Below are 57,671 nucleotides of genomic sequence, written 5' to 3' on the forward strand. Positions count from 1 at the left end.
CTGTGCGAACGGGTGACATCCTCCTGATTGAAGCGACCACGTTTGATTTCACGCGCGATGGAAGCGTGATGCCGTCCAAGTTCTTTTGCAATGGCACGAGTCGACCATCTCATTTTCAATAGCAGTTCTAGTTTGCTGCGTTCAGTTATGCTAAAATGTGTGTAACCCATGTTGAGATTCTCCTTGTGTAATGGTTGTTGTGGTGACTCCATTTTACACGAATCTTCCATGGGATATTTTCATTTCAAACTGTCGCACTTCATATTACAATCCATCTATTATTTAAAGACTGGGCTTAATTAGGTCCCGTGTGGAAAATTATTAACTACACAAAAGAGGCTATCATTTCAACATAAAAAAAAACGAACAATTATAAATACCATAATAATCCATGAAAAAAGGGTATCTTTAATAACTTATACACCAGTTATGAAAACGATAGTATGAATCTAAAGAGGTGAGTAAATGAATAAAACAGCTGAGAATCCCTTTGATAAAATACTAGGCGAAAGAATTCAATCCAGGAGAAAGGAAGCCTTTATAACCCAAGAGTCTTTAGCAGAAATGGTTGGGACATCCCTTGAAAATTTAAAAAGAATAGAACAAGGAAATGGATATCCCTCATTCCCATTGTTCATTAATATCGCTAACTCTCTTGGAAGAGGTACTGACTATTTTTTATTTGACCCAACAAGTGTTCAAAAAAGAAGTGAGGAATTGGCATCACTGGAATCAATATACCTTAAACTATCAAGGTTTGGTCGCCAAACACTGATAAACATTGGAGAGGAATTAGTGAATTTACAAAAAAAAGAGAATGGAGAATAATCTCATGAACTTATATGAAAGTAAGTCTGTAGAGAAAATAGAAGGGGGTCCTTCTAACTTACGGATTAAACCAATTTATGCACTTGAAGAAGTATTTAACAATACTCTCCCAACTGGTCCAATAAAAATAATTCTGGACAATCTCGAGCAACATATACGAAACGCTGCAAAAGCCAAAGACTTAGATCAACCAAGCCTAGCGGCATTTTCTAACGTCAGAGGACTCTGGTTTGAAATAATAATCTCTGTTTATGCATGGAACTATCGGATTAATAATGGATTATCCGACTGTTTTATAATTAAAATGCCAAATATGAAAACTTATGATTTCAGACGGATATTTGACAATCTGACACTTAAAATGCTCGATCAGTTGGAAGGTTCTTTAAAAAATAATGACTCCAAGATTCGTCTTATTCCTTCTAATCCTGATATGATCTTAGTCCATCAGAAAGGACTCATATCTAATGCAGATGATTTAATAACTAATCTTTCAGAAAAAAATGTGGAAAAATTAACTAGACTATACCATGAAATTAATGGGAGATGTGAGTGGAGTTCAATTTTTGCGGGAATCGGGCTCACCACATCAATGCGCCCTGACCGTCGATTACAACTAGTTTATGAGGGAAACATATTAAAATCAATTTTTGCTCATTTAAGCACAAGGCATTGGAACAACAAAGTAAGTTTTCAGTATTATGGTGCGTCAAGCGTCAAACATTCAAATGCCGATGACGAAGCCTTCCAGACTGCAGCCACTCACACAATTGTAAATGTTAATTCAGTTCCTGAAAGGGCCGTTGATGGTATATTCTCATTACAAAATACAGACGATATCAATAAAATGTTGGACGAAATAACAAGAAATAATCTCTAAGAGATCTTTCCTTCATAAACAGCTATGAAATCTGATGTACTGCTCCATCCATCCGTCGTGTCGCCGTTAATCCTAGTAGAATCTGAGGGTTATAGTAGGATAATAGCTTCTGGTAAGAAGGCGCAGCGGCATGGTGAAATTCATCGACGATGATGAAATCATAGAAATCGCTTGTTGTCTTCTCCGTTAGCCATACATGCAGCGCAAGAGCAGCGCTGCACCACAGAGGATGAAAATGGATGCCTCTGTCTATACTGTTTGTGCGGCTGGCGAAGAAGGTCGATAAGCTATGGTGCCATAGAGCCCAACCGTTAGTCTGACTCCGACCACCACGGTGCATCACAGAATATCGCGCCCTATATGGGTATCACTCATGAGAGATTAATCCTTTTTTGGTTGTTGCACCAGCCCTGCCTTTATGTTTGTTGTCAAAGATGTTTTTGCTTTTTTTTAAAGATCTTACAAGTTCTATATGGATTACTCACGAGGCTCAGCTTTTTTTAAAAGTGTTATTCTGGGTCTACTTTATTTTGCTCTTTTTCAGGTCTTGAGCTAATTTAATTTTCATGGGAGCTTCATAGAATTAAAGCTGCTCTGAATACTAATGAACAAATGATCCACAGACTCCGCTTGATGCTGGCCTACATGCAGATCGCCGAAGTTCAAGTCTTTTAGAATATAACGGAATGTATCTTGGCTCTGCTTCAGAATCTCTTCTCGGTGCGCCACAAATAGGAGTCTAGCTCTTGGGTTCTTGGTTAGAAACCGCTTATAGTCGAAAGCAGAAATAACCGTCTTCCCTACTCCGGTAGCCGCCACCAACAGGTTTCTGGTTCTACCGAATAACGTTCTTTGCGCTTCAAGCTTCTCTAATACTTCATTCTGATAATCATAGGGCGTAATCTCAAAATGAAATTGTAAGGTCTGCTGTTCCTTCTTCTTCCCTAATGCTTCCTTCAGTTGTTGGACTTGCTCCACATCCTCAGCTGAAAAGCTCTTAAACTCCCTATCATTCCAATAGCTCTCGAAGGTCGCTTCGATCTTCTTGAGTACGTCGAACGAGTCCTTCTCGGTCACTTTCAAGTTCCACTCTAACCCACTGGTGAGCGCCGCATTGGACAGGTTAGATGAGCCTACATAGGCCGTCGTGAAACCCGTATTTCTTTTGAAAACATAAGCTTTCGCATGCAACCGCGTCCGATCACTGTCATAGGATATTTTGATCTCGGTATTAGGGAGATTACTGAGCTCGAGTACGGCTTTCATATCTGTTGCTTCCATATACGCAGAATGAACGAAAGCCAATAAGATATGCTTTAGTTCAATCTGCGTATGTTGTTATGACGCGTAGCTGTCCACCATTTGTGGTGAATTGCTCGAACTGCTCCATTAGACAGCGCAGACCGCTCCATTTGATAAAAGACACAAGTAGATCGATCCGATCCGACGTTACAATTTCACGTTTCAGTTCATGTAGCATATTAGGTTCAGCGTGAGACCCGGTAAAAAGAGAGCTTTGAGATAGAGGTGTTACAGGTCTCAGCACCTTCTCATCCTTAATCCCACGAATATGATTTAACTTCGAATACACGTAGGTGAGCACCTCACCTTGTTCATCTAACTGGAGCTCGTTGTACTCTTCCTGCCCTAGCGTGTTCTTTAGTGTGTCGATAATCTCATTGCAGATCCGAATCTGCGCGAATACCGCTTCTTCATCGCTGCTTTGTTCGCGTACGACTTTAAGCGCCCTACGGGTCACCATCGCCAAATGGGTTCACATTTGTTAATTCATAACCCTTTTGAAGCCATTCATTCAACCAATCTTCTTCTTTCTTAAAATCAACAAACAACTTAAGTTTCTTCAACACAATCCCCCTCCTTAAAAACTCCTGTCATGTGATGCATTCCTTTAGTATCTATCAGTAAAACTTCACGTCCTTTTTCCGTTAATACTACTTTCTAACGCAATGCACAAAATCGCAGAATTTTACCCCCTATATATGTGAATTATGCGTCTATTATTTATCTCCAAAATTTTCTACAATGAAAGCGCAACCAAAAATGTTTGGGGGGGGTTACACAATGAAAAAGATAACCATGGCACTTACTATGATTGTGGCAATGAGCTTAGCCGCCACAGTAGGTTGCTCGAACAAAGAAGCAGCGCCTACGGATGGAACGGGTACTCCGAAGGCAGCAGAGTTCAATGTATCGCTCCGTCATATTAACGTAAGAGATACATCCAAACCACATCAAGATATACTGCTTGAAGCAGTAAAAGCTGCAGAATCAGCACTGCCTGGAGTGAAATATGAGTTAGACGGCGTAGAAGACACGGTTAACCGCGATACGAAGTTGAAAGCAGAAATGGCCGCTGGCAATCCTCCGATCATCTTCGACTTATTCGGTGGACCCGATACACAAAACTATCAAAAAGCCGGTCATCTACTCGATTTGACACCGATCCTTGCTGATTTGGGATTGTCGGACAAATTCATCAATTTAGGTGAATTCACCGTAGACGGCAAGGTCTATGGGCTTCCAAGATCAGGTTATACAGAAGGCGTATTCTACAACAAAACAATGTTTGCCGACGCTGGTGTTGCAGTTCCCAAGACTTGGGATGAATTCCTAGCCGTTTGCGAAGCATTGAAAGGAAAGAATATCGTACCGATCGCATCAGGTACAGGTGGTCCGGATGGATGGGTTGTGAACATGATTGCCAATTCACTGTTTGTTCGTGAAGCAGGCAAAGAAGTTCAAGAAGGATTCGTTAACGGTACAAGTAAATGGAATGATCCTAAAGTTATCGAGTCCTTTAAGAAGCTAGAAACCTTGAAAACAAAAGGCTATCTGGATAAGAGTGCACTTGCTTTGAAATATGCTGAAGGACAGGCGAAGTTCTACCAAGGTGGAGCCGCAATGACAATGGATGGTAGCTGGGCTGTATCTGCATTCGAAGATAAAGAAAAATCAAAAATTGCTGGCAATGTTGGTTTCTTTAACTTCCCAGAAGTTGGTGGCCCTGGTGATGGATACATCAACGGTGGTTTCTCAAATGGATACGGATTCTCTAATCATGCCAATGAAAACGAATTAAAGGGAATTAAAGAGTTCATCAAACAATACTATACTGAAGCATTGCAAAAGAAGGCGCTTCTTACCGCAAATGACTTCCCTGCTATGAAACTACAGGATACAAGCGGTACTACGGGTGTTCTCAATGAAGTTCTTTCAGTCACAAATGAGGCTAAAGGAATATTCACAGCATTTGACTCCGTTGTTCAACCGAAAGTAAAAGTAACACTAGAAACAACAATGCAAGAATTGATTGGCGGTAAAGTGACTCCGGAGAAAGCAGCGGAGAAAATGCAAAAGATTCAAGACGAGGCTAACGCGGAAAAATAAAGATCGTAAAATGGGATCGAGCACCTCGCATGTGCGAGGTGCTCGATTGTCACTAGATGGAGGTTATTTATGAATAAAGTACTCAGAAATCCATGGGCTTACGCACTTTTCGTAATACCTGCACTCCTCATGTATATCGCCATTTATATTCTGCCATTATTAAGCTCCCTGCAGCATTCCTTTACCAACTGGAACGGAATCAACGAAGCGACTTTCAATGGGTTGGACAATTTCAAAAAAGCTTTTACAGACGACAAATTTTGGATCGCTTTTAAAAACAATATTATTTTTGTATTATTCTCAGCATTTGTGCAAATACCCCTCATCATATTCATATCGATGGTGATCAGTGGTGTTACAAAGAATCTTAATTTTTATAAAACGACCGTGTTTCTTCCAAGTATCCTTTCGACGGCAGTTGTCGGTACATTATGGCAGTTTATTTACCATCCAGATGTCGGTTTAATTAATCAGCTTCTGCGTGCATGCGGATTAGAAAGCTGGACACATGCCTGGTTGGGAGAGGAAACGACTGCATTTCTATCGATACTAATCACAAACTCTTGGCAATGGTTCGGATTTTATATTGTACTCTTGCTGGCTGCGATTTTCTCAGTTCCAAAAGAGCTGCTCGAAGCTGCTGAAATGGATGGAGCTATAGGCTTTAAAAGATCCTGGTTCATTACCATTCCGATCATTCGTCCCGTTATTTTGGTCATTATGCTACTGGCAATCACCGGTGCAATGAATTCACTAGATATTGTATTAATTATGACCTATGGAGAACCGTTCGGAAGCTCGGAAGTTATGGGGACCTATTTGTATAAGCAGGCGTATAAATTTAACGACTTTGGTTATGCAAGCGCTATTTCCATTATTATTTTCGCGTTCACCGTATTAGTGACGGTCATATTCCAATGGATAGCCAAACGGACTGAGGAGGTAGAACACTAATATGACTACCCTAAGAAAGACCATCCCCCACCTATTTCTGTTGGCTTACGTATTTGTTATTTTATATCCGATGTTCTTTTTGCTAAATACTTCTTTCAAGAAAAATATGCAAATTGACAGTGATCCTTGGGGATTACCGCAGCCATTTACATTAAGCAACTATACGTATTCTTTTTCTAATAGCAAAATTGGAATCTACTTCTTCAACAGTTTTTTCATCAGTACGGTATCAACACTCTTAACGATAATACTTGCGATCTGTATCGCTTATGCCATAACAAGAATGAAGTATCCATCCCTCAGTAAGTATGTGTATGCTATACTGCTGTTATCGCTTTTAATACCTGCACCATCCTTGTTAATTCCATTGTATAGAATGGTTAACTGGTTGCATATTTATAATACACCTTTAGCTTTGATCATTCCCTATACCACCTTTGGAATACCGTTAACCGTATTCGTCATTGCGGCATTCCTGAAATCGCTACCCAAAGAGTTGGAAGAGGCAGGGATTATCGATGGGCTCTCCGTTTATGGACTGCTAGGCAGAATTGTATTGCCATTGACTATGCCAACCTTAGTAACCGTATTTATTCTGAATTACTTGGGAAATTGGAACGAATATGTATTAGCTAATTTGTTCTTATCTAACGATAACTTACGTACTTTGCCGGTTGCCGTTGTTTCTTTCTTCAATAAATACAATACCAACTACGGTGCGCTTTGCGCGTCGGTCATGATCAGTATTGCACCGATTATACTGATTTATAGTATTCTCCAGAAGAGAATCATTGAAGGCGTAATGGCAGGAAGTGTTAAAGGCTAATAATTAAGGAGCATGATGAATGAGCTTATACAAAAAAATACTCATGGCTTTTCTAATATTCATCATCCTCCCGTTATTAATCTTAGGCTGGGGTAGCTATACATTGTCGCAAAATTTAATAGAGTCCAAATTTAATGAACAAACAGAACTTACGATGAAAGCGGTAGGGAGAAATATTCGTTACGTCCTAAAAGAGGCGAATTATTTCTCCGATTACCACTCGATCATTAAGCCTGACATTGGTCTTATTCTCAAAGATTTAAATACATATTCAAGTAACAGAAATAGTGATTTACCCAACTATGAAACAGAAATACGCAAGAGCTTATTGTCCTATTCCCCCATTCTGTCTGTCGCCTTGTACTCGAAGACCGGGGTTACAGAAACCGCAACTAATATTAGTAGCAAATTCATCTCTTATGATCAATTAAAAAGCAGCCCTGTCTTTGAAGAAGTGAAAAAACTTAACGGCATACCGAAATGGATTGGACCTAAAGAACATAAAGAATTACAGCTAAATGATACTTATTTTTATCAAATTCGTTTGATTCGGGACTTATATAGTACAGAGGAACTCGGGATGTCCATTGTTCAATTGCAACTCAAGGAACTTGAAAATACATTTAATTTATATAACTCAGACAATCTCAAAAGTCATCGTTATATGGTTATGAATAAGAACGGTCTTGTTATTTTTGATAATCAAAATCAGGAATTACAGGGTCAAAACTTGTTATCCATGATTTCCGAGAAGTTGGAACCCAATCAGCCGTTTTATAGTAAAAGCGTAACCTTTCAAGATGAAAAAAATATTATATCCTTTTATCCATTGGCACTCGAAGATTTGGGCGCCAGCGACTGGATCGTTGTTTCCGTTACACCTTGGCAGTATGTAACGGGACAAATTCAGACCATTATGACTTGGATTGCCGTCCTCATCGGACTCATCCTCGTCTCTGCCATAATTTTTAATTTTGTCTTCGTCAACCGCATCATTCGCTTCATCCTGCACATTGTCAAAGCCATGAAGAAGGTGGAGCGTGGTGATTTAGACACCCGTGTCATCATAAATGAGAAAGATGAAACGACCATTCTGGCACGTGGATTTAATAGCTTAGTCGCGCGTATTCATGATCTGGTTGAAGAGGTAAAGCTACAACAAAACCGCCAAAACAAAGCGGAGCTTATGCTCCTTCAAGCGCAAATCAAGCCGCATTTCTTATTTAATACATTAGAGTCGATCAATGTCCTCGCCATTCAAAATCAAGGTGTGAAAGTCAGTAAAATGGTACATCGGCTCGGTAAAATGCTACGAATAAGCATTTACGATAAAGAGGAAATTAGCATACGCAATGAATTGGTCCATTTGAGAAGTTATTTAGAAATCCAGGAATTCCGTTTCGAAGATAGCTTTAAATATGAGATTCACATCCCAGAGCATCTGCTCGACTATTCTATTTTGAAGTTAACGCTGCAGCCTTTCGTCGAAAACTGCATTCAGCATGGATTTGAAGACATCGAATATATGGGCAACATTCGTATTTATGCACAGGAAGAACATGATGGAATTGCTATATATATTGAGGATAATGGTATCGGTTTAACGAATGAACAACTGGCCCGCTTCCACTATAGCTTGGAATTAAACAGCTCTTATGAGAGCAAGGATGTAGTCGATGGAGAACGAGGAGGATTAGGCTTAGGTAATGTAGCTGATCGTATCCGAATTAAATACGGTAGCCGTTACGGGATTTTTATTTGTAGTCAACAAAATATAGGCACTACAATTAAATGTGTCATACCGAAATACAGGGGTGAATAGTATGCATTTAACAGCTTTACTTGTGGATGATGAGCCGAATATTTTGCGGAATTTAGAAAGTATTATCCCCTGGGAAGCCATGGGGATTGAAGTTATTGGCCTAGCTAAGAATGGTCAAAAAGCTTTGGATATCGCCAAGCAGTTAAGGCCGGATATGATCTTTAGCGATATTCGCATGCCTTCGATGGATGGGATCACCTTCCTCAAGTTCCTTCGTGAATTTAACGAACATGCTGAAGTTATAATTATTACGGGCTATCAAAATTTCGAATATGCGCGTTCCCTACTTCAATTGGGTGTTTACGATTACATCCTCAAACCCATCGACTATGAAGAGTTGATCGACCTCACCGAGAAAATGGCTATAAAGGTTCGAGCCAAAAAGCTCGAGCAAATGATGCACAAGAAAACATGGAATAAGGTAATCACACTCGCCTATGAGAAAATTCTATATGATATCATCATGGACTACACAACGGTAAACACCAAGGTTCAAATATCCGAAGAATTCAATTTAGAAGACTACTCTTATGTTTGTCTACTTATCGATTGGGATCATTATTCACAAAAGTCGTTAGGCTGGGATGAGAAGGAGCGCAAGCTCTGGAATTTCGCCATCCGTAATGTACTTCAGGATGCGGTGGCCGGAAACAACCTGAAATGCGTCGTTCTGCAAATGCGTGAAGGCGAATGGTGTGCTGTGATCGAGCAAGACAAACAACAATCTCAAGTCAGCTTCATCGAAATACAACAATGGACTGAATATATGCAAATCGAAGTGAGTAAAAACCTCCATTTACAAGTCAGCATTGTTATTTATCCGGATCCGGTTGCAGTAACTGATTTATCGCAAGTTTATAAGAAAATGCAGCATATGCTGCAGCTAAGTCCAAATAAAGAAGAAACGTTGCCTATTTATAATCCGATTACTGCTCATAATGACTCCATATGGCATTTGATTGAAGAGATGGTCTCTAACCTTAAACAGTTCGATAGACCGATGACAGAAAACGCTTTTGAAAAATTAATCGCCCAGTTAGCCACAATCTCCGAGCAATCTTTTATTCGTGCCGAACAAATTCTACATTTTTTGGTGCTTCACCTACTACGAGAGATGCGCGAAATCTATACCATCACGATTCAAGAAGAGGAAGTCATCTGGAAAAAGCTAGATCAAAACCTGGGTGTTCAGGGCTTCATTTCACTTATTCAGGAAATTATTGAAAACAGTATGCATGCTACGTTTAAGAACAAAAAAAGCGATCTGCTTATGCATTCCGCCAATGACTACATCTGTCGTAATTTGGGATCTCATTTCGGTGTAGAGGAGATTTCCGAATATCTAGATATTAGCTGCGGATATTTCAGTCTTTTATTTAAGCAGCATTATGGGAAGACATTCGTCGAATACTTATCGAAGCAGCGCATTGAAATGGCCACATCAATGCTGCTATTAAGCGACAAAAACATCACACAGATCGGAATAGCTGTCGGCTATGCGGATAGACGTTATTTCACAAAAGTATTTCAGAAATATACAGGAGAAACCCCTTCAGAATATCGGGAAAAACGCAAGCAAAGCTGAATCTTCCCTTTTATACTTTAGATAATTCATCTCTGAATACTGGTCTATTGGCATATACACTAAAAAGTTTCTGTTTAATTTCCAATACCCGCTCTTTCCAACCAGATTTTTCCATGTTCCGGATAATAGCACATACTCTCTGATAATCTTTCCTGTTGCCCGCATGTGCAGCAGCCTGCTCAATATATTGCCGAAAAACCATGTAAACCTCTTCCTTTAACATACTCAAGAAGCTTTTGTTTTTCGCCTTCCTCTATCAAAATACAGGTATAGACGTCTTTAAAAATCCCGTTTTGATTTTCCAATAGAGCAATGATTTGGGGGTAGACAGAGAGCCAGTCTTTTGTATCATATGTACTTTTCAATTCATGGTAATAGTCCATGCTTCCACCTAATATAAAATCGATTGCCATGCCACGCTGATCATCAAGCTTCCCTGCCAGCTGAAATGCTTTATACCGATATTTTTTCATTGATTTATAAGACCAGCCCAGCTTGTATCCTTCTTTTCTCCATCAAGTGTAAGCTTAATTACGCTATCATACTCCTTATTTTTCAATGCCATCTCTATCGCCATTTTCCTGAAGTTCGAATATTGAAGGTTTTGTTCTATAAATTCCTGTGCCTTCTTCTGACCGTCATGTTCCTTAATCATGTGGTATCTGATCAGATTTATCTTTTCCCCTAAGTAATTGACACTCCGTGCATCCCCCATATCGTAGGGACAATCACACTGGGTTTCTATTATTTCATATTCATGATCAAGTTCAACTCTAATATTGTACAGATCCGTGCCCTCAACTTGTGCCTCGTAGACATTGCCCTCATTAAGCTTCACTGATGCTATATAATCATTCTCGAAATAGTCATACCCTCTTGCAACTATCATGTTGTCGATATCGTTTTCAAAGTTATAAAGATTCATTTTAGCAGCTCCTTATCGTTATGGTCCTTCGTTCCTATTCCGGGGTAATATTGAAAATAACACATCTAGCGGCTCTCTGCCAATCTCATATACTTCTGGGTCCAATGCAGATAACTGATTCGACAGATAGGGTGGATAACCTTTACGAAAGAGCATAATAATGCCATCACAGAAAAACCTAGGAACCTATATAACTGTAACGGTTCCTAGGTTTATTCAAATAAAGATTTTTGATAAGGATGGCGAATTAGAAGTATTTCAACGTACTGTTTATCATAACGGTAAAACACTTTATATGGATCTGATTTCCCTGGTGAAATAAGTACCATCCTCATATAAATTGGAACCCCTTTAATCGCCACTACTTTCCCAGGAATATATATGGACATCTCTTGTTGAACAAAATAATTCTCAATGACTTCCACCAAATGCTCGCCAATAGCCGACCAACCGTTGTCTTCTCTCCATATATCCAGCTGGATTAATGACTGTAATGCCGTCTGCTTCCAAACGATATTCATCGTTTCCTACGTCGAGCTAACTGCTCCAACACTTCTTCCTTTGACAAGGACAGGTTGTTACCATTAACCGCTTCTAGTACAAGCTTCTCTTCTTCAGGATCAGTGACATCGTAAAAAGCAGACTGGGCAACTTCCTCAATCTCAAACAACATAAACTTGCGTTTACCTACCTGAATATAAGCTTCGCCTTGCGTTAGAGCACTTGATAATTCTTCATTCTCAAGTTTGACGAGTTTCATTTGTTACTACCTCCCGTCGTTATAATAACTTTATTATAATCCTTTAAATAGTATTCGCAAAGATTCTATACAAGAAACCAACTAATAACTTCTGCAATGCTATATTATTAATGATTTGCTCATAGCGATTCTTGTTTATTGAAAAGTCTGAAAAACCATCCCCCTAGCGGAGCGATCTATCTCCTGTTATGTACATACAATTATCTTTTATTCTTAGGCATCCATCATACTCATTTCCTTTTTCAATAACTCTATAGGATGCGCATAGCCAAGTGTTCCGCAGAATAAACGGCCTGTCCATTTATTGAGTTCTACTAAATTGAGATTGTCATTTGGTATGTGTTCTTCAATTTGCCACGATATATGTAAATGGAAGTCACTAATTTGACTTAGTATACTTCTATCATGTGTCTTGGTATAAATAACTTCCCCACAATTACCCATATAGGTATTTACTTGATTCTCTGGGAAACCTTCTGCAAGGAATGTTTCCTGTATCGCATTCAGAACAATAACATCAAACTTTTTGAAATGCTCAGCTTTTAATCCGTATAACACAATGCAGTATCGCGTCTGATTGTTCATTAGAATAACGCCTTTTCTTCGATCGAACATAAATAAATTGGCATGCCATTCATAGAAGGGTTCACGCTTGATCGGCGTAATATCATTTGTCTTTATTTTCATTGCATCGGCTAATTTCTTAGTACATTCAATAAACATGCATACACCTAACCTTTCATACTCCGAAAAAATTTATGAATGGATGTTCACCATTCTTTCACTGCTATGCCCACTTTGGGCAGTAGATCATTTACTCGATACAGTATAGATGGATTGTCTAATATCATTTGTTTGCTTTCTGGAGTCGTAAAACTTCTTAGAGTATCTATGCAAATCTCAAATAGTTCCTCATTCATACAATACACTAGTTTTTTCTGCCATTCCAACGGTTTAGTCAGTACTTCACTTGACAATTACGCCCAATCTTTGTTCTTCATCATTCTATGTATATAGTTACGAGTACATTTGAAATACAGCAAGAAAACGAAGATAAAAGAAAACCTGCTCTATATAACCTGTGTAATCTTGCTATATAATTTAATCGTTGATGCGCTTACTGACTTTAAGAATTAATTGTCCGTATAACCAGTGCTAGCATAGTTCTAACACATCCGTAAATAAAGCATCTCCTAAAGTTAATCTTCTGTTGAACGGTTCAATATTTGGCAAAACGTCCCACTCACAAACGGTATCGTAGTAATCATAAAGATGACTGATCTCAGTGTATCCTTTTGAAGTCATAATCCTATTAATTTGATTAGTAGCTTGTATCATTTCTAAAGATTCGGCAGTCCCATCAATTTCAAAAATACCTTCTATCAAGTTATGTCTTATAGAATAGCTATAATCCAAAATATAAATCGGAAACAATTTAGAAATTTTTACATTTATTTGTTGACCAAGTAAGAAGCCTTCTTCACCTGATATATCGTGCAGATGTATTAAAATATCTGTCGAAGGACTAATCATATTTCTGCTTTCAATTTTCTTTAGATTACCAATCTCATTAAATTCATTTGGTACTCCTATTTTTTCAGCACATTTCATTCTATACCATTCGTCTAATTCTCTTTTAATAAATAAACGTTCAATCAATTCTCCAACCTCAGGAAATTCTTCAACAAAAAGCTTTCCGTGTTCCATCATATCAACCATCCCTTACTGAATCTTACCTCGTTAATAAGAGAATTAGAAAAATCCGTATAACCCAGATCTGTTTTATATAAATCACAGTTATCTAAAATAGCATTTTTTTAAGTTGATGAGCATAAAACCGATGAATGAAAATCAATATTTACCAATTTTAAGATTATCAAATGTACACTCTAATAAATATGCTTGTTTTATATAGCTTCTTACTTATAATTGTATCTACCATCTGCCCCTTATTGATAATAACATATTATTCCATTTAGATCCCCTTCTTCATCAATGGCTTTTTTCTTGTGCCAATGATAACGTCATGTCCATTATTAAACTCTTTGTGTACCTTCTCCATACCTGTGGTCACGGCTACCTACGTAGACAAATTGATCTTCTTTCACCCAACGCAGTTCCAGCTTGTATTGCTCCAAGATTATCTATTGTTATGGAAGGAAATTTGTGTCGTCTGAGATAAACAAATAACACGATAGCTAACAAGAGCTGCGGTATTTACGCTTCGTTCAAGCGATTATCTTCGTTGAATAGGTCATAGCGCAGCATATAAAAAAACCACAACATGAGTGGCTAGCTCGCGTTGTGGCGTTGTTGAACATGCTGTACGTTCTTCTTCTAGATCACAAGGGTTTTTATACAAAATTTCATATAAATTGAAAGACAAGAAACCAATCAAGATACAGAGTATTTATTTTTCTGTCCATACCTTGAAACCATTGTGGATATAATTTATTTCAATGATTCATATGAACTTAAGCATCTTATTTTAATATTGTACATAGATATCCAATCCCTAAAAAGCTTTTCACTCAATAGTTCTGGACATACCTTCTGGCTATAAGTAATAAAACTTCTAAACAACTCTTCAATCATTTCTTTTACAGTTGACTTTTCCATTACTATACATGATGGTGAAGGTGACCACCCATGTATTAAACTTTTGCATTCTAACAGTAGCTTTCCACCTTCTTCATCACGAAAGACTATTTCCCTCATCACACCTTGCTCATAAAATCCTAAGTTGCAGTTGTATTCGTTATTGTTAAACTTTTGAATCATTTCTGGCAATTCCTCAATAACCGATGGAAGGTCAAATTCACAATTTACAGGCCACCCGTCACTTCCAAAACCTAAAACAATAAAATCAATACTTCCAGTTTGATGTAGATATTTACAGATGTCAAATATTACACTAGTTTCATCATCAAACTCATCATCGTATTTTTTTTCATCAATTGTCACTTTTTCAAAGCTATTTTTGTGCTGTAAATACATTTTAAACATTGAATTTCTCCTCCAATATCTGTGTATCAGATGTGAATCTATTACTGCTAATAAAGATTACAAATCAGGTCTATCATCCGTCCCCTCAGTCACCTTATTAAGTGCTTTTGTCAAGTTATTAGGTGTTCGGTTCGGTTTGTTGGTTATACTATCTTGTTGTTAGAGTTGTGTGTCCAGTCTATTGACAGAAGTCCAATCTACCTTGTTGAGATTAATTTTGAAAAAATGCAAGAAAAGCGAAGATCACAAAAAACAGGTCAATCATGGAGGTATCTGCCATAATCGACCTGTTCAATGTAACGCTTTAGCGTTAATTAGGTTATGAAATTAAAGCATTTGATGTGCGTACAAATAAAATGGCGAAACCTTTATACGGGTATTTCATAGGTTAAGTGTGTTACTGGGTGAATAAAGAACTCATTCGGCACTGGGTAGCCCCCACATGAGATATTACGACGAATGGAAATTCTACGTCATCACAAAGAGTTCTATCCAATGATATTATCTTTTTAGCCGTAAACTAGTAATTAACAGCTCAATACTCTCTGAAATCACTTCGAATGAATTTCTTTCGAAGTCCTCGAGTTTCACAGAACCATCTTCGTTGTCAACCACTACGTTAAGCCCGTTTCCTTCTATCCCTAAAGGAATATTCTCAAGTTTGTTGTCGTGGTTATTCTTGTATCCTTTAAGCGTGTTACTATAAGAATCAATATCTTCCTTTTTTAGTACCGATTCTAGTTTAATATAATAGTCATTAATAAATCCATCTAAATCGGCAAAATAATATGAATTAAAGTATTCTATAACAGACGGATGAATCCTGACACCTAAGTCCTCTTCCAGTGAATTGAAATCATAAAAGCCTTTTTCGACAGGTTGCCATGAGATGTACTCATCCTCGTCAACTTCTCCAATGTAAATAAGAGATTCAGCATCTTCATCGAATGGTGTCTTAAATAAAAAGTCCAATCCTTCCTTAGCAATTTCTTTTCTTAATGAAAAATATTGATTCATAGCTTCCTTTATAGACAAACATATCACCCTCTACTTGTTTAAGTATTTTTCTAGTAATTCAGCATATTGGCTATCACTACCCCAAATTCCTGCTTCTTTTTCAGCATTGTGTATTCCACCCGACCCAGGATGTAATTTTGATGGTACTGCAACAGCTTGACCACCACCGCCAATATGATGGTGAATAAGAGTGTCATTATTCAGTTCTTTAATATTAAACTGTGGGAAGTGTTCTCTGAACTGCTTATCATTAATTGGTGAAAAACCTAATTCAATTTTTTGCTTATTGGCTTTACTTATACTTTCAGGATATTTATCCATTACCTCTTTCCAGTAATAATCTTTATCTCGTAACCATCCTTCTGAATTTGTACCATTCTTCCCCTTACCTACATATGGCATTTCCACTGTCAATCTAGGGTCAGCGGTATATTTAGCCTCGAGTTTACTTAGATCTGCATTCCGATATGTTCTAATTGGATGGTCACCATTACCCATCCCCTCAGCCTCACGCTTCTTCCCACCCGGCCCATCCCCGTCCATCGAGAAAAATCTGGAATTCTCATTCCGGATAAAAAAGAAACCACAACACGGCAGTTAACTCGCATTGTGGTGTTGTATTGTATGTTAGGATGCATAAGATTCAATCAATTTCGCTGGGTTGAATTGAATTTAGAAATTCTTCAAATGATGCACTCACAAAAAATAGTGTTTCATCCTGCCATTCTTCAAGTGACTTCTCCTCTAATTCTTCCTCAGTAAGTTCGGTTTCTAAGATAAGATCTTCATGATTTTGAAATACAATCTTTGGGTTGTTCTCATCTTCACGAAAGTCAAACAAAAATCTATCACCAGATCCATTAATCGCAAAAGGGTAAACTTTCTTGGGTAATGCATCACTCACGGTGCCGTATGATCGTTCAATTGGTGAAAGTATTCTGCCTAATACTTCCTTTTCAATTAACGATAATAATTGAAAGCCCCATGTAAACTTTCCAGGTACTTCGACAACTCCAGGAATCCATTCTCCTTGTTGATCTATCACATTAGGTTTTGAACCATCATGATTCAGCACAGTATCAACATACTCCTTAGGAAATCGAACTTCCCACTTACCTTCCAACTCTTTAATTATTCTAATATCTAATTGCACTTGTTTAGACCAATGTATTTTTTTACTCACATTGCTTCCTCCTTATTGGTTTTTCAGAAAAACTTAAGACTGCCATCTTGAATTTCAATCACCGTTTCCCCATATTTTATTTCCACCTGTATGCCTAATATCATGAATATCCTCTTCCACAAGCTGCATTCGACCAGTTTCTTGATGGTGGTGCCAAGTATACCCCTCAATTTTATCCTGTCCTGTTTTAATATCCAGTATTTGTTGCTCGTTAAAATGTAGTTTATCTTTTAAATAAGAGTCAATATCAATATTGCTTCATTTGCTTCAAGTTTTAACTTTTCAAAATACATTTTTGTAGTAGCTCTTAAATGCTGAGGTCGTGACATATTTAATAAATCATTTGCTGAGTGAGAATCTAATAAATTCACCTCTGTTTTAATATATTTTTTGTCAAATATCAGGAATCCTAAAGGATCAAATTTCACACCTTTATAATCAGATCCCGCATAATCTGAATTTAAAATACTCGGACGCCCATATTTAGGATAGTTCAAATAGTTCTTTTGAAGATTATCCAATGCCTCTTCTAGTTTCTGTACAATAGTATATCCCCAATCTTTAACGTCCACCTTGCCATCCCTCGCTTGTTTAAGTAAATCATCCACACTTACGGTCAATCGAAACTTGTACTCCTTCCATGTTCAGCCCCCAACCGAAATTTTTTAACAAATTTCGGACTATATTAGAGGGCAAGGTGGCTAGCCTTACAACGTTGCCTTACCTTTATATGTTGACTGGTCGTCACCAGATTTCTTTCCTGCACCGTAATCATCGTTGCAAGTGTCAGTTACGTTGCGGACAAAGTCCTATTCTTTGCATAACCCCTTTACTATAGTTGTCTTGCTTTCCATCTTGAAAGGTGCGATAGTGTCTTCCTCTCCCTCACTATCGCCACAGGGTAATCTACAGTTGCGAGTAAATTTGAATAAACCGCAAGAAAGCGAACATAACAAAAAACAGGTCAATCATGGTGGTATCTGACCATAATCGACCTGTTTTATCTAAACGCTTTAACGTTAATTAGGTTATACTTTTCAAGCATTACTGTGCGTACAAGCGAAATGACAATATCTTTATACGGGTATTACATGAGTTATATGTGTTATTGGTTGATTGATGGGTTCATTCGTCACTGGGTGGGGTCTTTGATGGAGAGCCGCCACTTGTATGTTTGTATTATTTAGCATATAGTGGCGGATAATTAAAGAACCACAACACGGCGGTTAGGTCGCATTGTGGCGTTGTTTGTTGTATTGTACGATCTTGTATTAGTATTGTAAGTTGTTTAATAATCCGAACAAATCCATAAATTAATCAACATGTCCATTGTCAAGTGCATCCAAGGTTTCATCACTTATATCAAGTGGTTCCCTTTTAACTCGATTTGCAAGCGAAAGAAAATCAGTAGCACCAGCTACATTCAAATAACCTGCCCTTATAAAGAAATGGCCACCTCTTTCATATAGCTTTATTACTGGCTCAAACAAATCTTTATTATCAATAGCAATTTGATTTTTTTCATCAATGAGTGCGTTTAACTCTAAATAACTGGTAGCAATTTCTCTAACATAACTATTGTCAATCTCCTTTAGTATTTGTAATTCATCAACACTGACTTGTGACTTAGTTATCGAATTTGAAATGATAATAAAAGGATACCTACTAGGCCCAGGATAATATTGGAAAAATTTTGATGCTCTTCTTAAGTATTCTTTACTCAAATGAACATGTGATCTTGCTTGCTTGTTTCCAATACAACTCCAATCTATTGCAGAAATACGCTTAATTGCCTGATTAAAATTTTCCATCAATTATTTCGCTCCATCTTCTCTATTTTTATTGCCCAAAAACTTTTTTCGAATAATAGTCATATGCTCCAGGGAGTTCAAATGAAGGTTGATCAGAAGCTACATCATGTGCACCAGGAGGATCTGAACCAAAATCATCACTATCTTTTTGATACGAACCAGGATTTTTATATGGGTAGCCTTGTTTCATTTTTTCACTTTCGGTTAATTCATGTTTAGCTAACTCTTGAAACCACTTTTTTTGTTTTGGATCCAGCTCACCTTTTTGTGCTTCTTTCCATATAAACCCAACTTCTAAATCAGGAGTAAAGTGGCCAACTCTATAACTTTGATTATCTAAAGGGATTTTATGTGTATCAAAAAACATGTGTTGTTTCATAGCCCTAATTTCTTCTATTGTCATACCAGTATTTTTTGCAACCTGTTCAATATCAGTCATACCAACACTTCTAATATCATCATAATCCTTTGATGTAGCTTTATATTCTTTTTCTTGAAATTCATCCATAAATGTGGGTTTATAATCATCTACACGCTTGTATTCATTCCAATCAACCTTTTTAAGGGCAGGTATTGATTCAGGAACATTACCCGTCCCCTAAGTAGTAATCTTAAACTCTACTAAAGGGAAGGTGGCAACTGTTTTACCAATTACCACCATTATATCATCCGGCTTTGAGTTCTGTTAGAGGACTCGCCGCCCTATATTCGGTTTTGTTCTTCATCATGCTGTAGATGATGTTCACAAGCCTTCTCATGACGCATATAAGGGCTTGCTTCTTCGTCTTGCCTTCTGCTAGCTTCCGTTGGTAGAACTCGTAGAATAGGGGATTACGCTGTCTCTTGTTCTTCCCTTTAGCTACTTGGATTTGCTGTACGGCTAGGTTATGGAAGATACTATTCAGTACCCGATTTCCTTGTCCGCTTGCTTGGTCTTTACCCTTGCCGCCCGAACTAAAGTGTATCGGTGCGATTCCGGAGAAACGAGCTAACTTATCCGCATTGGAGAAGCGGTGAATGTCTCCAATCTCAGCGACTAGCTCTGACGCTGTAACAATGTTAATACCGTCCATCGACTCTAACTTGTAATCGGTTTGTGCTAATACCAGACGAATCTGTTCCTCTGTCTGCTTGATTAGTTCTCTGCTTCTCCGCATGTCATGAACCATGTTAACGACTAGGAAGTCTCTGTATTCTTGGAAGTTCCGCTTCGTCTCCCCATCCTGCCTGACCAATTCAAGTATTTCTTCTGCCTTACGGGTAGAACAAGTGTTATTACTGGATTTACGTAGATATTCCGCTAGTTCTGCAACCCCCACCGTTAACGCTAGGTGCGGTGCAGGATACTTCTCCCAAAAGGCAAGAGCGGCTTTACCGTCTATGTCACAGAAGAACTTCTTATAGGACGGGTAGTGGTAGCTCAATTGTTGGTGCATCTGATTCTTTAAGCCACTAGCATGTTTGACGATGGAATTACGTCTTGCTACCAGTTGCCCAATTGTCCAGTAAACGTCCTGCGGATTCGCATCAGGCAGTTCATCTAGTCTGGCAAGTAATACTTTGGCGATGCAGTAAGCATCCCAACTATCACTCTTCTGTGTAGTTGCATTGCTCATACGTTCGTTGTACGAAAGGGCAGAGTTGACTTCTTTTACGACTTGCTTGTTTTCAACAAGATGAACGGCTAAGGCTCTACCATTTCCGCCCGTATCCTCTAACCCATACACAGGGGTCAAGCCTTTTGTACATTGTTTCTTGACGAACTTCATCAACTCATCGAACGCTGTGGGCTTATTATCAATTTGAATTTCGCCTAGTTTTTCGTTCCAACAGTTAACAATAACCGCTGTATGGTGGGCTTTATGTAAATCCAAACCGACATAAATATGATTCTGCTTGTAGTGTGTCAAAAGGATTCACCTCTGTATAAGGATTCTATCGTGACTTGGGTAAAGAATAGGGGCAACCTCAGTTCGAGCGTTAACCTTTCGGTTCGCAATGGGACGCAAGCCTCTCTATTCCATTCCTAGATGTCACAATATAGCTTCATGTAAACCAATAGCTTCTATATCTCCATAGCGGTATGTGCCGCTATAAAAATCTCGTTTGTCTAAGATTCGTTTCACTTGTACTTTCGTAAATAAACTGCCTTGTTGAGTTGTAAAGCCTGTTTCATTCAATGATTCTGCTATTCGAGTCAACGCCCATGTTGGATGCTGCTCTTTTAATTCAAACACTCTACGGACAATTTGTGCTTGCTTCTCATCTACTTGGATGCACTTCTGACCTTTCTTTGCCTTGTAGCCGAAGGTTGCCCTTCCACCTGCATAGCCGCCCTGTTGGGCTTTCTGGTTACGACCTCTGCCTAGTTTCAACGCAATCTCCAATCGTTGGTACTGGTCAAGTAATTCCATCAGACCATTAATCAGAAAGTCATTAGGGTCTTTCTTGTGAATGCTGTAAGTCGGTTGTTCGATACTCTGAACGTCTACCCCATGCTTCTTAAACTCTCTATGTACCAACACTTTCACAATATCAGACCGCCATAAACGGCTTGTATTGAGGACAATAACTGCATCAATGGATTGAGTAGATAGTGCTGATAACATGCTCTGAAATCCAATTCTATCCACTTCAAGAGCATCTTCATTAACCTTCGCCCCACTGATACCTTCATCGCTGTATATGGTAATTAGATTCCATCCTCGCTCTATACAATAGGAGCGGATTTCATCTTGTTGGTACGCTAAACTGTAGCCATCCTTGGCTTGTCCTTGTGTCGAAACTCTGATGTAACCGATGACATTCATGCTGTTTCCTCCCCCTCCGTTACAGAAATCTGAATTACTGTAACGCCTAGTAGATACATTTTTATTATATATCTACTAAGCGTTACAATCAATCACTTTCCATAACGTATATTCAGGAAGTATAATAGGAGAAAGAATGCTTGTACGGAAGTAGGTGGCATGATTGCCTGTCGTTGTTAGATTAAAAGAAATTTTAGCTGAGAAAAATATGTCTCAACGTGAGCTAGCGAGGCTAGCAGGTTTACGTCCTAATACCATCAGTCACTTGTGTTCCAATAATGTAGATAGAGTTCATCTTAGTACCTTCGAGATTATCTGTAAAACCTTAAAGATCAGCCTGAACGAACTTCTTGTATTGGAAGATGACTAACCTTACCGCAAACTATAGCACATGGAACTGTTATTAATTCCGTCCAATGCTGAGCGGCAAGAGCATCAAAATCAACTGCTTGCTGTGAGGACATAATCTCTTTTATCGATGCTCGATGATGCTTACTCAATTCGTCGGGTGTCATTAAGCCATGTTGTAGAGCCAGTATCATGGCTCTTTTCTCCGCCCGGACTGCTTGGAGGTCCGTATTGACGGTACATGTGTAGAAGTTATTGAACTTGGGTGGAAACTGAATGATGCTCTCCAAAGGTATTTTCTCGTCAGGTCTGTAAACAAGTTCCACTCTTGTACGTTCCCCCGATTCTTCAATCCCCTTCCAATTCCGCTCTACCTTTTTGTCATAATTACGGCAAAAGGCATTTGCTTTACTTTCGTCTTTCCGCCCAAAATATCGAGTGCCCTCATAAATGTTCATGTTCCGCCCTGTATTTGACGCTATGAATACATTGCTCATCGGATACGGAAAATCATAGGCTAACTCACATCGGTTGAAATAAACCTCCTGAGAATGATTGTACAGAGCATCAAGCAGTCGTTGAAACTTAATTAAGTGGTCTGGGTGGGTTTCAATTTGTAGTGTGTACTTTCTTGATTTCTTCTGCCACCATGGTTGATACCGCAGATAAAGATAAGCATCCTTAATCCTTAAATTCCAATGGTATACATAACCTTTATGCCGAATAGCAGGTTTAATATCAAACCATTCTCGGAATGAAAGTGCCAGTTGGTTGTAAAAGTTTACAGTTACTCCATGATATTCAACGGCGACTTTATCGACGGAAAGTTGTACGTTGTTCATGCGTCCCCCTCCGGCAAAACTTTTGACAGATTTGCCGCTTTTATTATAGGAATGAGGGAGTCGGTGGCTAGCCTTTAACACATGACCTTCCCGTTATTAGATTTCCGTCCTTACAATAACAGTAGTCGTCTTACCCCATTCATAAGTTGCGACCAAGTCCTTTCACCATATCTATCGTTGTGGTAATGTACATTGTTGCGATTCATTTTGAAAAAACGCAAGAAAGCGAAGATAACAAAAAACAGGTCAATCATGGTGGTATCTGACCATAATCGACCTGTTCAATGTAACGGAATAGCGTTATTTAGGTTATAAAATTCGAGCGTTGAAGTGCGTACAAACGATTTACAGAAATTTTTATACGGGTATTACAAGGGTTATATGTGTTATTGGTTGAATGTTGGGTTCATTCGGCACTGGGTAGCCCCCACACACATGATACACTAGGGGACTGGCAAGTCCATCATATTTACATGTTATCAATACCTTCTTGAAACATATCTATTGTATAATCATCAAAGGTATCATAGCGGACGGAAAGTTCTCCTCCCCCCCTAATCCAACTAAATACTCTTTCGTCATTAACATCAGCGGAGTACATACATCGAACAAATTCTCCTGAATCTTCAATCACAATTAGCCCCATATCTAACCCTATGTTTCTCCATCTTTCAGTCGCCTTTACTACAGACGCCCCAAGATTTCCCTGAACGCCTACGATTTCAACACCACATATTCCTCCTGAGCCATATTCTTTTAGAAATTCTCGGTAACTCTGAGGAAACTTTAAACCAAGCATTTCTTCAGCATTAAGAATATCTTCCTCTGATGCTCCTCCGAAAAAATCCCTTTCTTCACCATGTTCTTCGATCATTTTTATAATTTTCTCATTCATGGTATCCCTCTTTTCTATTCTTCATTTGCACGCATTTTCCAGTAATTGCTTCTAAAATTATTATACTGTTTTTCAAGCAACGGATCATTCCTGAAGCTATTTCCATCCTCTACCAAGCCATGTAGTTGACTGCTGTACTTATCGTGGGTAGATTCAGCAATTTCAACCATACCTCCTGGCTCTTTTTGAATCAAGTGGTGCAGTTCAACTTTACTCTCCACTCCGTCTTTTGCAACATAGGGGGATTTCCCTTTCGACATTAGTTCCTTATTAGTTAGTCCGCCTGCGGCCGGATCTTTCGGCACATAGTTTTTATCAATCTCGATTTGGTACACTCTTCTTGATACATCTACATCTTTTCCTGCCACTTTAACAGATCCTTTTACTTCTACAGCAGTATATTTATCTGGTAACCAATCCAGTTGGGTTCTTTCAGAAGATAGCTTTGTGGGTTTTAGTCTACCTTCACCCGTCCCCTCAGCCCCACTCTTCTTCCCACCCGATCCATCCCCGTCCATCGAGAAAAATCTGGACTTCTCATTCTTGACTATATCAAGTGAGTTAATACCGGCTGTAGTTTCACGGATTAAGACATGGTATGGGGCATCCCTTATCATAGATTTCTTCATCTTGTTGGCTGTGTCTCCAAGACTCTCCATCACTCTCTCAAAAAGAGTTCCTCTGGTTTTGAAGCGTCCATCGTACACGACCTTACCTTTGCCAAAAAGCTTTCCATTAGGGTCAAGCGTATCCCAAATCGCTTTTTTCGGGTCTGTTATTACATCCTTAAGTCCCTTCTTCAGTCTTCCAACTTTACTTGCCAGAGAGGCTCCCTCTGAGGCAATTGTTAGTGCGACCTCCGCAACCACTAATGTCGTTTGGCCTTGAGCGTATCCCAAATCGTAATATTCCTCTTTCGTGCTCGTATAAGATTTAGGGATAATCCGATAAAAAAAAGACAAGTAAATCATGGTTATATTTGACCATAATAGACCTGCTTGATGTAACCTGTGTTATCTTGCTATATAATTTAATCGTTAATGCGCTTACTGACTTCAAGAATAAATATCCGTATAACCATAGCTAACATAGTTCTAACACATCCGTAAATAAAGCATCTCCTAAAGTTAATCTTCTGTTGAACGGTTCAATATTTGGCAAAACGTCCCACTCACAAACGGTATCGTAGTAATCATAAAGATGACTGATCTCAGTGTACCCTTTTGAAGTCATAATCCTGTTAATTTGATTAGTAGCTTGTATCATTTCTAAAGATTCGGCAGTCCCATCAATTTCAAAAATACCCTCTATCAAGTTATGTCTTATAGAATAGCTATAATCCAAAATATAAATCGGAAACAATTTAGAAATTTTCACATTTATTTGTTGACCAAGTAAGAAGCCTTCTTTACCTGATATATCGTGCAGATGTATTAAAATATCTGTCGAATGACTAATCCTATTTCTGCTTTCAATTTGCTTTAGATTACCAATCTCATTAAATTCATTTGGTACTTCTAATATTTCAGCACATTTCATTCTATACCATTCGTCTAATTCTCTTTTAATAAATAAACGTTCAATCAATTCTCCAACCTCAGGAAATTCTTCAACAAAAAGCTTTCCGTGTTCCATCATATCAACCATCCCTTACTGAATCTTACCTCGTTAATAAGAGAATTAGAAAAATCCGTATAACCCAGATCTGTTTTATATAAATCACAGTTATCTAAAATAGCATTTTTTTAAGTTGATGAGCATAAAACCGATGAATGAAAATCAATATTTACCAATTTTAAGATTATCAAATGTACACTCTAATAAATATGCTTGTTTATATAGCTCAATCTTACTTATAATTGTATCTACCATCTGCCCCTTATTGATAATAACATATTATTCCATTTAGATCCCCTTCTTCATCAATGGCTTTTTTCTTGTGCCAATGATAACGTCATGTCCATTATTAAACTCTTTGTGTACCTTCTCCATACCTGTGGTCACGGCTACCTACGTAGACAAATTGATCTTCTTTCACCCAACGCAGTTCCAGTTTGTATTGCTCAACGATCACACCTTCATTGTCGACAAACTGGCGGATAATCTCCTCCTTCTCGTTCTCATACTCATGTGTGTGAAGCAATTTCTCCATGATTGATCCTCTCCAACGATTATCTATTGATATGGAAGGGAATTTGTGTCGTCTGAGATAAACAAATAACACGATAGCTAACAAGAGCTGCCATATTTACGCTTCCTTCAAGCGATTATTTTCCTTATATAGGTAGGTTATAGCGCAGCATATAAAAAAGAAACCACAACACGAGTGGCTAGCTCGCATTGTGGCGTTGTTGTACGATTTTACTCTTACATAGTGATCGGATTTACATTTTTTATAAATTGCATACAACTTTAACTATACGCTAGGTTCATTCTGCACTAGATAACTACCAAGATTTTTTCTTCATGACTAGGTATCAAATGAGTTCCAGCGATCTTTATCTACAAGAGCTTGAATGTTACAAAAATCGTAAACTTCTATCATACGCTTTGTTATGAGAAAGCCATCACCATCGTCAATCTCTTCCTGAGTATACTCCTCTTCTTTTAATGACCAAGTAATTATAGTCTCCACATGAATTTCCATATCAGTTATTAGGATACTTCGAATCTCATTCCAAATAGTTTCTTCTTCCCTATTTTTTTTAAGTGCTTCTTCATATGAAGCCACAATAATAACCATAAGAGCGTACTTTTCATCTACACTCCAATTATTAGATCTATAACCATGAATAAATTCTTGAAGTTTAGAAGGATCTGCAACTATAATTTCCCAATCAATGTAATGTGCATCTGATAAATCAAATTTTTCGATAAGATTAATTCTTGCCCCTGGTGTAACTCCTATCGGATATTTGTTCATTTTATCACCTTTCTGGCTTTGTAGGATGGCTACTATTGTATGGATATGCACTTGTTATACTGTTGTCCTCTCTAACAACAATAATTGCTCTATCTGCTGGAACCTTTTCTCCTGTTTTCAGGAATGATGTCCCTCCAACATTACTCGGCAATTCTATGTCATAAACTCCCGGTCCTTGTTTCGCAACTTCTGATATTAGTTTTGCAGCATCTTTTTGATTATCCCACCTTCCAATCTGAACTTTATCATTAATTGCCCTAGCTTTTAATTTAGCATCAGGAATATGTGAGCCATGCTTAGAGTATGCATGACCGTATGTGGGCAGACTCTTTGGTACATCCCATTTCCAATTTGAATATAAATCAGGGAATTTAACATTACCCGTCCCCTCATCTCCACGCTTCTTCCCACCCGGCCCATCCCCGTCCATCGAGAAAAATCTGGACTTCTCATTCTTGACTATATCAAGTGAGTTAATACCGGCTGTAGTTTCACGGATTAAGACATGGTATGGGGCATCCCTTATCATAGATTTCTTCATCTTGTTGGCTGTGTCTCCAAGACTCTCCATCACTCTCTCAAAAAGAGTTCCTCTGGTTTTGAAGCGTCCATCGTACACGACCTTACCTTTGCCAAAAAGCTTTCCATTAGGGCCAAGCGTATCCCAAATCGCTTTTTTCGGGTCTGTTATTACATCCTTAAGTCCCTTCTTCAGTCTTCCAACTTTACTTGCCAGAGAGGCTCCCTCTGAGGCAACTGTTAGTGCGACCTCCGCAACGACTAATGTCGTTTGGCCTTGAGCGTATCCCAAATCGTAATTTTCTTCTTTCGTGCTCGTATAGTAGCTTAATGATCTTCCCTTAAAACTGGCCACTGCAGGATCTACGATACTTTCCTTCGCTGATGTTAACATCCCCTTAGTGTCTTCCAAAATTTCTTCCTTTGATTTCTTGAAGTTGACAAGATCCCACGTGTAACCAATTCCTGAAAGCATAGCCTTTAGTGTGTCATTCCGTTCCTCCAGCGGTGCCACTTTTTTCCCACTTACAAACTCGTAAGTATCTTGTACTCCTTGTCCCGCCTCATCCCAGCTTTGCATCCGAAGAGGCGAAAGAATTTGTTCAGCAGTCGTGTACCCCATATCTGCGACATCTACCACGAAGCCCCAAAGTCCTTTAAGCGCCTCTATACCTGCATCAGTACTCCCTTGAGATCTGGATTTATAATTTTCCACAAACTTCTGTAAACGAACCTCCTCGATCCCCCGCTTCTGTACATCCTTCTCAAACTCACTGAGGATAGGCTCGTATTCTTCTCTCTCCCCGGTGGAAGCAAATGCGATTAGCTCGCTCTTGGAGCTGATGTCTTCCCCTAGAGCTAGCGTTCCTGTTACCCCAGATACCGGCGCAGATCCCTCTTCTGCTTCCAGCGTATCAGCAATTCTTTCCAACGACAAGCTTTCACTTGCTTTCACTTCCACTTGATCTCCACTTATTTGAAGACTACCCGTGGCTAGAATTCTCACCTGTTGGCTCCCTGCAAGATTCACCCCGGTATAGCTATTCATCCCAATGTACAATTGACCGTCCATTCCTGTGATATTCAGTTCCTTGTCTCCTAGCGTGAACTCCTTGCCCTGCGGATTTCCGAAGGTCTTCACTCCAGGATCAGCCATCTTCTGCTGATGCTTCTCTGCATAGGTCACTCCCGGCTCCTGCCTCACCGATTGAATGACCAAAGCTTCATCCTCTTCCCTGCTAGGAAAGTACAATTTCACTTTACTGCCTTTCTCTGGCATCATATACCACACTTGATTCCCCTCTGCTGCGTAGGGAAACCACTGGGCCGCATCAGGGTTCTGATCAGCATCCATATCCAGATGGACTTTTACTTGTTGACGGCTTACCCCGATAATTGTACCGTTGATGGCAGCTCCAATGATGGAGGTATTATGTATTCTACTGTTATTATAGCCTGCCCGTGGACCACATTCATACGTCCATATTAGCTGCCCCTGCCTCATTTCAGCCCGTCTTTTTGCAATGATGTAGGTATCCCCGTCTTTAATCACTTCATCCCCGATATCTAGGGCGCTCATCCACTCAAAGGTATAAGTTGTCGTATTATTCTGAGTATTCTGTATATGATTACTTGACGTGGTATACAAATAAGCCTGGATTCGGCGCGTCACTTCAAAGGGGTGACTGTCTTTCAGAATGATCTGATTCCTCCCTTCGGGAATACCAATCCAAAAGCGAGGTTTATGCGCTGTGATATCCGCAATTAATGACACTCCTGCATGGGAGGCGAGCCTTTTCAGAAAGGACCAGTCCGTCTCCTCATACTGCATGATTAACTTACCTGTATGTCGGTCGTTAAACGTATGATCGATGTAGTCACTATTCGTATAACTCGCAACGACTTCGTCGAAAATCTCTGTATACTGCTGCTCGACATGTTGAAAGCTTCTTTTTTTCTTCAATGTATCCATGTTATAGGTATGTGAGATTGCTTCTACAACGATCTGATATTGCTCATGCATGACCTGAATCGATATGTGATGAATCTGTCCCAGAAACAGAGGCTTCGGGGCTCCCCCACCTGATGAATCGTACACTTCAATACAATCATGAAGTCCAGACTTCATCAGAATCTCTTCTTCCATTTCCTCGGCTACTCTACCCATAAGCCGTAATCGGACATGTTCCCCCACCTGATGCGTGATTTTCAGTTGCTCAATACGTATCGCACCGTAGGGCCAGACCACCTGTAGCGTCTCATTCGTAGTATAATTCTCCGCCGCCTGATAGACCACTGCGTCCCCCCCTTTCATAACCATTCACCATTATTCCTGACCGCCGTTCTTAGCAATGCTGATTATCCCTCCTAACACACATGTCAGATTGGCACTATCCACCAAAGCAGGGTGCTCGTCAATCAGTAAGTCCTTTTTCCCTTTCGACCATATTCCGCACAGCTCTGGCTGACATACTGTACCTGTTTTTTTGCAGAAACCGAACAATCCAATGTTTTTCTCGACCACACAATCGGTTGTGTTCATCACGGACTTCTCTTTGATATACACCCCATGGGATCGCGGTAAGTTCAAGCTGGTTGGATAAGTCCCTTCACTGCAAGTTAATTCTGCACCTCGTACAACATAGGTCTCTGCTTCTGCAAACAAACCTGCCGATATTAAGCTAATAATCGCACCTATTGATGACATAAAGCTCCCTCCTTACCACGGGTTCAATTTAATTGTTCATGTAAACTGCACAGATTGAATAATGGCCGCAGACAACGGTCTCCACAGAGTGGCATGTTCAGCTTTGAATTGGAAGGTACCCATCAACACTCTTTCTCTAAATAGGGTTAGAAAAATCAGTTGATAGATTTGGCCCTGCTCCGTCGGAACGAGACAATCATAGGTTTCTATGTTCATCTCTTTGAGGGCTTCATCCTCTAATTCAAACAGACGGATTTCTGGTTTTTTTCCTTTACTTTCAATCATCATGCACGTTTTTAATATTTCAAGATCGGCAGCCGTCTCTGCTTGTTCCATCCAGTTAAGTCCACACGCAAGTTCCTCTTGATCGCTCACAAATAAATATTGATCCCGATTTCGAGGTTTGCCCTCCCTTTCCAACATCCCTTTAGGCATAGAGGTCAGGTCTTTTGGAAGTCTGATCTGTAATTTATTATCAAATAACGATTTGTTCTCCAGTACAATCGTTTGATCCTTGAACCGGACTTCGCCACTCTCTACCATCTCCATCCAGGTCTGCTCGGTAATTCCATCCATTTCGTCATACAGTTCGCGGTCGCGCTGTTGCTGAGCTAGGAAACCCGCTATTTTTTCATCCCAATGTGTGCTCATACTTACCCCCTCCGGATTGAATGACATTCTCCAGAATAAAGCCGGTCATACCTCTACGCAGTAAGCTTTCAGCCGCGTCAAGGCTAATGATGTGATACGGCTCCATGATTCCCTGTATTGTAAAAAAATGATGCCGTTTAATTTTCCCATGATCCAGCACGAGCTTTTTCAATCTCCCGTCTGGATAGAATTCAGTCTCCATAGATAAACAGTCCACGGAAGGGACGTTAAATGACCAATATGTATATTGGGAATGCTGCTGATCTACAAGGTCCATGTGTTTACACTCCATTTTCGGATTATACATAACCAAGGTGTTTTTCATATCATCTGACATCATGAGCCTCGGTTTGATGAACCAATCTAGGTATTGCTCGGGAGAAGTATGGTTTACTTGAACTACAGAAAGGGGTGGAAGTATATTGAAAGAATCTGTCATTTCTTTACCCTTAGGTGCTATCTTATTCGTAATCCGATGGTCCTCTGTCAGCAAGTAGTATGGTCTCATATTGTCCCCTCCTTCTTGTGAGGTGGCATCATAATGGATCGTAGCTGTTCATCGGTAAATCGATATTTGGCTATATCTTCTTCTATAAAAACAGCCCCTTGAAGATTAGCTCCTTCAAAATTAGCGCCGTATAGTGATGCGCCTCTAAAATCCGTATCTTCTAGATTGGCATGTGCAAAGCTGATCCCTTGCAGTCCTGGTGAACGATACAAGGGATCATTGAAATCTTCCCCGCTTGCATGGCAGAACGAGGCCCCGCGCAAGTCACAGTGGCTGAAATCCGCATCGGATATTAGAGAATAGCTGAAATCGGTACTACACAAAGTGGAACCTCCCCAGCGCGTCCCAATCAGGATACTCCCCCGTATTTGGCATTCTATTAGATGGCTTCGCCTGAGATCGGCGTATCTCATCTCCGTATTGTCCAGGTTGTGCCCTTGCAGAGTTAAGCCTGCTAGCGCTCCATAAGCCAATTGGCATTCTTCTCTCTGAAGTCTCTTGACACTCTCCAGGGTTCCGACCTTTAGATCGCTAATATAAATATCTTCACTAATATCCTTGAATTCTCCGATTCGCACACGAAAGGTGTCTGATTTCGCTATTTGCTGCGCTTCTGGTAGCTCCATCGCTTGACACACGGCCATCCGGGCAATAGCGACTATAAACTGATGATAATATGGGATATACGTTAGCATTAGTCGCTCGCTATCCCCAGGATTAAACAACCCGAAATACATTTTTAGTTTCTGGGCAAGCCGTTCCTGAAGAGGAACGAACGATTTGAATGCCCACGAAGCATCATATATGTTTAGACATTCATCCTCATCACCATACCAATCTTCCGAGTATGCCTCGATCAGATAAGTGTATTTCCCCTGTAATATGGAGGTACGAAGTAATGAATAGTGAATATAGCCAATTGGCGCCTTCTCTCCTGTATCCTGCATATGTTGGATTTGTAGGCACATTTCCCGAAAGGAGTGGATAAAACCTTCGATTAGCTGATGTTTTTGGGTTTGGAACTCGGCCTCCAAGACCGAAATTGCTTCTGCTATGGCAGGTTCCAACATGCTGGATGTGACTTCCTGCAGAATCTCTTCTCTATTCATCTTCCCCACCTACTCAATTCATTTTAATTTCCGTTCCTTCTATGACAATGTTCTCTTCTTGTAGCAAGATCTTGTTGTCTTTACCCGATAGAGATAATGTATTGGCTGAGATACGTATGTTACTGGAAGATAGTACGATATTATTGTTGGCAGTAATCGAAATATCTTTATTGCTAACGATGTCGATTCCCTTCTCATCATCTAGCGTGATAAACATATCTCCTGACTTAATAATGATAGAAGTTGGACCCAAGGAAATGATTTTTCCGTATTTCGTGGAGAAGGTTTTTGTATCGGGATCTTCTTTAGGGTCCTTATCCACATTCTGTACAACCAGACTTGGTGAAGAGCTTGCAGTAGACTGTGTTGAAGGAGCCGTCGGCTTAGGTGGGATCACCCGCGAAACAGAGCTGATTGCGATGCCCTCCTCCTCTTTTTTGCTTGGAAAATAAATACGTATGCTGTCACCCATCTCTGGCATACAATACCACCCCGTATTATCCTCAGATGCATATATGGTCGAATACGGAAACCAATAATCTGAATTAGCATCTAGTTGATCATCCATGTCCAACTTAGCTCTTACCGTATCTCTGCGTATCTGGATTACCTTCCCCTGAATCGATGCACCGATGATCGCTTCGTTATACATTTTCTTCTGTCGCAGACCTTTTCTAGGACACAGCTTATATTCATGTTCGATGATGCCGTTTCTTGTTTCTGAAATGACTGATGCTACAACCAAATGGCGGGACTTAAACATCACCTCATGACCGGGCTCAAGCAGTTGTGCTGATATCACTTCATATATCGTATAATCTGTATCACTGACACCTGGGACGCTGTTATCTACAGCTTGCTTATATGCTGCCATATCCTTATGCACCGTATAACGGATTGTAGTCAGTTCTCCCTTGTCTTGGTCTGTAGGGACACCAAAATAAATCTTTGGTGCATTAAATCCACTCACGGGAACCAATACTGTGTAAAATTTTGAAGCCATTCGTTTCAGAAACTGCCAATCGGTTTCTTCGTACTGCATAATCAACGTATTAGTCTTCTTTTTGGCTGTTGTGACATCAATGATATCCGAATCTGTATATGGCGAAATCACTTCATCAATTAGTGAGCTGTATAGAATATTGGGATTCTGAAAAGAACGCTTTTTCCGTTTAATATCCAGAAGATAAGAATGAGAAATAGCCTCTATATTTAAATAGTAGACGCCTCTTGATGCATTGACCCTTATTTTAGTAACTAACCCAGTAAACAAACCATGCTCTCGCTCTCCATCATGATCTTGAATCAGAACCTTGATAAAGGTTTCTGCATTCGTTTTGGTTACATATCCGTCCCTTTTTTCTTCAGATATAATAGCAGAGAACGTTAATTTCGAATGTTCGTTGATCCCCTTGGTTATTCTTATATTTTGCAAATGTAGAATTTCAAATGGTTCGATGCGTATACTGCCTATGGCGTTATTCATGATTGTCGTCATATTAACCTCCCAATATATATTTAGTGCTTTGTGCCTCATCCAGCATCACCTGCTAACTTCCTGCCGGAGCCGTTATCTTTCAGGCTATCTCTACCGCCCGTGCTGTCCAGTAAACACCACATCTAACATATATCGGAATATAACCTCCTATTTTTTACCTTTCAAGATAAAATATATATTCATGCATGTCACGAGACACAGTGACAACGCCAAATAAACAAGCTGACTCCCGTTACGTATAGGAGTCAGCTTGTTTATTTGATCTTTTTTATAACGTCGACTAAACGGTCTGGATTTCTTAATCCACTAATCTAATTAGGCTATATTTCTTCTTGCCCTTACGAATAATGATAAACCGACCATCGAATGATTTGTCTGCAGACACCTCTGTGTTTACATCCACTACTTTTTCACCATTCATGGAAATAGCTCCATTCGTAATATCTTCTCTTGCCTGACGCTTAGATGGTTCGATACCTAGGTCTACCAACCAGTCCACAATATTCTTGGTTTCTTTGGTAGCTTCGAACGTAGGCATTTCTTTAAATCCTTGCTCTATTTCATCTGCTGTTAATGATGTAATGTCTCCACTGAATAAGGCTGCTGAGATTTTAATGGCTTGTGCTAAGGCATCTTCACTATGAACGAATTTCGTCATCTCTTCAGCAAGTACGCGTTGTGCTTCACGTTTACCTGGTTCTGTTGTAACCTTATTCTCCAATTCAGCAATTTCTTCTTTAGATAAGAATGTGAAGTATTTCAGGTATTTAACCACATCACGATCATCTTGATTCAACCAGAATTGGTAGAATTCATAAGGTGATGTCTTCTCAGGATCTAGCCAGATCGCACCGCCTGCAGATTTACCAAACTTCGTACCATCTGATTTCAACATTAATGGAATCGTTAATCCGAATGCTGTCGCTTCTGGACCTTCTTTTTTACGAATCAAGTCTAAGCCACTTGTGATGTTACCCCATTGATCAGATCCACCAATCTGTAATTGAACACCTTCTTCTGCGTACAGATGATGGAAGTCCATGGACTGAAGAATTTGGTAAGTGAATTCAGTGAATGATATCCCACTATCTAGACGACTTGATACAACATCTTTGGCAAGCATCGAATTGATACTGAAGTTCTTCCCATAGTCACGTAAAAAGTCGATAATGTTTAATGAATGAGTCCAATCATAGTTGTTAACCATCTTCAGTTGAGCATCGTTATCTGTAACAAATAACTTCTTCATTTGCGCTGTTAGTGCGTTCACATTGTCTTGTACTTGCTCTAACGTCTGTAATTGACGTTCTGATTGACGTCCACTTGGGTCCCCAATGGTCCCTGTCGCTCCACCAATTAAGATAACAGGTAGATGTCCGAATGCTTGGAATCGCTTCATCATCATGAACGGAATTAAGTGTCCAATATGCATGCTATCCCCGGTTGGATCGACACCACAGTACAGCGCAATCTTCTTTTCACTAACTAATTTACGTAATCCTTCTGCATCTGTCTGTTGGTTAATCGCATCGCGCCATTCTAGCTCATCAATAATATTCATGTTACTCATGATCATCTATCCCCTTTAAGTATTATTTTCTTGATTCATCCCTATACGTACAATAACGCCATTACGCAAAAATCGCCCCTATGTCTACAATAGACATAGGGACGATTGAATAACCGTGTTACCACCCAAATTGCATAAATAGCGTTACAAAACTACTATTCATACCACTCATAGCCATCATATCGTTGGCTAGTCCGCTTAGTGTTACCTAAGATACTCCAGAGTGTAATTCGCAAGACTGTTTGTGCTAGGTCGCATCAACCCCTAGCTTTCTGAATAACAGTGACAGCATGCTACTTATTCCTTCAACGTATACCGTATATTAGATTAAAATCAGTATAGAGAATGACAAGACCGTTGTCAATTCTCTTGTCTAGACATTCACTCATAAGTCTGTTGTCTAGGAAATCAATTTTGCCTTAAGAGAATTATATTCATCTTGTGTAATCATCCCTTGTTGTAATAAATTAGAAATTTTGACTAACTCATCTGCAACGGAGTTCTGGGGTTGTAACTGTGTTACTTGTGCTTTTGCTGACTCCATTATGTTATGTATGTTAGCGGATACCTCATCGATTCCATTCCCTCTACTCATCATGACATTGAGAATTCCAATCCAATGGTTCATCTTCGTCTCAGCTTTTTCTAAATAAGGATGCCCTTCATTCACTGCAAACGGACCATGATAAAAGAAAATACTGTGATGTGGCGTAACCATATCTTTAACAGTAATCTTCAATTCAAGCCGACTTACCTTCCTACTCGTTCTAGTCGTCGAGGATAAGTTACCAAACACGTTCTCCCTCGTTGTCGTATCTTGTGATGTCGATCCATGACTAATAGGTTGAATACCCAGAATATCTGTCATGTCGTAAGTCTTATTACTCTCTTCTGTGGTAAAGTTAATCTTTCCAGCGGTCTCATCAAGTGAAAGAAGGCATTTATTATCAGCTGACATAAATTCTTGCGTTGGGGTATTCGTCAATTGATTCTTCATAGCTTGTAACTGATTAGAAGATTTATTAAGAGCTGCTTGCCTCTTTTTCTTCATTCTAATGTTAAATAGAATACCTACTGTAAGTCCAATAATAATTGCTATCACATATGACATACTTCATCCCCCATTCCAATATAACCTAAATTCTACCACGATTCTACAAAATAGGTCTATTGTATTATGATCTATCCTCCAGCCCCCTGATATTTATTCGCTCCACGCATCCATAACTTATAGGAAAGATAGAAAGCTAAAGGCCCAATGACGAGTGCCACGATACCCAGGAGCTTATTTGTTAATATACTTTCATCAAACAGATACAAGCTTGGATAATAATTAATCATGGCAAGAGGAATAATCCAGGTCAGAATCAGTTGTAGCAGGGTTCCATATATAGAAATCGGATAAGCAATGAACTCTTTGATTTTAAATAGAATCGAGAACAGATATTGTACACGTAAAAAAGTAAAGGAAAGCGAACCAATGACAACTAAAGCCGCTGCCTGCAGGAAAGAACCACTAATAACTGCGAGAAACAGATAGATGATCTTTACAGCAGTCCACCCCATATCAACTTGCGATATCGACCATAGAAGGACAAAGACTGATATAACAATGTGAGCAATATAGCCTATGTTGAATAAGCTCGCCAAGTAGTAGGTAAATGGTGATAATGGTTTCGTTAAATACTTATCGAAATCACCATTAATGATCGTCTGATCTAGTCCTACCATCGGTGAGTATGTAAAAGAAGCTCCTATGGCATAGGTAAGTATATTTAAGCTGTACAAGAAAGCAATTTCCGTCCAATTCCAGCCGTTTATGGTATCGAAATTTTGCAAAAGCAACCAAATTACTAGATAATTGGCTGCATAACCTAGGATCTGACCTACTGCCCCAATCATAAATGCTCCCCGATATTCCATGCGAGACTTAATGATTAATTTAATAAAGTATGAAAACAATCGAATATTCATGAATTCCCACCCTCAGCTTTACTCCTTTAACCACCTTGTATTTCTAGCCGTTTGATAGCCCTCCACCAAAGTAACTTGGTAGCACACCATAGCAGCAACACCCACATACTTCCCTTACCCATCATCCAGATGATTTCACTTCCATCCATCTTCTCCATATATATGGCTGCAGGCACAAATCCTAAGAATTGAAACGGGAGCATATCAGCAATGAATTTCCACTCCGCTGAAAAGAACCATAATGGCAGAAATGATCCTGAGAACACGGTTATCAATGCCGTAATCATCCAATCCAAGGCGAATGTGGTTAGAAACCAGAACGACACCAGTGCTATAAGATAGCCCAGAAAAAAAGAAATAAGTAACGCCAGCAATAGACTTGCAACAAATGCAGCAATCGCATAAGGTTCTCTCGGGAAGCTAAGCCCGAATAACAGCCATGAAATGATTATCGTCGGAACCACGGTGAAGATGATTTGGAAGACAACATTTCCTAATTGATCAAAAAATAAGAGCAACGGATAACTGATCGGTTTCAATAAATCTGACGTAATATTTCCTGTCTTCAGCTTATCATCCACCACATAAATAACTTTGCTCATTAATATCATAGATACCGACATATTGATAAGCGAATACGTAATCATGGCTCCTATATCGATACCCTTTAAAGTACCTGTGCCGAGTAATGCCTTCCAAATCGAAATCTGAATGAACACGATTGAAATGTTGCCAAAGATTCGTAGCCAGACTTCTGAACGATATGCCGTATTGCGGGAAAATGCTTTACACATAATTGCGTAATGGGCTCTCATCATCATTAAATCACGCTCAATCTCTCTTGTTTGGTTAATTCGTTATTATTATCGTCTTCCAAACTTCGATAGTACCTTCGAATGATATCCTCAATATCTGAATCCTGTAGAATGAAGTCTTTAATGGGGTAACGCTTTGAGACGCTTTGGACAAAATCAATGGCCGAATCCAATCCTTTATCGATTTTAAACGTTTTTCTTATGCCTTGATCAGCAATGAGTTCTGCATTCTCTAATGCAACATACTCTCCAGGGTTAGATGCAAATTCAATCGTAATTATTTTGCCAGACGAAAGACTAGACTTTAAGTGATCCACGGTGCCATCAAAGATAAGCTCTCCTTTATTCACGATCAGCATTCTTGGGCATATTTCTTCGATATCCTTCAGATCATGAGAGGTTAATAGAATAGATACTTTACGTTCACGGTTCATTTGTTTGATGAAAGATCTAATGTTGTCCTTCGCGATTACATCCAAGCCTATCGTTGGCTCATCTAAAAATACGATATCTGGATTATGAAGAAGGGCAAGTCCTATCTCTGCTCTCATTCGCTGACCAAGGCTTAATTGTCTTACTGGCTGTGTAATGAATTCTTTTAAATTCAATAATTCCAAAAATATGTTCATATTCTTTCGATAGTCTATATCCTGAATATTATAAATACGTCTATGTAGCTCGAACGAATCTTCTACCGGAAGGTCCCACCACAGTTGACTCCGCTGACCGAATACAATACCGACCTTCTTGGCGATTTCCTTACGATGTTTGTGTGGAACAAGGTTATTGACTGTGATCGTTCCCGATGTCGGAACTAGAATGCCTGTGAGCATTTTAATCATCGTTGATTTCCCGGCTCCATTCGGTCCTAAATATCCGACGGCCTCACCTTTTTCTATTGAAAAGGAAATTTCATTAACTGCCTTAAGCAGTGTATGTTCTCTTGACAATAAATTCTTCATCGAGCCGATGATCCCAGGTGATCGTGTGAATTGCTTGTATTCTTTCGAGATACCTTCCACTTGAATCATGTGTACCACCCCTTATCTATACAGCACTCTTCGTTACTTTCGAGAAAGCGTTCTCATCCCTTCGAAGTTAATGATTCATATGCTAAAATAGGTACTCAAACCACCATACCAATTATTGTAAATCAAACTGCATTTCCCTGACAAGTTACCTAGACAACAAAAAATGATAGTTTTCAACACATTCAAATTCATGATTGTTGATTCTTCTTCCCTTGTCATGCCTACCGCGTTCATCGTACAATCAATCTATTCTATTTACATATACAACATAAAGGAGTTAACCATATGAGCTTCTTAAAAGGTCTTGGTCAAATCGCAGGTGAAGTAACAGGCAAGGTGATTGGTGGAAGCGTCCGTGTCGTTGGTGAGATCACTGGTAGTCCATTCGTGAAGGAAATCGGTGACAGTGTTGAGAAGGCTACGATTATAGCAGGAACAACCGTGGGGGACTTGGCAAGTGGTGTATATGACACGACAGCAGGTCTCATCACTAGTAATGAAGAACAATCCCGCAATGGGATGAAAGATATCGGTGGTGCCCTTTCTACAACCGCTAAAGGTGTTGTTGGTTCTGTGAAATACACCTATGCCAATGGTAAAGAAGTGGTAAAAGGCATATCCGAGGATGATTTCGAGAAAGTTAAAGACGGTGCCAAAGGTTTAGTAAAAGTGGCTGCGGTAGCAACCTTAGCTATTGGCGTATTGGACGTTGTGGATGGTGCAGATGGATTGGATGACACAACCTCATCAAGTGAGTGGCTATGAACGTGCTGATGGAACTTATGTAGACGATTACTACAGAGATGGTGATGGGAATACGCAAGTCGATAATCCCAATGGAGGCTACACGCAGAGTAATCCTGATTTCAAAGCTTAATTAAGTTCATGTTCTAACATGAAAACCCGCCTCCGTATAGATGGAGGCGGGTTTGTGTATTGCATACTTTATTTAGTTGATGAATTGGATCGCTTGTAGCAGTTGTTTAAACATGACGGCAGCTTGTGCCCGTGTAACAGCCGCCTTTGGTGAGAACGCGCCATTAGCATCTCCTTTAATAATACCCGCTTCACGGCAAGCTTCTACAGAAGCTTGCGCATAGGCGCTGATCTGACTAACGTCCTTGAATACAGATACAATCTCAGATCCTTGAGAAGGATGAAGCGGTCTCCCTGATAACTCGGCGGCTTTAACGATCATAACTGCCATTTGTTCGCGAGTAATCGCTTTGTCTGGATGAAATCCTCCGTCTGCGAATCCTGTGATAATACCCGCTTGATTCGCTGCTCCTACAGCCCCAGCATACCAAGCTGCTGCCGAAACATCCAAGAAGCTGCCTGATGACGCATTGTCTTTAAGTGCCATCGCGTTAGCGAGCATAACTGTGAACTCTGCTCTTGTCATCGATTTGTCTGGCGAGAACGTCTGAGTCGAAGTCCCTTGTATGATTCGTTTTCCAGCTAGCAATTCAATTTCAGCCTTTGCCCAATGCTTGGAGATATCTGTGAATGTCCGTGATTGTGTATGTGCCACCACGAATATGCTATTGCTCTGGCTATATATAGTTGCCTTACCACTTACGAATGTGGCTGGAATAACGGATACGCTTCCGTCTGCATTTAGTCTGACAACGACTAATTGGTTCACATTTTCATTCGATGCATATGGAATAACTCTGGGTACATACCGATTACCCAAATCAGTAATCTCAACTTTTTTCCCATTTGCTTCTGCTTGTATTGTAAATTCGATAGGAGCACTAATGGCGTTCAAACCAGCTGCTTTTAGACTCGCCTGAACGGCATTCCCCTTCTGTCCAGTCACTTGACTGATATGAATAGATATGGTGCTTGTTGCCGTTGGAACACCAATCTCCTTAGCCAACATTGTGAAATTGATCGCCTGAATTGGAAGGCTATAGCTACCTACTCCAGTATTAAAGGTCAACACTAACTTCGGCATCACTTTCGATGCTTGTTCCAACACAGCAAGTGGAAGTTGTATGTTGATGTCTTTGTTATTGTTATTAGGCGCATCGAACACTAAGTTCTGATCCTTTTGTCCACTAGCTTGAAGAGCAGCCACCGAAGACTGAAACTTCTCTGCGTTAATAACTACGTTACTGAGATTCAGTTCTTCCTTCGGTTTACTGGTCGTTGCTGAACCGGAGCCATTTGTTACATTGTTGCCGTTGTTGCCATTATTTCCTCCATTATTGCCATTTCCATCGCCATTGCCACCTTCTCCGGCTTGTCGTGTAACCGTGATGGTATATGTCTTGTTCGTCGTTTCATCCTGAGCCGTCACAACGACGTCGATCACATTAGCTCCAGTACTCAAGGCAATCGTCTTCGGAGTACCACTTGTATTAGTGACTCCCTTAATCTTGATTGTCGCCTTACTGTCTAATGCCGTTGCCGTCACATCAATCGATGCAACGTCTTTATTTACTGATGCGGTGTAGCTAAGTTTATTCTCATCAAATTCAGGTGATACGGCCCCACTAATTGTAAGTCCCTTCAAAACCGCCACATCGATTAATTTACCATCGATCATATCTTGCTTCATTAGCGAATAATCAGACTTGACCTGATTATAATAATCCTCACCAAGATTGAGTAGCTCCGTCTGGAAATTGTTCCACTTCTGATCATCCTTATAGACTTGATCTAATACGCTTCTTTCAAACGTATCATCCTTGGATTCAGCCGAGCGCGCGTGTGCAAATGCATACGCTTTAGAGATATAACTCACATAATCCACTAGATTTTCTTTGGTCTTGAATACACCCCCAGGTGCATCCTCATAATCACCTTTATATAGCGATATTTTATGAACAAAGAAAGAACGTGTTTCACTTTCAAAATAACCTAGGAATCCTTCTGCATCTAGTGACATTGTCTCATAAGCCGTCTTAACCTTAGCTCCGTCTCCCCCTGGAAAAGTACCATATGGGGTGGTTTGTGCCTCCACTGGATTATCAAACATGTCCGGTTGGAATGCTTGTTTCACATCCAGAATAATATCATCATCATGACTCGCCGTCGGTCCTTCAATCAGTACATTGTACCTCAGGGAACCAATACTACCAAGACCCTGATAGATACGAACAGCAACATCTTTTATCGTGAAATAATTAGCGTTCTCCGCCAGTCTAGCATTAGCGAAATCCTGCGTTATTGTACCGACATACTGTTGCCAATTCAATTCAACTTCTGCTCTTTCAGTAGCCGTAGGCAGGCGATACTTATCCGCTTTACCAGCTACGTTAAGAACGCCTGTCGAATGTTTCTTATCCGAAGTCGGTACCGTCCACTTGATTAAATGATCCAGTTGTGTCTTCTTCTCAAGCTTAACCATCAATGTTTTGGTGAAGCCGTCGCTCACGGTATTCATATCTAATTTCGATGCCGCAGTATTCTTATTGTTGTTACCAACCAATGATTCCAAAGACTTCATATACTGATCCAGCATCACTTTAGCCATGACCCTTATTTCAGCATCCGTTACCGCTAGATTCTCAGCGTCACGAGTCAAGTACAAGCTGGACGTCATTCGTAGCAAATCCAGATAAAAGGGTGCGATATACGCTCCATCGTAGTCATTTAGATCAAACACAATATTTCCGAATTTATCGTCGTAATATCCCACATTCGCAACATGGGCGTCTCCTTCGATCCACGTCTTCACGTTGGTAAGATCTTTCCAACTCTTCGGAAGAGAAATGACGCTTCCTAAATCCTGATAGTACATATAAGGGGTTCCTCTATAAAAAGCTGCTGAAGTACCAGCCATCCCGTTCACGCCATATTTATAACTTTTGTTATCTGTGTTGTTGTAGTATGCATTCGCTTCTTTAATTCGCTGTGTCAATGTTGCTTTCCTAACCTCATCAGCCTGCACTGGCTTCTTATAACGATCCAGTGTTATACCCTTAATCGGCTCGGAGTCAAGAGTTGCACCCGATGTAACTGCGGAAGCTTTCACCGTAACGGTTAACGGTATAGACTCACTCACGGGTGAGCCCGTTGTACCGCTTATTGTAAAAGTTAACGTGTTGGATAAGGCCTCTCCAGTAGCTTGAATAGACAATCCGCTTGGTAGCCCCGTTATTGTATAATCTGCATCAGTAAGAGGTCCCGCCTTCACCGTTCCCGTAGTTAAATGGATAGAGAATGATCCAGTAGCCTTTGAAGGCTCCGTCATGCTTAGTGTATTCGATAATACCTCCCCCTTCACTTTGGGCGTATTATTATTTAGCGTGATACCACTTACAATCTTCGAATCATCATAAGCTCCGGAAATAACCGCTGATTTCTTAATGATCACATTCAAAGGAACCTCTGATGTGACATCATCATTGGCTGTACCTCCAAGTGTAAATGTGATGGTATTGTTAATCGCATGTCCGACCGCTTCTGTTACATGAATTCCTGTTGGTAGTCCTGTAACCGTATAGTCATTTGATAATAATGTACCATCCTTGACTGTACCAGTCGTCATCACTACAGCAAACTGATTGTCAGTTGCGCTTAACTCCCTCATTGTTTCCATCTGAACGCTATTGTTACTTATGTCCGCACTGAGCGACAGTGGAGTAAGATACGAAGCATTTCGAGGCACTGTTAAGGTCGCTAATTTCGCTTCCTCAAAATCATTGCCATTATCCTGACTATTCCAACCATTTCCATAGAATTCTCCTGCATTCTTCACCAGTGCGCTCACTTTGGTCATGTTGCTCGGATCTAACGCGTAACGTACGATTGCTTTTTGAGCCGAGTTCGCAGGGGCTGCCTTAGAGCCATAAAAGCTCTTTGCCCCGCCATATCCTACAAAGTCGACAAGTGATGTCACTAGATCTGGTTGGGTTGGATTGTTAACATCTAATCCAGTAGTACTAGAGACTAGTGCGACTTTACCGTCTTTATTACTCATTTCAATCGCTCCCACAACATCTGGAGATGGTAATGTCGGACGTTGCAGTGATGAATCCAACTCCGCCTCCTGAATTAAATAATACCCTCTAGCAGGTATCATTCCTGACAGCGGCGTAACATCCCACGAATTACTGTCTGAACTGCTTGTACTTGCAGCATATTGTACGGACCAGTCCTTCAAATCTACTGCTGCATCCGTTGGATTATATAGCTCGATGAAATCATGCTGGTAGAGTGCATCCTTATTCTGACTCCCACCACCAAATATCTTACTAATGACAATCGATTGGTTCAGACCATAATTGATGGGAAATTCATCAAGCAAATCTTGATCAAGATATGTAGCAGCTAGCACAGTAAGAGGGTCTTGTACTTGGTTGCCCTCACTTTTCAATAGGGGAGTCAGAACGACTTGATCCATATCCGTAGCCTTTACGAGCTTACTGTTGAATCCCAACATAGATGCAGATGGGTTTAAAATGACGGCTATCGTAAGCACCAATGTTATTTTCTTTATCCACGATCTTTTACGTCCTAGGTATGACATACTAAACCTCCAAATGTTATATTAAATCTAATTTTATGTTAGAAGTGTATTCGGAAGATTTGCGTATTGTAAAATCTATTACAACTACACATAGAAATGTAAGAAAGTGATAAGAAGATATGAAAAAAGAAAAAGGGGAAGAACGCAGCTTAGCGCTCTGCTTCCCTTCCCTTACTTACTCGCATGATGATTATCAGTTGATATCATACACTTAATATAACTACCACTTAAAGATCAATTAATATACGTATTGCTAACCAGAGCATCAGCAATGACATCTGTTGGAATGACGAATTCTACAACACCCATATAGCCCGGAGCTACATCATATTTATTAAAAGATATAACCAATTGACCTTGATCGTTGATGTAGAAATCTTGATCTTTATTTATATGCTCAAACTCATCGACCAGACCATCATCTGGTTCTTCCGTTGAAACCCAATAGAACTGATTCTCATCTGCTTTCATTTGTGCTCGCATCTGATCTTTAATATTCTCACTTATGATGCTGATGTATCGATCATCCTTGAATAACATAGGTAGACTCAGTAATATTTGATTCTTCTTGTCTATCGTATCGTGCTTCATCGTTGTTGACGATGAAGCTACGGTATTTACTACGTATCTACCGATTGCCAGTATATCATCGTTGTCTGTCTTCACTTCGAACCCTGTATCTACCCCTAAATGACCATCTCCTGATTTCTTCATAGATTCCATCTCAGCCTGAAACTCATCATATAACTTTTTGTTTTCTTCAAGATATCTTTCATTCAGATCAGATTCCAACTCTTTATTATCGAGGTTGGTAATCATCGGTACCTTGATGTCTGCATTATAGGTCTGTTCATCCACTTTATATTCTCTAAACGTCAGCACCTTAACAATACTGTCTACGCCAGGTATGGTGGAAAGGGCATTAGCAATGTTTGCATTGGCATTAATCCCAATCACGAAAAATATGGCTGCCGCACTGACGCCAGATATCCAATTGTAACGAATCCTGCGGTTCTTCCTTTTCTTTAAAGCATTGCCTACGATGAGATCCAATTCATCAGGAATAGGGACTTGTTTATAATCCTCTATTAATTTGTTCATCTTGTTATCCATTCTAATTCATCTCCTTTGAGGACTCTTCCATCAGTGTGACTCTTAATAACTGGAGTGCCTGATATAGCCTCGTCTTTACTGTATTTACGTTCTCATTTAAAATCTCTGCCACTTCCTCGATCTTCAAATCTTCGAAATATCTAAGTACGATGACATTTCGATACTTAAGAGGCAGCTCTTCAAGCGTTCTTTCTAAATCAATATCTGGATATACGTCTTCCACACCAGAACTGTAAAATTCGAGCGCTTCTTCATCTACTAGTTGAACCCTTTTATGCTTCCTCAGGAAATCCAAAGAGGTATTCACTACAATTCTAAACAACCAACTCTTTACGGATTCAGGATTCTTCAGTAATCCTATAGATGTGAGAGCTTTATAAATAGATTCTTGCACAATATCTAATGCATCTTCTTTATTCTTTACATAGCTGTAAGCTAAACGGTATATGTTCTCTTTGTTATCCGTTATACAACGGGTAAGTAGCTTCTCTATATTCCTCTTGGTCATGATCGAAATACCCTTCTTTTCTATAATGCATATTCTTGTATGATTAATAATTTACGTTCCCTCATCGCTTCTCCTCTTGTATAACTTTAGCTACGAGTGATGCATAGAACTTCGCTCCCTCTCGTCGGAGATGAACGCCATCATCATAGAAGTAAGAATTGTGGCCTTCGCTTGAAGAATGCCAGTCTACAATCATAGCATTGGGGAATTCTGCAGCTACTTTTGTAAGCAATGAGTTCACGGTATCTTGCCATTTTCTCGGAACACGAGTATTCACCAATACAATTTTCTGAACATCATCAAGTGAGCCAAGTAATTGTCGTAATTGTTTGGAGTTGAACGACCCATTCGTACCTAGATTAATGATCACCCGACTACCAAGTTTCCCATTAGCCCTAAGTTTATCGACCACTTCCTGTGCCTGTGACATCTGTCTGCCGACCTTACCGTCGATCACAATGCCTGGGAGCATTTCTTGCAGATAAGGAGCAGCGTCAAGAATAACGGAATCTCCTATCGCTGTTACTCCCTTTCCTGTTTCTTTTGTTTCTTTCAACTGAGCCTGGACTTCAGACTTCTTCGGCGGATCGACTATTTCAGGGGTTTCAGGTTTCTCGGCTATGACAGGTTTGACGGATGGTTTCGCCGTTACCTCAATGACTGTCGAATCGTCCTTGTCTTTAGGATCCACTGGAGTAACCATAGGTTCAAACTTATCGTTTATAGCACTATGATCCGTACTCGCATCCACTGAAGCACTTTCCTCCACGGTGCTATTACAAGAAATAAACAATACAACTAATGGGACCCATATCATCATGAAGACAGGTCGAATATTCACACGTAGACGTGTGCTTAATTTCTGCCGTAATCTTCTTAACAGTCCGTGTCGAATCGGTTCTTCAATGAACTTCCATGATAGTGCGGCTAGTAGAATACTAGCACCCAATTGAAGAAGAACACGGACGCCATCGAATCCACCGGTATCCACGGTAGGATTCGTTAGAATAATGACCGGATAATGCCATATGTAAATGCTATAGGACCGCACACCAATCCAACGCAAAGGCTTGCATCCCATAACTTTAGCTAGTCGGCTAGCTGGATGAGCGAGTACAGCGATGACAATCGCGGAGAGGATCGACAGAAGAACCAAACCACCATAATAAAGAAATTCTCCATACTCATTGGTCCGCCAAATCATCAGAATGATGACCAGTAGTCCGATTGCACCACTCAAATCAAGGATATTGCGAGACCTACGCGAAATTTCACGGGTCAAATTCTGACTTGGCCACGCGAAAGCGAGAGCGGCTCCAATCAGTAGAGCAAAGACCCTAGTATCGGTTCCGTAGTAGACCCGACTTGGGTCACTTCCCGGTTGATAGATCAACGCCATAGCAAGAGCTGAGATAAATGCCCCTGCGAGTGTCATCACAATGAGTTTACCTCGCTGCCGTGCTAAGCGTAACCCTACAATAATAACCAACGGCCAAATCAAGTAGAATTGTTCCTCAATGGCCAACGACCACAGATGTCCAATAGGAGAAGGCGGCCCAAAGCTCTCGAAATAGGATACGTTGTGAAAAATGAGCCACCAGTTGTTGAAGTATAACGTCACAGATATAAAGTCACCTTGTAATGCTGCCAGTCGGGAACGATCGAACAAAAGAAGCCACAGTGCGGTGAACGCAAGCATAACGAACATGGCTGGCAATAACCGGCGCGCTCGTCTCATCCAGAAATCTTTAAGATCAAGTCGTCTGTCCTTTTGCCATCTTGAGACGATTTGATCCGTGATGAGATATCCTGATAGAACAAAGAATATCCCGACACCCAAGAGCCCTCCTTGCGCCCATCCCAAGTCGAGATGATACGCGATGACTGCTATCACGGAGAGTGCCCGAAGTCCATCTAATCCCGGCATATAACGTCTGCTCGGAATGGAATTATCAGTCTTTTGTGTACCATTCTCATATGTAATCTTCATTTCTTTCATGGTAGTTCATTCCTTCGTCATCAGGTATCTTACGTTAGCAAGACGTGTGACTAATTAATAAAGTTCTGAATGACACATGGTAATAATAGGAATGATATCCGATCGATTGGAAATCGTTATCTACAATGATTTATGAATGAATAATGGCACTCTAGAACAAGAAAATAGTTCTGGAATGCCATCGGCCTTTCTCCTACTTATTTCTGTGCCATGTGAATGGCTTAAGCATCTCCGTTCTTAACTTCTACATGCATCATGTCGGACACAAATGTAATCGGCACATATAACGTACCATTCTTTATCATTGGAGCTGTGCCTAAAGCGACAGGTGTCATTTTGGCAAAGAAATACGAATCTTTACCTACGGTAACATTTGTCCAATGCGCACCCTTTTTCAATTCAGCAGAACGTGTCGCCTGATTCCACTTTATTTCATAACCTAAACCTTTCGCCACATCGCGTAAAGACACCATAGCGGTTCCTTTAGCATTCTTGAATGTAGCTGTTGTGTGTAAATCAAGCTGCGAGCTCACTTCTTGCGTAGGTACTACAGGTTTCGGATTTGGATTCAGATTGTCCGCAATGCTGAAATGGAATTCGGGATTCCCTGATGAGCCTGGTGCGATGCTATATTTGGGAAATAGAACGACTACCTCACCCTTTTCAATATAAAAACCTTGTTCTTCACTTATTCCTTTGAACTCCTCTTCGAAATAGTTCTCAGGATTCGCTTTGATCTTCGCAAATACACCAGCATTCACTTTTTCCTTAAAGTCGTCCCCCAACACATCCGACAAGGTAACCCGTTGAGCTTCTTCCTTATTAAATACATTGTATGTATCTACACGAGGCATACCGGTTCCACCTGTTGCTCCTTGAGAAGTAACGACGAGGGACATCAAATTAGAAGGGTTACCTGTTCCATTTTCTTTTAAGCTATACACAATGGTTAGCTCATAAGGGCGATACTCGTAACCAGCTTTCTTAGCCTCTACTGCCGCTTCATTTGCATCCTTTTCCCAAATCGCCAGGTCCTTCTGTGCGTGTGAAAGAATAATATCGTTCATCTGTTCCTGATACTTCTTATCCAACATACCCACGATCTGTGGCACCTTAATATTTGTAACTAAGTTCTTAGTGTTGGATGTAAGAATCACTTCTTTCACTTGGATCCTTGTGTTCATCGGTACAGCTGTTATCGGAGCACTAATGACTACCTTTGTCTTTGTATCTACTGCATCAGCGAATGCCATTCCAGTCATAGGTAGAACGCTAGCGCTCACCCCTATAATTGTTGCACAACTGACTACACCTAACTTCAACATGTTAAAAGGACTTTTGTTCATTGTATGTTCACTCTCCATCTAATGTATTAAGTGTGTTATTGCCTCACTTACTAGGTAGACGTATAGAGAGTCACAAAAAGTTTTAATATTTTTAAATTATTTATCCATTAAATATTTGACGAATTAAGCAACAGATAACTACCGATCTCATTCTTTGTTATAATGAAGACTACCTTTGTGAATGGTAACTATTATTTGTAGAAATTAGGTGTGAGCATATGAAGAATAAGAGCATTATTTTTTTCGATATCGATGGTACCCTTCTGGATGATAATAAAGAGCTTCCCAAGTCTGCTGAACAAGCGATATTTTCTCTAAAAGAACAGGGTCATGAAGTAGCAATCGCTACGGGCAGAGCCCCTTTTATGTTTGAAGACCTCCGTAAACAGCTTGATATTGATACCTATGTTAGTTATAACGGTCAATATGTCGTACTACGAGGAGAAGTCATTTATACAAATCCCCTTAACAGTGAGAGTCTGCACGATTTAACCCAAGAAGCGCTTCTTCATGATCATGCGATTGTCTACATGTGCCATGAAGATATGAGAGCCAATGTACCGAATGATGAGTACGTGGCCAAGACCATCAGCACTTTCAAAGCGACAGTTATCCCCTCCCATGATCCTTTGTATTATAAGGAACGGAATATCTATCAAGCTTTGCTGATGTGCCGACCAGAGGAAGAATGCTTCTATGAGAAACAATTTCATGCCTTTAATTTCGTGAGATGGCATCTTAATGCAGTTGACGTCGTTCCAGCCGGAGGATGCAAAGCTAAAGGTATCCGTTATATAACGGACAGGCTAGGTATTGCTACAGAACATCAATATGCTTTCGGGGATGCATTAAATGATGTAGAGATGTTATCTGCGATTCCTAATAGTGTAGCTATGGGAAATGGGATGCCTGAGGCGAAGCAAGCTGCGAAATATGTAACAAAATCCGTGGAGGAAGATGGTATTCTATACGGATTACGAATGCTCGGATTATTAAGTTAGAGACTGTGCCGTCCTTTGGATGCATAGCGGAGCAAGAAAGGCTACCCAATCCGTCACTTTTGACGATAAGTAGCCTTTTTGTTCATGCTAAATATGGACTGTTGAACAATCAAAAACCAACGAAGAAAAAAATTATCTTTTATAACCTTCTACTCCTCTTATTCGCACTGTATCTATGGATCTATGGATTGTCCAACCCTTATAACAAATGTTTCAATTCATTTCTATATTCTTTGATCCTATGGACTGTTGGAATCCTGATATGGTGTCGATTGTTTCGTTTATTCTGCTTCAGTGCCCTTAGGATAGGATAAGGAACCAGTAGCAACGTATGCAATACATGTAAATCTCCTTTACTTAATGGACGTTTACTGTCGTAGTACTCTATCCAGCGCAACATTTCATATCCATGCCAAGCCAAATTTCGATGCAAGATATGAGAAAAATCCTCCATACGCACATGTAAGGACGTATTATCAAAGTCAATCATATGCATAGATTCCGAGGTATCCAGAACGAGATTCGGATAATTATAATCCCCATGTACAAATGCCATTCGCACCTCTTCATCGGCAATAGCTTTCAAGACTGTGGCGTTGTCTAGATTATTCAAGGCCTCATTACAAATCGACGTCATTAACTTCATCTTCGGGTTGCCCTCAAGTAAGTTACGATCTGATGTAATATGTTCTTTCAGCTGGTTGTACCTAATTCTTTCTAAGGGAATATAAGGAGCATTAAAGCCATCCGCTATGGAATGAAATTTGGTAAGCAGTCGAATACCTTTTTTGAAGTGATAGCTTCTGTGAAATCGTGGATGTTCACCCTTGACCCAGTTCGTAAGCATGTAATGAACACCCTCTCTTGTAATCCAATAAGAGTGGCTTGATGTACAGAGTACCCTGGGGGAAAACCTAAAGCCATTTTGGGACAAATGAGCGAACACTTGTGTAATGAAATGCATTTCTGCTTCTGTAATATTGTAACTTTTCAAACATAGGACACCGTGACTTCGTGTAGATATTTGGTATACATCGCGAACTTTTACTTTTTTTATAATATGAATCCCATACTGTTGCTCAAGATCAGAAGTTAGACTCATCTCATATCACCTCATCTATATTTGATGTTCACTGGCACTAATTATGGATCCCTCTTTCGCCCATTCATCCAGATGACGTATGGCATCCAAACGATCGTACCAGGTTACTCCTAGTAGCTTAAGCCCCTGGTCGCTTCGACCTGAACCGATCTTTCGAGCTACATTCCAAGCTTCCCGTGGTAGTCGAAAAAGAGCGCTAATCAGTAATCGTTCAGGTGACTTGAAGGGTCTAACCTCTTCATACCCCTGTAAGAAGGCATCCATTAGAACAGGATTATAATAAGTTGTGTTTGAAAGAGTCTTTACAACTTCGTAATACTTTGAACCTGTTCTTAGGCAATCCCAATCAATGAGGAACAACCTCCCAGAATGAATCACAATATTAGGGATGGTAACATCACCATGAATCAATGCAGGGTGCCATCGCTCCTTCAATAGAATTCGTTTCACATCCGGATCATCAATAATTCTCCATGCTTCATGGGTCAAACGAACACAACTCTCCCCAAATCTATCGAACCATCGACTTGACGTTGTTTTCTTTTGTTGGAAGCCTTTCAATTGTCGGTGAAACAAATGACCTTGATGTTTAAAGTCCTTTATTCTCTGGTGTGTGTAGGCAGGTGTTGGAGTGTGTTGAACCTTACGAAGGTTGTGGAGATGAGCAAGAGCTCTTCCTAATGATTCATAGTCGTGAACATCATCCGTGATCTTTCGACCCGAGATCCATTCGGTCATATAGTACGGTCTTCCATGCCAGTTCACTGAATACTCTCCTGTTCTTGTCTTCAACCATCTTGGCGTATTTGGATATTTCGATGTCTTTAATTTACGGACATAAGAGAAGAATTTCTCTTGAGGTAATGTCTTACCAAGACTCCTTGTATTTAATTCTTTAACAAGAGATTTGCCTCTGTTCGTTGTTGCACAATAAACCGCGTTTTTTTTGTATAGCGAATCATGAGTAGAGATACGGATAAGATGTAATCCATATCGCCTCGTAATGAATTTGAATTTAGCCTTCTGATATCGATTCGGCACGACATGCTCCCCCCATATCAATTCAATAATGAAACTTATTGAACAGCTTATTCTTGCACCTCCTCTAAAGTGTCTATTTAAATAGCCAATTGTTGATTGGACTTTATAAAAAAGACGACTCTACATTCGAATTTTGAATGGTGAAGTCGTCTTTTTTGTATTTAACTATCTTTTTTGTCATTCAAGTAGTTCTTTTGGCATATAAAGAGGGTTACTATCGAACCATGTCGAATTTAGTTAATTCAACTTTTAAAACGATAGGAGAGTTCCGAATGTTTCGTTCTACTACTAATCTAGCTACTCATTGTACCCGCATTCAGTCAACCATTCTCGTATTATGTCTTCTCATTACCTCATTGATTCCAGCACCTTTCACCGCGTCGGCGGCCGCTTATCCTAGCAACATCGTAGTTCCTAAGCAAATCTATACATATGAAGTCATGACACGAAATATTCAAACACTAGCGACACAGTATCCTGATCTTATCCGATACAGCTCAGCCGGAAAAAGCGAATATAATCGCGATCTGTGGGTCATGGAGGTCGGTCATGGTCCGGTGAATGTACTACTGAACGGCTCTCATCATGCGCGGGAGTGGATATCTACTATACTCTTGATGGAGATGACGGAGAATATCGCCATTAGTTACCGCACCGACGCGAAGTGGGGGAATTACCAGATTCGCGATCTTCTGGATCATGTTACATTCCAGATCATTCCGATGGTTAACCCTGACGGCGTGACGCTACAACAAAAAGGACTTAGTGCTTTTCCTAAGCAAGACCATGCTGCGCTTCTGAAGATGAACGGAGGTAGCCACAACTTCAAACGCTGGAAAGCAAACGCCAAAGGCATCGATTTAAATCGATCGTATCCCGCTGACTGGGAGAATATCAAATATGCATCTCCCGCTCCCAATTACATGAATTACAAAGGGAAGAAGCCCCTTGCAGCCAAAGAAACACAAACGATGGTCCAACTAGCAACAGCATTGAAACCCGCAATAGCCGTTTCATATCATACGTCAGGTGAAATTCTGTATTGGAATTTCAAGACTCCTGCGAAAAATTTGAAACGTGATCAATCGTTTGCGAGAGCTTATGCGAATAAGACCGGCTACAACATGGTGAAACCGGTGGCTCAACCTTCCGGAGGAGGATTTACAGACTGGTTCATCGAGAATTTCGGACAGCCTGGTCTGACTCCCGAGCTTAGTCCGCACGTTGGAGAGCGGAATGTGCCTCTGTCACATTGGGACCGAATCTGGAAGCTACATAAGACTGACCCGTGGCTGATCGGCACCACAGCTGTACAAATTGAGACAGACAAGCTGCAAGCCAAGGAAGCAAGTGGCTGGATTGAATTGACGAAGACAACGACGTCCTACAAATGGCCTAAGTTGGACTCCCTAACGTCCGCCAAGCTACCTATCGGAAATTATGAGATCACTCGTTCCAAAGGTACCTGGTTGGAGATCAAATCCCTTGCCGGCCTTTGTTATTGGATATCAGATCTGAATGGCCGGAAGCTGTCCGCTGAAGAGGTAGCAGAACTTCTGAATCCTCCGAAGAAGCCTGAAGAAGTGACGGTCCCAGAAGAACCTGTTCCTCCTATCGTAAATCCAGAAATCCCTGATCAACCAAAGACCGAAGGCGAGAACCCTCCTGCTGAAGTTGAGGGTTCGGTACCCGTACCCGGGGATATAGGTACGTAACTAGCGTGTTGATTCATTTAATGACGTTCAATAAAAAGGCGACTTCACATTCGAATTTTGAATGTAAGTCGCCTTTTGAATTAGATACTGCGTGCCCATCATTTAACCGTCATATCATTGATTCCTTATTTCCCGCTAGCAACCTCGGCTTCAATCGCTGCCACTAATTCTTCGTATGAAGAACTAGGAAGTAACTTACCATTCACCATAAATTTAGGCGTACCATTTACTCCTAAAGAACCAGCAACTTTGTAGTCTTCTTTTACAGCTAAAGCATGTGTGTGATTGACCAGATCTTTCTTGAACTGATCGTAATCGATGCCTGTAATGTTATCCTTCACCAATTCAAGAAGAAATTTCTCATTTGCCCAGATTTGTGTCTCATCACCTTGGTTCTTAAATAGTAAGCTTTTATATTGCCAGAAAGCATCGTAATTCTGTGAAGCAATACTTTCTCCTGCAGCTGCAGCAAGAATGGAATCTCGATCAATAAAGGCGAAATTCATGAAATATAGATCAATCTTATTCGTATCTACAAATTCTGATTTTAATTTCTCGAAATAGGTTTCGTCCCAATTCTTACAAGCAGGGCATTTAAAATCAGCCAACTCCACTACCTGTATCCCTGTGGTTCCACTCCCTAAATGCGGTTGCTTACTATAATCAATCCCAGCAAGATTCATCTCTCCACGGATTTCTGTATAGTTCGGCAACCCTTCCAATGCTGTAGAACTCTGAGACTTGTTAACTACAGCGATCAATACTAACAATGCAATGAATACAGCAGCAAAAATAATAATCATATATTTAGATCCTGTTTTCTTCATATTATCCCCTCCCTAATCATATTAACAAAGTTCCCATCCCCTACAGATCAGATGTCTACTCTTATCATCCAGCCCCCCATTCATTCGAAACTATGAAGCTTCCACTTCATCTCAATTACTAAATATGTAATATAATTGAAAATATTATAACAGAATTGCGTTCTTTCATTCTATAAATATCGTCACAGTGTACGATAAATCCCACCCATTCAGAAGTATCTTAACAACAGGAGCAGATCAAGTAGAAACGGCTACGCTTCTCCAAGGACGGCACCCTTTTCAGCGGAAATATAAGGAATAGAGTATGAAGTGAAACTTATACTTTCTTATATTTATAAAAAGACGTCCCTCAAACAAATGAGAGACGCCTTTCTTAATGAACACTATTTCAAGTAGCTTGATGAAGGATCATCTACGCATGGGTAACTTGTGCATCTTCATGAGCAAGACTCACGATCGCACGAAGAGCAGATTGAATCTCCCGCTCTACTGCGTTAGCCACCGCATCGGTATGCGGATCATATACTTCTGAAAGTTCTGCATCGGCAAACCCATCAATCGCTAGGATTGCGCCTGCACGGGCACCACGAAGCGTACTCACGATGTACAATGCCGCGATTTCCATCTCAACCGCAACCGCCCCCGCCTGCTTGTACTGCTTATGAGGAATTTCAACCACACCAGTGAAGAAGGCATCCAGTGCTACCGTGATTCCCTTGGCAGTCACACCAGCTGTCGCATTTGCAGCTTCAAATAGTGCATTAACTACCTGACTATCGCCAACAGCTGGGAAACCTTCTGGTACTAACTGACGAGTAAGCCCCTCTGCACGAACTGCAGCGGTACTGACAACGAGGCTACCAGCCGGAATATCCTGTGAGTAAGAACCCGCTGTTCCTACTCGAATCAATGTGTTTACTCCTGCGCGTATGAGTTCCTCGAAACACACAGCCGCACCAGCGGAACCAACACCATGGCTAACGACGGCCAACTTAACGCCTTCATATTCGCCTGTAAATGTCCGGTATTCTCGGCTAAATGCAAGCTCTCTTGTTCCTTCTAATTTCCCAGCGATCATCTCAGCTCGCTTGGGATCACCACATACAATCGCGTACGGTGGAATATCCTCTGAATTCACTTGTAATATTGACATCAACATCTTAATCGAACTCCTTTCGTGTCCACTCATCTTCTGGAATAGGTATACTCTCACCTGAGAAACGTTGTTCTAAGAATGGATCTGCAGTATTATGAAATCCGTTTCTTTCCCAGAAGCCTTCGCGGTCTTCCTTCATAAATTCAATCCCTCGTATCCATTTCGCACTCTTCCAGAAATACAAGTGTGGAACAACGAGGCGTAGTGGCCATCCATGTTTCAACGTTAAAGGCTTACTATCAAAGTCAAAAGCGAGCAGAATATCTTCCCTCATCAAATCCTCTAAGGGAATATTTGTATCATAATCAGGATCAGCGTGAATCATTACGTACTTGGCTTCCGGATTTACCTTAATCTCTTTCAAGAAGTCCGTAAAAAGAACACCATCCCATGGTGCATCGAACTTAGACCAACGAGTCACACAGTGAATATCACAAACAACGCGTGATTGCTGCATATTCTTCAGTTCATCGTAAGTAAACGTTCTTTCTTCCTCAACTTCCCCGAACACTCGAAGATTCCAAGTTGCTAGATCATAGGCCGGCACCTCTCCCTCGTGCAGAATCGGGAACTTCTCCGTTAAGGACTGACCCGGAGGCAGTCGATGCTGTAGTGAACTATCTATGGGTTGCTGATTCTTCGGCGCTTTGGCCCCTTTCAGACGATCTGCCTTTCCATGCATAGGGGTTCCTCCTGGATCCTTCATATTTTAACGCGAACTTCCGCCCGCTTTGAGAGCATCTTGCATATAGCTACGATCTTTGAAGAAGAACATTGCAATAAGTGTTACGATATAAGGTAACATTTGTGTGAAATGCGATGGGATCGCAAGTCCTTGTAACCGAATACCGAATGCGTCCATAAATCCGAACAATAGACTTGAGGCCATCACGCCAAAAGGGTTAGCCTGTCCAAGCATCGTAGCAACAAGCGCTATGAATCCACGTCCAGCCGTCATTCCTTCTGTGAACATGGTAACTTGTCCAAGGGACAACTGTGCCCCTGCCAAACCACATAATACCCCACACGCAAGCACCGCACTGTACTGGTGCTTCCGCACCTTAATGCCGATACTCTTAGCTGCTACTGGATTCTCACCAACCGAACGTAGTCGGAAACCAGATACCGTCTTAAATAAATAGAATTGTAGCACGAACATCAGAATGAACGCTAAAT

Annotated in this window: 62 protein-coding genes, 2 pseudogenes and 1 other annotated feature (1 of these 65 running past the window's edge); of the genes and pseudogenes, 12 read left to right on the plus strand and 52 right to left on the minus strand. The window is 40.3% G+C overall.

The genetic code is table 11. The annotated features are described in order from the left end of the window. On the minus strand, positions 1-170 hold a 170-nt coding region (locus PGLA_RS27115), incomplete at its 3' end, for a helix-turn-helix domain-containing protein (protein ID WP_145939636.1). A 295-nt stretch (positions 171-465) separates the two neighbouring features. Here PGLA_RS27115 and PGLA_RS20940 point away from each other — a divergent pair. Both PGLA_RS20940 and PGLA_RS20945 read left to right on the plus strand, forming a co-directional pair. Next, positions 466-828, plus strand: coding sequence for a helix-turn-helix domain-containing protein (locus tag PGLA_RS20940; protein WP_068536613.1), 363 nt, complete (start codon positions 466-468; stop codon positions 826-828). Between the two features lie 4 nt (positions 829-832). Beyond that, entirely contained in the window at positions 833-1,708 is an 876-nt protein-coding gene (locus PGLA_RS20945; RefSeq protein ID WP_068536614.1) for a Cfr10I/Bse634I family restriction endonuclease, read from the plus strand. Between the two features lie 43 nt (positions 1,709-1,751). Here PGLA_RS20945 and PGLA_RS29835 read toward each other — a convergent pair. From PGLA_RS29835 to PGLA_RS29210, 3 genes and pseudogenes are all read right to left on the minus strand, one after another. Beyond that, positions 1,752-1,898: pseudogene (locus tag PGLA_RS29835) on the minus strand (DEAD/DEAH box helicase family protein); the annotation flags it as partial. A 380-nt stretch (positions 1,899-2,278) separates the two neighbouring features. Further along, a pseudogene (locus PGLA_RS20950) lies at positions 2,279-3,482 on the minus strand (DEAD/DEAH box helicase family protein); the annotation flags it as partial. Next, positions 3,457-3,576, minus strand: a complete 120-nt coding sequence (locus tag PGLA_RS29210) for a DUF2812 domain-containing protein (RefSeq protein WP_245700231.1) — start codon at positions 3,574-3,576, stop codon at positions 3,457-3,459. The gene PGLA_RS29210 and the pseudogene PGLA_RS20950, both read right to left, overlap by 26 nt. Positions 3,577-3,790: 214 nt before the next feature. Here PGLA_RS29210 and PGLA_RS20955 point away from each other — a divergent pair, with 214 nt between their 5' ends. From PGLA_RS20955 to PGLA_RS20975, 5 genes are all read left to right on the plus strand, one after another. Next, positions 3,791-5,116: an ABC transporter substrate-binding protein gene (locus PGLA_RS20955; protein ID WP_068536615.1), complete on the plus strand. Its 1,326-nt coding sequence runs from the start codon at positions 3,791-3,793 to the stop codon at positions 5,114-5,116. Between the two features lie 69 nt (positions 5,117-5,185). Continuing rightward, a complete protein-coding gene (locus PGLA_RS20960; RefSeq protein ID WP_068536616.1) occupies positions 5,186-6,070 on the plus strand; it encodes a carbohydrate ABC transporter permease in 885 nt (294 codons plus the stop codon). Position 6,071: 1 nt separating this feature from the next. Beyond that, positions 6,072-6,896: a carbohydrate ABC transporter permease gene (locus PGLA_RS20965; RefSeq protein WP_068536619.1), complete on the plus strand. Its 825-nt coding sequence runs from the start codon at positions 6,072-6,074 to the stop codon at positions 6,894-6,896. Positions 6,897-6,915: 19 nt separating this feature from the next. Then, positions 6,916-8,718, plus strand: a complete 1,803-nt coding sequence (locus tag PGLA_RS20970) for a cache domain-containing sensor histidine kinase (RefSeq protein WP_068536621.1) — start codon at positions 6,916-6,918, stop codon at positions 8,716-8,718. 1 nt (position 8,719) lies between these two features. Continuing rightward, positions 8,720-10,303, plus strand: a complete 1,584-nt coding sequence (locus tag PGLA_RS20975; protein WP_068536623.1) for a response regulator — start codon at positions 8,720-8,722, stop codon at positions 10,301-10,303. Positions 10,304-10,313: 10 nt separating this feature from the next. On the opposite strand, the gene PGLA_RS28635 is transcribed toward PGLA_RS20975, so the two are convergent. The 19 genes from PGLA_RS28635 to PGLA_RS21055 form a co-directional block, all read right to left on the minus strand. Beyond that, positions 10,314-10,505: a hypothetical protein gene (locus PGLA_RS28635; protein ID WP_068536625.1), complete on the minus strand. Its 192-nt coding sequence runs from the start codon at positions 10,503-10,505 to the stop codon at positions 10,314-10,316. Then, on the minus strand, positions 10,483-10,776 hold the full coding sequence (locus PGLA_RS28640; protein ID WP_068536627.1) for a hypothetical protein: 294 nt from the start codon (positions 10,774-10,776) through the stop codon (positions 10,483-10,485). The genes PGLA_RS28635 and PGLA_RS28640 overlap by 23 nt, the downstream gene beginning before the upstream one ends. Beyond that, positions 10,773-11,228, minus strand: coding sequence for an SWIM zinc finger family protein (locus PGLA_RS28645; RefSeq protein WP_068536629.1), 456 nt, complete (start codon positions 11,226-11,228; stop codon positions 10,773-10,775). The genes PGLA_RS28640 and PGLA_RS28645 overlap by 4 nt, the downstream gene beginning before the upstream one ends. Before the next feature lie 212 nt (positions 11,229-11,440). Further along, positions 11,441-11,749: a hypothetical protein gene (locus PGLA_RS20995; protein WP_068536631.1), complete on the minus strand. Its 309-nt coding sequence runs from the start codon at positions 11,747-11,749 to the stop codon at positions 11,441-11,443. Beyond that, positions 11,746-11,988: a hypothetical protein gene (locus PGLA_RS21000; RefSeq protein ID WP_068536633.1), complete on the minus strand. Its 243-nt coding sequence runs from the start codon at positions 11,986-11,988 to the stop codon at positions 11,746-11,748. The genes PGLA_RS20995 and PGLA_RS21000 overlap by 4 nt, the downstream gene beginning before the upstream one ends. Positions 11,989-12,201: 213 nt before the next feature. After that, positions 12,202-12,711 (minus strand): DUF6933 domain-containing protein, encoded by a 510-nt coding sequence (locus tag PGLA_RS21005; protein WP_068536635.1) that lies wholly within the window; start codon positions 12,709-12,711, stop codon positions 12,202-12,204. Between the two features lie 47 nt (positions 12,712-12,758). Further along, the gene (locus PGLA_RS27130; RefSeq protein ID WP_245700212.1) at positions 12,759-12,965 is read right to left on the minus strand and encodes a hypothetical protein; all 207 of its coding nucleotides are present in this window, start codon (positions 12,963-12,965) and stop codon (positions 12,759-12,761) included. A gap of 178 nt (positions 12,966-13,143) precedes the next feature. Beyond that, positions 13,144-13,695: a hypothetical protein gene (locus PGLA_RS21010; protein ID WP_068537127.1), complete on the minus strand. Its 552-nt coding sequence runs from the start codon at positions 13,693-13,695 to the stop codon at positions 13,144-13,146. Continuing rightward, on the minus strand, positions 13,695-13,796 hold the full coding sequence (locus PGLA_RS29840) for a hypothetical protein (protein ID WP_211269603.1): 102 nt from the start codon (positions 13,794-13,796) through the stop codon (positions 13,695-13,697). Before PGLA_RS29840 ends, PGLA_RS21010 begins: the two co-directional genes overlap by 1 nt. Positions 13,797-14,439: 643 nt before the next feature. Then, positions 14,440-14,994 (minus strand): hypothetical protein, encoded by a 555-nt coding sequence (locus tag PGLA_RS21015; RefSeq protein WP_068536636.1) that lies wholly within the window; start codon positions 14,992-14,994, stop codon positions 14,440-14,442. A gap of 501 nt (positions 14,995-15,495) precedes the next feature. Then, on the minus strand, positions 15,496-16,011 hold the full coding sequence (locus tag PGLA_RS21020) for a SecY-interacting protein Syd (RefSeq protein WP_211269604.1): 516 nt from the start codon (positions 16,009-16,011) through the stop codon (positions 15,496-15,498). Positions 16,012-16,041: 30 nt separating this feature from the next. Then, positions 16,042-16,509: a hypothetical protein gene (locus tag PGLA_RS21025; RefSeq protein ID WP_161487975.1), complete on the minus strand. Its 468-nt coding sequence runs from the start codon at positions 16,507-16,509 to the stop codon at positions 16,042-16,044. A 145-nt stretch (positions 16,510-16,654) separates the two neighbouring features. Then, positions 16,655-17,194 carry an SMI1/KNR4 family protein gene (locus tag PGLA_RS21030; RefSeq protein WP_068536638.1) on the minus strand — a complete coding sequence of 180 codons (540 nt, stop codon included), beginning with the start codon at positions 17,192-17,194 and terminating at the stop codon, positions 16,655-16,657. Between the two features lie 54 nt (positions 17,195-17,248). Continuing rightward, a complete protein-coding gene (locus PGLA_RS29845; RefSeq protein ID WP_084411402.1) occupies positions 17,249-17,446 on the minus strand; it encodes an HNH endonuclease in 198 nt (65 codons plus the stop codon). After that, entirely contained in the window at positions 17,425-17,814 is a 390-nt protein-coding gene (locus tag PGLA_RS21035; protein WP_068536640.1) for a hypothetical protein, read from the minus strand. The genes PGLA_RS29845 and PGLA_RS21035 overlap by 22 nt, the downstream gene beginning before the upstream one ends. Positions 17,815-18,507: 693 nt before the next feature. Further along, positions 18,508-19,005 (minus strand): hypothetical protein, encoded by a 498-nt coding sequence (locus PGLA_RS21040; RefSeq protein ID WP_068536641.1) that lies wholly within the window; start codon positions 19,003-19,005, stop codon positions 18,508-18,510. Positions 19,006-19,033: 28 nt separating this feature from the next. Next, positions 19,034-19,513 carry a hypothetical protein gene (locus PGLA_RS21045; RefSeq protein ID WP_068536647.1) on the minus strand — a complete coding sequence of 160 codons (480 nt, stop codon included), beginning with the start codon at positions 19,511-19,513 and terminating at the stop codon, positions 19,034-19,036. 157 nt (positions 19,514-19,670) lie between these two features. After that, positions 19,671-20,915, minus strand: a complete 1,245-nt coding sequence (locus tag PGLA_RS21050; RefSeq protein WP_068536648.1) for an IS110 family RNA-guided transposase — start codon at positions 20,913-20,915, stop codon at positions 19,671-19,673. 123 nt (positions 20,916-21,038) lie between these two features. Further along, positions 21,039-21,815 carry a recombinase family protein gene (locus PGLA_RS21055; RefSeq protein ID WP_068536650.1) on the minus strand — a complete coding sequence of 259 codons (777 nt, stop codon included), beginning with the start codon at positions 21,813-21,815 and terminating at the stop codon, positions 21,039-21,041. 163 nt (positions 21,816-21,978) lie between these two features. On the opposite strand from PGLA_RS21055, the gene PGLA_RS27140 reads away from it, so the two are divergent. Next, positions 21,979-22,185 (plus strand): helix-turn-helix domain-containing protein, encoded by a 207-nt coding sequence (locus tag PGLA_RS27140; RefSeq protein WP_084411377.1) that lies wholly within the window; start codon positions 21,979-21,981, stop codon positions 22,183-22,185. Here the strand turns inward: PGLA_RS27140 and PGLA_RS21060 are convergent. The 18 genes from PGLA_RS21060 to PGLA_RS21140 all read right to left on the minus strand — a co-directional run bounded on the left by PGLA_RS21060 (position 22,148) and on the right by PGLA_RS21140 (position 39,205). Continuing rightward, positions 22,148-23,005 carry a hypothetical protein gene (locus tag PGLA_RS21060; protein WP_068536667.1) on the minus strand — a complete coding sequence of 286 codons (858 nt, stop codon included), beginning with the start codon at positions 23,003-23,005 and terminating at the stop codon, positions 22,148-22,150. The genes PGLA_RS27140 and PGLA_RS21060 overlap by 38 nt on opposite strands. Positions 23,006-23,474: 469 nt before the next feature. Next, positions 23,475-23,900: an SMI1/KNR4 family protein gene (locus tag PGLA_RS21065; RefSeq protein ID WP_068536669.1), complete on the minus strand. Its 426-nt coding sequence runs from the start codon at positions 23,898-23,900 to the stop codon at positions 23,475-23,477. A 14-nt stretch (positions 23,901-23,914) separates the two neighbouring features. Continuing rightward, positions 23,915-24,862 (minus strand): HNH/ENDO VII family nuclease, encoded by a 948-nt coding sequence (locus PGLA_RS29215; RefSeq protein WP_245700214.1) that lies wholly within the window; start codon positions 24,860-24,862, stop codon positions 23,915-23,917. A gap of 121 nt (positions 24,863-24,983) precedes the next feature. Further along, the gene (locus PGLA_RS21075; RefSeq protein ID WP_068537135.1) at positions 24,984-25,535 is read right to left on the minus strand and encodes a hypothetical protein; all 552 of its coding nucleotides are present in this window, start codon (positions 25,533-25,535) and stop codon (positions 24,984-24,986) included. After that, positions 25,535-25,636 carry a hypothetical protein gene (locus PGLA_RS29850; protein ID WP_211269603.1) on the minus strand — a complete coding sequence of 34 codons (102 nt, stop codon included), beginning with the start codon at positions 25,634-25,636 and terminating at the stop codon, positions 25,535-25,537. Before PGLA_RS29850 ends, PGLA_RS21075 begins: the two co-directional genes overlap by 1 nt. A 230-nt stretch (positions 25,637-25,866) precedes the next feature. Beyond that, a complete protein-coding gene (locus PGLA_RS21080) occupies positions 25,867-26,052 on the minus strand; it encodes a hypothetical protein (RefSeq protein WP_068536672.1) in 186 nt (61 codons plus the stop codon). Between the two features lie 318 nt (positions 26,053-26,370). Next, positions 26,371-26,823, minus strand: a complete 453-nt coding sequence (locus tag PGLA_RS21085) for a hypothetical protein (RefSeq protein WP_068536676.1) — start codon at positions 26,821-26,823, stop codon at positions 26,371-26,373. 4 nt (positions 26,824-26,827) lie between these two features. Continuing rightward, positions 26,828-29,662: a contractile injection system protein, VgrG/Pvc8 family gene (locus tag PGLA_RS21090; RefSeq protein ID WP_145939637.1), complete on the minus strand. Its 2,835-nt coding sequence runs from the start codon at positions 29,660-29,662 to the stop codon at positions 26,828-26,830. Between the two features lie 6 nt (positions 29,663-29,668). After that, a complete protein-coding gene (locus PGLA_RS21095) occupies positions 29,669-30,049 on the minus strand; it encodes a DUF4280 domain-containing protein (protein WP_068536681.1) in 381 nt (126 codons plus the stop codon). A gap of 36 nt (positions 30,050-30,085) precedes the next feature. Then, complete coding sequence (locus tag PGLA_RS21100) at positions 30,086-30,700, minus strand: hypothetical protein (RefSeq protein ID WP_068536683.1); 615 nt, start codon at positions 30,698-30,700, stop codon at positions 30,086-30,088. Next, the gene (locus PGLA_RS21105) at positions 30,681-31,208 is read right to left on the minus strand and encodes a hypothetical protein (protein WP_068536684.1); all 528 of its coding nucleotides are present in this window, start codon (positions 31,206-31,208) and stop codon (positions 30,681-30,683) included. The genes PGLA_RS21100 and PGLA_RS21105 overlap by 20 nt, the downstream gene beginning before the upstream one ends. After that, the gene (locus tag PGLA_RS21110) at positions 31,205-32,317 is read right to left on the minus strand and encodes a pentapeptide repeat-containing protein (RefSeq protein ID WP_068536694.1); all 1,113 of its coding nucleotides are present in this window, start codon (positions 32,315-32,317) and stop codon (positions 31,205-31,207) included. Before PGLA_RS21110 ends, PGLA_RS21105 begins: the two co-directional genes overlap by 4 nt. Before the next feature lie 13 nt (positions 32,318-32,330). Then, positions 32,331-33,815 (minus strand): type VI secretion system Vgr family protein, encoded by a 1,485-nt coding sequence (locus PGLA_RS21115; RefSeq protein ID WP_245700216.1) that lies wholly within the window; start codon positions 33,813-33,815, stop codon positions 32,331-32,333. Positions 33,816-34,113: 298 nt separating this feature from the next. Next, entirely contained in the window at positions 34,114-35,376 is a 1,263-nt protein-coding gene (tyrS, locus tag PGLA_RS21120; RefSeq protein ID WP_068537139.1) for a tyrosine--tRNA ligase, read from the minus strand. A gap of 103 nt (positions 35,377-35,479) precedes the next feature. Then, positions 35,480-35,703, minus strand: a binding site (T-box leader). Between the two features lie 82 nt (positions 35,704-35,785). Then, on the minus strand, positions 35,786-36,496 hold the full coding sequence (locus tag PGLA_RS21125) for an SHOCT domain-containing protein (RefSeq protein WP_068536697.1): 711 nt from the start codon (positions 36,494-36,496) through the stop codon (positions 35,786-35,788). A gap of 71 nt (positions 36,497-36,567) precedes the next feature. Further along, the gene (locus tag PGLA_RS21130) at positions 36,568-37,359 is read right to left on the minus strand and encodes an ABC transporter permease (RefSeq protein WP_068536700.1); all 792 of its coding nucleotides are present in this window, start codon (positions 37,357-37,359) and stop codon (positions 36,568-36,570) included. A 26-nt stretch (positions 37,360-37,385) separates the two neighbouring features. Beyond that, positions 37,386-38,153, minus strand: a complete 768-nt coding sequence (locus tag PGLA_RS21135; RefSeq protein ID WP_161487976.1) for an ABC transporter permease — start codon at positions 38,151-38,153, stop codon at positions 37,386-37,388. A gap of 26 nt (positions 38,154-38,179) precedes the next feature. Continuing rightward, on the minus strand, positions 38,180-39,205 hold the full coding sequence (locus PGLA_RS21140; protein ID WP_068536708.1) for an ABC transporter ATP-binding protein: 1,026 nt from the start codon (positions 39,203-39,205) through the stop codon (positions 38,180-38,182). A gap of 285 nt (positions 39,206-39,490) precedes the next feature. Between PGLA_RS21140 and PGLA_RS21145 the strand changes: the two genes are divergently transcribed. Together PGLA_RS21145 and PGLA_RS28660 are read left to right on the plus strand one after the other, a co-directional pair. Then, a complete protein-coding gene (locus PGLA_RS21145; protein WP_068536711.1) occupies positions 39,491-39,970 on the plus strand; it encodes a hypothetical protein in 480 nt (159 codons plus the stop codon). Further along, on the plus strand, positions 39,939-40,082 hold the full coding sequence (locus PGLA_RS28660; RefSeq protein WP_211269599.1) for a hypothetical protein: 144 nt from the start codon (positions 39,939-39,941) through the stop codon (positions 40,080-40,082). Before PGLA_RS21145 ends, PGLA_RS28660 begins: the two co-directional genes overlap by 32 nt. Before the next feature lie 72 nt (positions 40,083-40,154). Here the strand turns inward: PGLA_RS28660 and PGLA_RS21150 are convergent, their stop codons facing one another. The 5 genes from PGLA_RS21150 to PGLA_RS21170 form a co-directional block, all read right to left on the minus strand. Further along, on the minus strand, positions 40,155-44,687 hold the full coding sequence (locus tag PGLA_RS21150) for a DUF2252 family protein (RefSeq protein ID WP_068536714.1): 4,533 nt from the start codon (positions 44,685-44,687) through the stop codon (positions 40,155-40,157). Between the two features lie 234 nt (positions 44,688-44,921). After that, positions 44,922-45,800 carry an anti-sigma-V factor RsiV gene (gene rsiV / locus PGLA_RS21155; protein ID WP_068536717.1) on the minus strand — a complete coding sequence of 293 codons (879 nt, stop codon included), beginning with the start codon at positions 45,798-45,800 and terminating at the stop codon, positions 44,922-44,924. Between the two features lies 1 nt (position 45,801). Continuing rightward, positions 45,802-46,308, minus strand: coding sequence for an RNA polymerase sigma factor SigV (locus PGLA_RS21160; RefSeq protein ID WP_068536720.1), 507 nt, complete (start codon positions 46,306-46,308; stop codon positions 45,802-45,804). A gap of 61 nt (positions 46,309-46,369) precedes the next feature. Further along, positions 46,370-48,307, minus strand: a complete 1,938-nt coding sequence (locus PGLA_RS21165; RefSeq protein WP_425415411.1) for an acyltransferase family protein — start codon at positions 48,305-48,307, stop codon at positions 46,370-46,372. 221 nt (positions 48,308-48,528) lie between these two features. Continuing rightward, entirely contained in the window at positions 48,529-49,653 is a 1,125-nt protein-coding gene (locus PGLA_RS21170) for a stalk domain-containing protein (protein ID WP_068536723.1), read from the minus strand. Positions 49,654-49,871: 218 nt separating this feature from the next. On the opposite strand from PGLA_RS21170, the gene PGLA_RS21175 reads away from it, so the two are divergent. After that, a complete protein-coding gene (locus PGLA_RS21175) occupies positions 49,872-50,654 on the plus strand; it encodes a Cof-type HAD-IIB family hydrolase (RefSeq protein ID WP_068536725.1) in 783 nt (260 codons plus the stop codon). A gap of 199 nt (positions 50,655-50,853) precedes the next feature. Here the strand turns inward: PGLA_RS21175 and PGLA_RS21180 are convergent, their stop codons facing one another. Continuing rightward, positions 50,854-51,756: a phosphotransferase gene (locus tag PGLA_RS21180; RefSeq protein WP_068536726.1), complete on the minus strand. Its 903-nt coding sequence runs from the start codon at positions 51,754-51,756 to the stop codon at positions 50,854-50,856. A 15-nt stretch (positions 51,757-51,771) separates the two neighbouring features. Then, positions 51,772-52,797 (minus strand): phosphotransferase, encoded by a 1,026-nt coding sequence (locus tag PGLA_RS21185; RefSeq protein WP_068536728.1) that lies wholly within the window; start codon positions 52,795-52,797, stop codon positions 51,772-51,774. Positions 52,798-53,069: 272 nt separating this feature from the next. Here PGLA_RS21185 and PGLA_RS21190 point away from each other — a divergent pair, with 272 nt between their 5' ends. Beyond that, the gene (locus PGLA_RS21190) at positions 53,070-54,512 is read left to right on the plus strand and encodes a M14 family zinc carboxypeptidase (protein ID WP_068536729.1); all 1,443 of its coding nucleotides are present in this window, start codon (positions 53,070-53,072) and stop codon (positions 54,510-54,512) included. 125 nt (positions 54,513-54,637) lie between these two features. Here the strand turns inward: PGLA_RS21190 and PGLA_RS21195 are convergent, their stop codons facing one another. The 4 genes from PGLA_RS21195 to PGLA_RS21210 form a co-directional block, all read right to left on the minus strand. After that, a complete protein-coding gene (locus PGLA_RS21195; RefSeq protein WP_068536732.1) occupies positions 54,638-55,339 on the minus strand; it encodes a DsbA family protein in 702 nt (233 codons plus the stop codon). 412 nt (positions 55,340-55,751) lie between these two features. Next, positions 55,752-56,498 (minus strand): nucleoside phosphorylase, encoded by a 747-nt coding sequence (locus PGLA_RS21200; protein WP_068536735.1) that lies wholly within the window; start codon positions 56,496-56,498, stop codon positions 55,752-55,754. A 1-nt stretch (position 56,499) separates the two neighbouring features. After that, the gene (locus tag PGLA_RS21205) at positions 56,500-57,177 is read right to left on the minus strand and encodes a sulfite oxidase-like oxidoreductase (RefSeq protein ID WP_068536737.1); all 678 of its coding nucleotides are present in this window, start codon (positions 57,175-57,177) and stop codon (positions 56,500-56,502) included. A gap of 27 nt (positions 57,178-57,204) precedes the next feature. Continuing rightward, positions 57,205-57,671, minus strand: the 3' portion of a protein-coding gene (locus PGLA_RS21210) for an ABC transporter permease (RefSeq protein ID WP_068536739.1). Its footprint extends 457 nt past the window's final position; 467 of the gene's 924 nt are visible here — the last part of the coding sequence; its start codon lies off the right edge, out of view; the stop codon is at positions 57,205-57,207.

Source organism: Paenibacillus glacialis, assembly GCF_001637205.1.
GTDB classification, from domain to species: Bacteria; Bacillota; Bacilli; order Paenibacillales; family Paenibacillaceae; genus Paenibacillus_AQ; species Paenibacillus_AQ glacialis.

Coding starts and splice junctions, on each gene's coding strand:
- PGLA_RS20940 (WP_068536613.1), top strand. CDS start 466: ATGAATAAAACAGCTGAGAATCCCTTTGATAAAATACTAGGCGAAAGA.
- PGLA_RS20945 (WP_068536614.1), top strand. CDS start 833: ATGAACTTATATGAAAGTAAGTCTGTAGAGAAAATAGAAGGGGGTCCT.
- PGLA_RS20955 (WP_068536615.1), top strand. CDS start 3,791: ATGAAAAAGATAACCATGGCACTTACTATGATTGTGGCAATGAGCTTA.
- PGLA_RS20960 (WP_068536616.1), top strand. CDS start 5,186: ATGAATAAAGTACTCAGAAATCCATGGGCTTACGCACTTTTCGTAATA.
- PGLA_RS20965 (WP_068536619.1), top strand. CDS start 6,072: ATGACTACCCTAAGAAAGACCATCCCCCACCTATTTCTGTTGGCTTAC.
- PGLA_RS20970 (WP_068536621.1), top strand. CDS start 6,916: ATGAGCTTATACAAAAAAATACTCATGGCTTTTCTAATATTCATCATC.
- PGLA_RS20975 (WP_068536623.1), top strand. CDS start 8,720: ATGCATTTAACAGCTTTACTTGTGGATGATGAGCCGAATATTTTGCGG.
- PGLA_RS28635 (WP_068536625.1), bottom strand. CDS start 10,505: ATGGTTTTTCGGCAATATATTGAGCAGGCTGCTGCACATGCGGGCAAC.
- PGLA_RS28640 (WP_068536627.1), bottom strand. CDS start 10,776: ATGAAAAAATATCGGTATAAAGCATTTCAGCTGGCAGGGAAGCTTGAT.
- PGLA_RS28645 (WP_068536629.1), bottom strand. CDS start 11,228: ATGAATCTTTATAACTTTGAAAACGATATCGACAACATGATAGTTGCA.
- PGLA_RS20995 (WP_068536631.1), bottom strand. CDS start 11,749: ATGAATATCGTTTGGAAGCAGACGGCATTACAGTCATTAATCCAGCTG.
- PGLA_RS21000 (WP_068536633.1), bottom strand. CDS start 11,988: ATGAAACTCGTCAAACTTGAGAATGAAGAATTATCAAGTGCTCTAACG.
- PGLA_RS21005 (WP_068536635.1), bottom strand. CDS start 12,711: ATGTTTATTGAATGTACTAAGAAATTAGCCGATGCAATGAAAATAAAG.
- PGLA_RS21010 (WP_068537127.1), bottom strand. CDS start 13,695: ATGGAACACGGAAAGCTTTTTGTTGAAGAATTTCCTGAGGTTGGAGAA.
- PGLA_RS21015 (WP_068536636.1), bottom strand. CDS start 14,994: ATGTTTAAAATGTATTTACAGCACAAAAATAGCTTTGAAAAAGTGACA.
- PGLA_RS21020 (WP_211269604.1), bottom strand. CDS start 16,011: ATGAATCAATATTTTTCATTAAGAAAAGAAATTGCTAAGGAAGGATTG.
- PGLA_RS21025 (WP_161487975.1), bottom strand. CDS start 16,509: ATGGGTAATGGTGACCATCCAATTAGAACATATCGGAATGCAGATCTA.
- PGLA_RS21040 (WP_068536641.1), bottom strand. CDS start 19,005: ATGGAAAATTTTAATCAGGCAATTAAGCGTATTTCTGCAATAGATTGG.
- PGLA_RS21045 (WP_068536647.1), bottom strand. CDS start 19,513: ATGGATGAATTTCAAGAAAAAGAATATAAAGCTACATCAAAGGATTAT.
- PGLA_RS21055 (WP_068536650.1), bottom strand. CDS start 21,815: ATGAATGTCATCGGTTACATCAGAGTTTCGACACAAGGACAAGCCAAG.
- PGLA_RS21060 (WP_068536667.1), bottom strand. CDS start 23,005: ATGAACAACGTACAACTTTCCGTCGATAAAGTCGCCGTTGAATATCAT.
- PGLA_RS21065 (WP_068536669.1), bottom strand. CDS start 23,900: ATGAATGAGAAAATTATAAAAATGATCGAAGAACATGGTGAAGAAAGG.
- PGLA_RS21075 (WP_068537135.1), bottom strand. CDS start 25,535: ATGGAACACGGAAAGCTTTTTGTTGAAGAATTTCCTGAGGTTGGAGAA.
- PGLA_RS21080 (WP_068536672.1), bottom strand. CDS start 26,052: ATGGAGAAATTGCTTCACACACATGAGTATGAGAACGAGAAGGAGGAG.
- PGLA_RS21085 (WP_068536676.1), bottom strand. CDS start 26,823: ATGAACAAATATCCGATAGGAGTTACACCAGGGGCAAGAATTAATCTT.
- PGLA_RS21090 (WP_145939637.1), bottom strand. CDS start 29,662: ATGGTTATGAAAGGGGGGGACGCAGTGGTCTATCAGGCGGCGGAGAAT.
- PGLA_RS21095 (WP_068536681.1), bottom strand. CDS start 30,049: ATGTCATCAATAGGTGCGATTATTAGCTTAATATCGGCAGGTTTGTTT.
- PGLA_RS21100 (WP_068536683.1), bottom strand. CDS start 30,700: ATGAGCACACATTGGGATGAAAAAATAGCGGGTTTCCTAGCTCAGCAA.
- PGLA_RS21105 (WP_068536684.1), bottom strand. CDS start 31,208: ATGAGACCATACTACTTGCTGACAGAGGACCATCGGATTACGAATAAG.
- PGLA_RS21110 (WP_068536694.1), bottom strand. CDS start 32,317: ATGAATAGAGAAGAGATTCTGCAGGAAGTCACATCCAGCATGTTGGAA.
- PGLA_RS21115 (WP_245700216.1), bottom strand. CDS start 33,815: ATGACGACAATCATGAATAACGCCATAGGCAGTATACGCATCGAACCA.
- tyrS (WP_068537139.1), bottom strand. CDS start 35,376: ATGAATATTATTGATGAGCTAGAATGGCGCGATGCGATTAACCAACAG.
- PGLA_RS21125 (WP_068536697.1), bottom strand. CDS start 36,496: ATGTCATATGTGATAGCAATTATTATTGGACTTACAGTAGGTATTCTA.
- PGLA_RS21130 (WP_068536700.1), bottom strand. CDS start 37,359: ATGAATATTCGATTGTTTTCATACTTTATTAAATTAATCATTAAGTCT.
- PGLA_RS21135 (WP_161487976.1), bottom strand. CDS start 38,153: ATGTGTAAAGCATTTTCCCGCAATACGGCATATCGTTCAGAAGTCTGG.
- PGLA_RS21140 (WP_068536708.1), bottom strand. CDS start 39,205: ATGATTCAAGTGGAAGGTATCTCGAAAGAATACAAGCAATTCACACGA.
- PGLA_RS21145 (WP_068536711.1), top strand. CDS start 39,491: ATGAGCTTCTTAAAAGGTCTTGGTCAAATCGCAGGTGAAGTAACAGGC.
- PGLA_RS28660 (WP_211269599.1), top strand. CDS start 39,939: ATGACACAACCTCATCAAGTGAGTGGCTATGAACGTGCTGATGGAACT.
- PGLA_RS21150 (WP_068536714.1), bottom strand. CDS start 44,687: ATGTCATACCTAGGACGTAAAAGATCGTGGATAAAGAAAATAACATTG.
- rsiV (WP_068536717.1), bottom strand. CDS start 45,800: ATGGATAACAAGATGAACAAATTAATAGAGGATTATAAACAAGTCCCT.
- PGLA_RS21160 (WP_068536720.1), bottom strand. CDS start 46,308: ATGACCAAGAGGAATATAGAGAAGCTACTTACCCGTTGTATAACGGAT.
- PGLA_RS21165 (WP_425415411.1), bottom strand. CDS start 48,307: ATGAAAGAAATGAAGATTACATATGAGAATGGTACACAAAAGACTGAT.
- PGLA_RS21170 (WP_068536723.1), bottom strand. CDS start 49,653: ATGAACAAAAGTCCTTTTAACATGTTGAAGTTAGGTGTAGTCAGTTGT.
- PGLA_RS21175 (WP_068536725.1), top strand. CDS start 49,872: ATGAAGAATAAGAGCATTATTTTTTTCGATATCGATGGTACCCTTCTG.
- PGLA_RS21180 (WP_068536726.1), bottom strand. CDS start 51,756: ATGAGTCTAACTTCTGATCTTGAGCAACAGTATGGGATTCATATTATA.
- PGLA_RS21190 (WP_068536729.1), top strand. CDS start 53,070: ATGTTTCGTTCTACTACTAATCTAGCTACTCATTGTACCCGCATTCAG.
- PGLA_RS21195 (WP_068536732.1), bottom strand. CDS start 55,339: ATGAAGAAAACAGGATCTAAATATATGATTATTATTTTTGCTGCTGTA.
- PGLA_RS21200 (WP_068536735.1), bottom strand. CDS start 56,498: ATGTTGATGTCAATATTACAAGTGAATTCAGAGGATATTCCACCGTAC.
- PGLA_RS21205 (WP_068536737.1), bottom strand. CDS start 57,177: ATGCATGGAAAGGCAGATCGTCTGAAAGGGGCCAAAGCGCCGAAGAAT.